This window comes from Flavobacterium ginsengiterrae (assembly GCF_039539785.1).
Taxonomy (GTDB): domain Bacteria; phylum Bacteroidota; class Bacteroidia; order Flavobacteriales; family Flavobacteriaceae; genus Flavobacterium; species Flavobacterium ginsengiterrae.
This window is the reverse complement of the sequence record NZ_BAABDU010000003.1, coordinates 1,638,714-1,696,384: the sequence shown is the minus strand read 5'-3', so window position 1 is coordinate 1,696,384 and position 57,671 is coordinate 1,638,714. Positions and strand designations below refer to the sequence as shown.

The 57,671-nt window shown below is 33.2% G+C and carries 49 protein-coding genes and 4 tRNA genes (1 of these 53 only partly in view); 9 read left to right on the top strand and 44 right to left on the bottom strand.

Annotated features, from left to right (window positions below; all coding sequences use genetic code 11):
- From ABD859_RS10295 to ABD859_RS10280, 4 genes are all read right to left on the bottom strand, one after another.
- A protein-coding gene (locus ABD859_RS10295; RefSeq protein ID WP_345143766.1) for an aconitate hydratase crosses the window boundary here: on the bottom strand, positions 1 to 179 show its start. Its footprint begins 2,086 nt before the window's first position; the window shows 179 of its 2,265 coding nt (coding positions 1–179); its start codon is at positions 177 to 179; its stop codon lies beyond the left edge, outside the window.
- 119 nt (positions 180 to 298) lie between these two features.
- Positions 299 to 3,070: a bifunctional aconitate hydratase 2/2-methylisocitrate dehydratase gene (locus ABD859_RS10290; RefSeq protein ID WP_345143763.1), complete on the bottom strand. Its 2,772-nt coding sequence runs from the start codon at positions 3,068 to 3,070 to the stop codon at positions 299 to 301.
- Positions 3,071 to 3,483: 413 nt separating this feature from the next.
- A complete protein-coding gene (locus ABD859_RS10285) occupies positions 3,484 to 4,437 on the bottom strand; it encodes an AAA family ATPase (RefSeq protein WP_345143761.1) in 954 nt (317 codons plus the stop codon).
- A 78-nt stretch (positions 4,438 to 4,515) separates the two neighbouring features.
- The gene (locus ABD859_RS10280) at positions 4,516 to 5,943 is read right to left on the bottom strand and encodes a peptidylprolyl isomerase (RefSeq protein WP_345143758.1); all 1,428 of its coding nucleotides are present in this window, start codon (positions 5,941 to 5,943) and stop codon (positions 4,516 to 4,518) included.
- Between the two features lie 490 nt (positions 5,944 to 6,433).
- Between ABD859_RS10280 and ABD859_RS10275 the strand changes: the two genes are divergently transcribed.
- Positions 6,434 to 7,876, top strand: a complete 1,443-nt coding sequence (locus ABD859_RS10275; RefSeq protein WP_345143755.1) for an alpha-amylase — start codon at positions 6,434 to 6,436, stop codon at positions 7,874 to 7,876.
- A 136-nt stretch (positions 7,877 to 8,012) separates the two neighbouring features.
- Positions 8,013 to 9,605: a peptide chain release factor 3 gene (locus ABD859_RS10270; protein ID WP_345143752.1), complete on the top strand. Its 1,593-nt coding sequence runs from the start codon at positions 8,013 to 8,015 to the stop codon at positions 9,603 to 9,605.
- Positions 9,606 to 9,672: 67 nt separating this feature from the next.
- Here the strand turns inward: ABD859_RS10270 and ABD859_RS10265 are convergent, their stop codons facing one another.
- The 20 genes from ABD859_RS10265 to ABD859_RS10170 all read right to left on the bottom strand — a co-directional run bounded on the left by ABD859_RS10265 (position 9,673) and on the right by ABD859_RS10170 (position 28,147).
- The gene (locus tag ABD859_RS10265) at positions 9,673 to 10,407 is read right to left on the bottom strand and encodes a hypothetical protein (protein ID WP_345143749.1); all 735 of its coding nucleotides are present in this window, start codon (positions 10,405 to 10,407) and stop codon (positions 9,673 to 9,675) included.
- A gap of 354 nt (positions 10,408 to 10,761) precedes the next feature.
- Positions 10,762 to 11,073: a DUF3467 domain-containing protein gene (locus tag ABD859_RS10260; RefSeq protein ID WP_008466913.1), complete on the bottom strand. Its 312-nt coding sequence runs from the start codon at positions 11,071 to 11,073 to the stop codon at positions 10,762 to 10,764.
- A gap of 10 nt (positions 11,074 to 11,083) precedes the next feature.
- Complete coding sequence (gene rpoC / locus ABD859_RS10255; protein ID WP_345143746.1) at positions 11,084 to 15,394, bottom strand: DNA-directed RNA polymerase subunit beta'; 4,311 nt, start codon at positions 15,392 to 15,394, stop codon at positions 11,084 to 11,086.
- Between the two features lie 270 nt (positions 15,395 to 15,664).
- Positions 15,665 to 19,477, bottom strand: a complete 3,813-nt coding sequence (gene rpoB, locus ABD859_RS10250) for a DNA-directed RNA polymerase subunit beta (RefSeq protein ID WP_345143744.1) — start codon at positions 19,475 to 19,477, stop codon at positions 15,665 to 15,667.
- Between the two features lie 262 nt (positions 19,478 to 19,739).
- Entirely contained in the window at positions 19,740 to 20,111 is a 372-nt protein-coding gene (rplL, locus tag ABD859_RS10245) for a 50S ribosomal protein L7/L12 (protein ID WP_207297498.1), read from the bottom strand.
- An 89-nt stretch (positions 20,112 to 20,200) separates the two neighbouring features.
- A complete protein-coding gene (rplJ, locus tag ABD859_RS10240; protein WP_111364129.1) occupies positions 20,201 to 20,701 on the bottom strand; it encodes a 50S ribosomal protein L10 in 501 nt (166 codons plus the stop codon).
- Positions 20,702 to 20,723: 22 nt separating this feature from the next.
- The gene (rplA, locus tag ABD859_RS10235) at positions 20,724 to 21,413 is read right to left on the bottom strand and encodes a 50S ribosomal protein L1 (RefSeq protein ID WP_132989545.1); all 690 of its coding nucleotides are present in this window, start codon (positions 21,411 to 21,413) and stop codon (positions 20,724 to 20,726) included.
- A 13-nt stretch (positions 21,414 to 21,426) separates the two neighbouring features.
- Complete coding sequence (gene rplK / locus ABD859_RS10230) at positions 21,427 to 21,864, bottom strand: 50S ribosomal protein L11 (RefSeq protein ID WP_008466923.1); 438 nt, start codon at positions 21,862 to 21,864, stop codon at positions 21,427 to 21,429.
- A 66-nt stretch (positions 21,865 to 21,930) separates the two neighbouring features.
- On the bottom strand, positions 21,931 to 22,482 hold the full coding sequence (nusG, locus tag ABD859_RS10225) for a transcription termination/antitermination protein NusG (protein WP_132989544.1): 552 nt from the start codon (positions 22,480 to 22,482) through the stop codon (positions 21,931 to 21,933).
- A gap of 10 nt (positions 22,483 to 22,492) precedes the next feature.
- Positions 22,493 to 22,690: a preprotein translocase subunit SecE gene (gene secE / locus ABD859_RS10220; RefSeq protein WP_008466927.1), complete on the bottom strand. Its 198-nt coding sequence runs from the start codon at positions 22,688 to 22,690 to the stop codon at positions 22,493 to 22,495.
- An 18-nt stretch (positions 22,691 to 22,708) separates the two neighbouring features.
- Positions 22,709 to 22,779 (bottom strand) — tRNA-Trp (locus ABD859_RS10215).
- Between the two features lie 55 nt (positions 22,780 to 22,834).
- On the bottom strand, positions 22,835 to 24,022 hold the full coding sequence (gene tuf / locus ABD859_RS10210; RefSeq protein WP_026730432.1) for an elongation factor Tu: 1,188 nt from the start codon (positions 24,020 to 24,022) through the stop codon (positions 22,835 to 22,837).
- A gap of 55 nt (positions 24,023 to 24,077) precedes the next feature.
- Positions 24,078 to 24,149: transfer RNA gene (locus ABD859_RS10205), tRNA-Thr, on the bottom strand.
- Between the two features lie 89 nt (positions 24,150 to 24,238).
- Positions 24,239 to 24,319: transfer RNA gene (locus ABD859_RS10200), tRNA-Tyr, on the bottom strand.
- A 58-nt stretch (positions 24,320 to 24,377) separates the two neighbouring features.
- Positions 24,378 to 24,451, bottom strand: a tRNA-Thr gene (locus ABD859_RS10195).
- A gap of 90 nt (positions 24,452 to 24,541) precedes the next feature.
- A complete protein-coding gene (gene hpf / locus ABD859_RS10190) occupies positions 24,542 to 24,844 on the bottom strand; it encodes a ribosome hibernation-promoting factor, HPF/YfiA family (RefSeq protein WP_012024010.1) in 303 nt (100 codons plus the stop codon).
- 33 nt (positions 24,845 to 24,877) lie between these two features.
- Positions 24,878 to 25,771 carry a tyrosine-type recombinase/integrase gene (locus tag ABD859_RS10185; protein WP_345143735.1) on the bottom strand — a complete coding sequence of 298 codons (894 nt, stop codon included), beginning with the start codon at positions 25,769 to 25,771 and terminating at the stop codon, positions 24,878 to 24,880.
- Between the two features lie 98 nt (positions 25,772 to 25,869).
- Positions 25,870 to 26,064, bottom strand: a complete 195-nt coding sequence (rpsU, locus tag ABD859_RS10180; protein ID WP_012024008.1) for a 30S ribosomal protein S21 — start codon at positions 26,062 to 26,064, stop codon at positions 25,870 to 25,872.
- A 232-nt stretch (positions 26,065 to 26,296) separates the two neighbouring features.
- Entirely contained in the window at positions 26,297 to 27,439 is a 1,143-nt protein-coding gene (locus ABD859_RS10175; protein ID WP_345143730.1) for an acyl-CoA dehydrogenase family protein, read from the bottom strand.
- A 12-nt stretch (positions 27,440 to 27,451) separates the two neighbouring features.
- The gene (locus ABD859_RS10170; protein ID WP_345143727.1) at positions 27,452 to 28,147 is read right to left on the bottom strand and encodes a ComEA family DNA-binding protein; all 696 of its coding nucleotides are present in this window, start codon (positions 28,145 to 28,147) and stop codon (positions 27,452 to 27,454) included.
- Between the two features lie 465 nt (positions 28,148 to 28,612).
- Between ABD859_RS10170 and ABD859_RS10165 the strand changes: the two genes are divergently transcribed.
- Complete coding sequence (locus tag ABD859_RS10165; RefSeq protein ID WP_345143724.1) at positions 28,613 to 30,082, top strand: APC family permease; 1,470 nt, start codon at positions 28,613 to 28,615, stop codon at positions 30,080 to 30,082.
- A 51-nt stretch (positions 30,083 to 30,133) separates the two neighbouring features.
- Here ABD859_RS10165 and ABD859_RS10160 read toward each other — a convergent pair whose 3' ends face one another.
- The 6 genes from ABD859_RS10160 to ABD859_RS10135 form a co-directional block, all read right to left on the bottom strand.
- Positions 30,134 to 30,361 carry a PspC family transcriptional regulator gene (locus tag ABD859_RS10160; RefSeq protein WP_007810860.1) on the bottom strand — a complete coding sequence of 76 codons (228 nt, stop codon included), beginning with the start codon at positions 30,359 to 30,361 and terminating at the stop codon, positions 30,134 to 30,136.
- A gap of 48 nt (positions 30,362 to 30,409) precedes the next feature.
- On the bottom strand, positions 30,410 to 31,681 hold the full coding sequence (locus ABD859_RS10155; protein ID WP_345143720.1) for a DUF2851 family protein: 1,272 nt from the start codon (positions 31,679 to 31,681) through the stop codon (positions 30,410 to 30,412).
- 136 nt (positions 31,682 to 31,817) lie between these two features.
- Entirely contained in the window at positions 31,818 to 33,179 is a 1,362-nt protein-coding gene (locus tag ABD859_RS10150; RefSeq protein WP_345143717.1) for a pyridoxal-phosphate dependent enzyme, read from the bottom strand.
- 47 nt (positions 33,180 to 33,226) lie between these two features.
- Positions 33,227 to 35,200 carry a putative porin gene (locus ABD859_RS10145; protein ID WP_345143712.1) on the bottom strand — a complete coding sequence of 658 codons (1,974 nt, stop codon included), beginning with the start codon at positions 35,198 to 35,200 and terminating at the stop codon, positions 33,227 to 33,229.
- A 170-nt stretch (positions 35,201 to 35,370) separates the two neighbouring features.
- Positions 35,371 to 36,813, bottom strand: coding sequence for a RagB/SusD family nutrient uptake outer membrane protein (locus ABD859_RS10140; RefSeq protein ID WP_345143709.1), 1,443 nt, complete (start codon positions 36,811 to 36,813; stop codon positions 35,371 to 35,373).
- A gap of 3 nt (positions 36,814 to 36,816) precedes the next feature.
- A complete protein-coding gene (locus ABD859_RS10135) occupies positions 36,817 to 39,972 on the bottom strand; it encodes a SusC/RagA family TonB-linked outer membrane protein (protein WP_345143706.1) in 3,156 nt (1,051 codons plus the stop codon).
- Between the two features lie 371 nt (positions 39,973 to 40,343).
- Here ABD859_RS10135 and ABD859_RS10130 point away from each other — a divergent pair, with 371 nt between their 5' ends.
- A complete protein-coding gene (locus tag ABD859_RS10130) occupies positions 40,344 to 41,009 on the top strand; it encodes a ribonuclease HII (RefSeq protein ID WP_345143703.1) in 666 nt (221 codons plus the stop codon).
- Positions 41,010 to 41,082: 73 nt separating this feature from the next.
- Here ABD859_RS10130 and lipB read toward each other — a convergent pair whose 3' ends face one another.
- From lipB to ABD859_RS10115, 3 genes are all read right to left on the bottom strand, one after another.
- Positions 41,083 to 41,781 (bottom strand): lipoyl(octanoyl) transferase LipB, encoded by a 699-nt coding sequence (gene lipB, locus ABD859_RS10125; RefSeq protein WP_345143701.1) that lies wholly within the window; start codon positions 41,779 to 41,781, stop codon positions 41,083 to 41,085.
- Between the two features lie 5 nt (positions 41,782 to 41,786).
- The gene (locus ABD859_RS10120; RefSeq protein WP_345143698.1) at positions 41,787 to 42,545 is read right to left on the bottom strand and encodes a hypothetical protein; all 759 of its coding nucleotides are present in this window, start codon (positions 42,543 to 42,545) and stop codon (positions 41,787 to 41,789) included.
- A gap of 104 nt (positions 42,546 to 42,649) precedes the next feature.
- Complete coding sequence (locus tag ABD859_RS10115) at positions 42,650 to 43,375, bottom strand: hypothetical protein (RefSeq protein WP_345143695.1); 726 nt, start codon at positions 43,373 to 43,375, stop codon at positions 42,650 to 42,652.
- A gap of 289 nt (positions 43,376 to 43,664) precedes the next feature.
- Between ABD859_RS10115 and lysS the strand changes: the two genes are divergently transcribed.
- Positions 43,665 to 45,368, top strand: coding sequence for a lysine--tRNA ligase (gene lysS / locus ABD859_RS10110; protein WP_345143692.1), 1,704 nt, complete (start codon positions 43,665 to 43,667; stop codon positions 45,366 to 45,368).
- Positions 45,369 to 45,474: 106 nt separating this feature from the next.
- Here lysS and ABD859_RS10105 read toward each other — a convergent pair whose 3' ends face one another.
- The 6 genes from ABD859_RS10105 to ABD859_RS10080 form a co-directional block, all read right to left on the bottom strand.
- Positions 45,475 to 46,071, bottom strand: coding sequence for a hypothetical protein (locus tag ABD859_RS10105; protein ID WP_345143689.1), 597 nt, complete (start codon positions 46,069 to 46,071; stop codon positions 45,475 to 45,477).
- A 20-nt stretch (positions 46,072 to 46,091) separates the two neighbouring features.
- Positions 46,092 to 47,105, bottom strand: coding sequence for a 2-hydroxyacid dehydrogenase (locus ABD859_RS10100; RefSeq protein ID WP_345143686.1), 1,014 nt, complete (start codon positions 47,103 to 47,105; stop codon positions 46,092 to 46,094).
- A 77-nt stretch (positions 47,106 to 47,182) separates the two neighbouring features.
- Positions 47,183 to 47,497: a hypothetical protein gene (locus tag ABD859_RS10095; RefSeq protein WP_345143684.1), complete on the bottom strand. Its 315-nt coding sequence runs from the start codon at positions 47,495 to 47,497 to the stop codon at positions 47,183 to 47,185.
- Positions 47,498 to 47,507: 10 nt separating this feature from the next.
- Positions 47,508 to 48,137 (bottom strand): pentapeptide repeat-containing protein, encoded by a 630-nt coding sequence (locus tag ABD859_RS10090; RefSeq protein WP_345143682.1) that lies wholly within the window; start codon positions 48,135 to 48,137, stop codon positions 47,508 to 47,510.
- A 73-nt stretch (positions 48,138 to 48,210) separates the two neighbouring features.
- A complete protein-coding gene (locus tag ABD859_RS10085; protein ID WP_345143680.1) occupies positions 48,211 to 48,981 on the bottom strand; it encodes a hypothetical protein in 771 nt (256 codons plus the stop codon).
- Between the two features lie 59 nt (positions 48,982 to 49,040).
- The gene (locus tag ABD859_RS10080) at positions 49,041 to 49,991 is read right to left on the bottom strand and encodes an SMI1/KNR4 family protein (protein ID WP_345143678.1); all 951 of its coding nucleotides are present in this window, start codon (positions 49,989 to 49,991) and stop codon (positions 49,041 to 49,043) included.
- Positions 49,992 to 50,406: 415 nt separating this feature from the next.
- On the opposite strand from ABD859_RS10080, the gene ABD859_RS10075 reads away from it, so the two are divergent.
- A complete protein-coding gene (locus tag ABD859_RS10075; protein ID WP_345143675.1) occupies positions 50,407 to 50,847 on the top strand; it encodes a hypothetical protein in 441 nt (146 codons plus the stop codon).
- 38 nt (positions 50,848 to 50,885) lie between these two features.
- On the opposite strand, the gene ABD859_RS10070 is transcribed toward ABD859_RS10075, so the two are convergent.
- On the bottom strand, positions 50,886 to 51,269 hold the full coding sequence (locus tag ABD859_RS10070; protein WP_345143672.1) for a hypothetical protein: 384 nt from the start codon (positions 51,267 to 51,269) through the stop codon (positions 50,886 to 50,888).
- A gap of 205 nt (positions 51,270 to 51,474) precedes the next feature.
- On the opposite strand from ABD859_RS10070, the gene ABD859_RS10065 reads away from it, so the two are divergent.
- A complete protein-coding gene (locus ABD859_RS10065; RefSeq protein WP_345143669.1) occupies positions 51,475 to 52,218 on the top strand; it encodes a hypothetical protein in 744 nt (247 codons plus the stop codon).
- A gap of 30 nt (positions 52,219 to 52,248) precedes the next feature.
- Here ABD859_RS10065 and hemL read toward each other — a convergent pair whose 3' ends face one another.
- The 4 genes from hemL to ABD859_RS10045 all read right to left on the bottom strand — a co-directional run bounded on the left by hemL (position 52,249) and on the right by ABD859_RS10045 (position 55,774).
- A complete protein-coding gene (gene hemL, locus ABD859_RS10060) occupies positions 52,249 to 53,535 on the bottom strand; it encodes a glutamate-1-semialdehyde 2,1-aminomutase (RefSeq protein WP_345143666.1) in 1,287 nt (428 codons plus the stop codon).
- A 103-nt stretch (positions 53,536 to 53,638) separates the two neighbouring features.
- Complete coding sequence (locus ABD859_RS10055; RefSeq protein WP_345143663.1) at positions 53,639 to 54,541, bottom strand: glucosaminidase domain-containing protein; 903 nt, start codon at positions 54,539 to 54,541, stop codon at positions 53,639 to 53,641.
- Positions 54,534 to 55,442 (bottom strand): 1-aminocyclopropane-1-carboxylate deaminase/D-cysteine desulfhydrase, encoded by a 909-nt coding sequence (locus ABD859_RS10050; protein ID WP_345143661.1) that lies wholly within the window; start codon positions 55,440 to 55,442, stop codon positions 54,534 to 54,536. The genes ABD859_RS10055 and ABD859_RS10050 overlap by 8 nt, the downstream gene beginning before the upstream one ends.
- Entirely contained in the window at positions 55,439 to 55,774 is a 336-nt protein-coding gene (locus ABD859_RS10045) for a hypothetical protein (protein ID WP_345143659.1), read from the bottom strand. Before ABD859_RS10045 ends, ABD859_RS10050 begins: the two co-directional genes overlap by 4 nt.
- Before the next feature lie 116 nt (positions 55,775 to 55,890).
- Between ABD859_RS10045 and ABD859_RS10040 the strand changes: the two genes are divergently transcribed.
- Positions 55,891 to 56,073, top strand: a complete 183-nt coding sequence (locus tag ABD859_RS10040; RefSeq protein WP_345143656.1) for a C1orf53 family protein — start codon at positions 55,891 to 55,893, stop codon at positions 56,071 to 56,073.
- A 13-nt stretch (positions 56,074 to 56,086) separates the two neighbouring features.
- Positions 56,087 to 57,061, top strand: a complete 975-nt coding sequence (locus tag ABD859_RS10035) for a 2-hydroxyacid dehydrogenase (RefSeq protein WP_345143653.1) — start codon at positions 56,087 to 56,089, stop codon at positions 57,059 to 57,061.
- The last annotated feature ends 610 nt before the right edge of the window (positions 57,062 to 57,671 follow it).

Genomic DNA, 57,671 nt, shown 5'->3' with positions numbered 1-57,671 from the left:
GCAAAATCAACATAATCAACTCCTCTACCAAACGCTTGAGTTGGAGTTCCGTCCCAAAGATGGTTGTATAAAATTTTCTCAGTCAAAGTAAGTGGACGACCAACAATCTCGCGTGCTTTGTCAACACGACTCGGCATGTTCTCATACACTTTTTTTATCATTTCAATATCAAAAGCCATAGTTTATTTGTTTTGTTTTTTTCTAATTTTGAACATCACAAGTTACAAAAAATAGAAGAGTTAAAAAAGAAAAAGCCCGAGTTTATCACTCGGGCTTTGAAATATTAATAATCGTTAGATTACATTACTAATGATTTATTTGAAGGCGCAAACTTAGTCAGGTTAATACCGTCTACAGCCATTGTATACTCATCTAATGTTGGAGTTCTACCCAAAATTGTAGAAAGAACCACAACTGGCGTTGAAGATAGTAAAGACTCTCCTTTTTTACCTTCTGTATCTTCTACAACCCTTCCTTGGAAAAGACGCGTAGAAGTTGCCATTACAGTATCTCCTTTTGCTGCTTTTTCCTGGTTACCCATACATAGGTTACATCCTGGACGCTCTAAATAAAGCATGTTTTCGTATTCTGTACGCGCAGCACCTTTTGGAGCATTATCATCGAATTCGAAACCAGAGTATTTTTGCAATACTTCCCAGTCACCTTCTGCTTTAAGTTCATCTACAATGTTGTATGTTGGAGGAGCTACAACTAGAGGAGCTTGAAACTCCACTTTACCATTTTGTGCTTCAACATTTTTCAACATCTGAGCAAGGATTTTCATATCACCTTTGTGAACCATACAAGAACCAATAAATCCAAGATCTACTTTTTTCACTCCGCCATAGAAAGATAATGGTCTAATTGTATCGTGAGTATATCTTTTAGAAACATCAGCGTTGTTTACGTCTGGATCAGCAATCATTGGCTCAGCAATCTGATCAAGATCAACCACAACTTCTGCATAATATTTAGCATTTGCATCTGGAGTTAAAGCTGGTTTTTCTGCAGATTTAATTTCTGTAATTCTCTTATCAGCTTTGTTGATCAATCCCTGAAGAACGTGTTTATCGTTATCCATACCTTTGTCGATCATGATCTGGATTCTTCCTTTTGCAATTTCTAATGATTCGATTAACGTTTCATCTTCAGAAATACAAATAGAAGCTTTTGCTTTCATTTCAGCAGTCCAGTCAGTAAATGTAAACGCCTGATCTGCAGTAAGAGTTCCGATATGAACTTCAATAATTCTTCCCTGGAATACGTTCTCTCCACCAAACTGATGTAACATCTGAGCCTGAGTAGCGTGAACTACATCACGGAAATCCATATATCCTTTCATATCTCCTTTGAAAGTAACTTTTACAGATTCCGGAATTGGCATTGAAGCTTCTCCAGTAGCAAGAGCAAGAGCAACAGTTCCTGAATCGGCACCAAAAGCAACACCTTTTGACATTCTCGTGTGAGAGTCACCACCAATAATGATAGCCCACTCATCGATAGTAATATCGTTAAGTACTTTGTGGATAACGTCTGTCATTGAATGATAAACTCCTTTCGGGTCACGAGCAGTGATTAATCCGAAATCGTTCATGAATTTCATCAATTTTGGAATGTTTGCCTGTGCTTTTTTATCCCATACAGAAGCAGTGTGACAACCTGATTGGTAAGCACCGTCTACGATTGGAGAAATTACTGTAGCTGCCATAGATTCTAATTCCTGAGCAGTCATTAATCCTGTAGTATCCTGAGAACCTACAATGTTAACTTCTACACGAACGTCAGAACCAGCGTGTAATACTTTACCCGGAGCGATTCCAACAGCATTTTTGTTGAAGATTTTTTCAACCGCTGTAAGACCTTGTCCTTCATGAGAAATTTCTTTTGATGGAGCAAATACAAGAGGTGCTTCAACATCTAAAACTTTTGCCGCTAATGTTTGAAGTTTTTTTCCAAACACGATTGCGTATGAACCACCAGCTTTAATAAACTCCATTTTCTGAGGCGTAAATGCCTTAGAAATGTCAATTAATTCCTGATCGCCGTTGTATAATTTTTTCTCTTTAATATTAATAGTTAAAACTGTTCCGGTTGCAACAGAATATGCTTGTTCTAAAATTGGTTCGTCGTTTTCATTACGAAGAACATTTCCGTCAGCATCTACTTTTTTAACCCAGTTTTTAAGGTCTAATCCAATACCTCCTGTAACATCTACAGTAGTTAAGAAAATTGGAGAAATACCGTTTGTTCCACCTACAATTGGTGCAATATTTACAAATGGAATGTATGGGCTTGCTTGTTTTCCTGTCCAAAGTGCCACGTTGTTTACACCTGACATTCTAGAAGAACCTACTCCCATTGTTCCTTTTTCTGCGATTAACATTACGCTTTTATCAGGGTGCTGTGCTTGTAAAGCTCTAATTTCCTGCTGCGCCTGAGGCGTAATCATACACTGTCCGTGAAGTTCACGATCTGAACGTGAGTGTGCCTGATTACCTGGAGAAAGTAAATCTGTAGAGATATCACCTTCACCAGCAATAAAAGTAACTACCTTAATTTCGTCTGCTGCTTCTGGAAGTTTAGTAAAAAACTCAGCTTGCGCATAACTTTCAAGGATTTCTTTTGCAATAGAATTATCATTTCTGAACGCTTCTATTAAACGATCTGTATCTGCCTCATAAAGGAAAACCTGTGTTTTAAGAACTTTTGCAGAGCTTTTTGCAATAGTAGCATCGTTACCTAAAGCTAAATCAAGTAATACCTTAATAGAAGGCCCACCTTTCATATGAGACAACAATTCGAAAGCAAAATCCGGAGTAATTTCTTTTACTACAGACTGACCAAGAATAATCTCTTTTAAAAACTCAGCTTTTTCACCAGCAGCACTAGTAGTTCCTGGTAACGTATTGTAAATAAAAAACTTAAGAGAATCTTCTCTATATTCGTTATTTAAATCTTTAATTTGTGCAATAATTTCGCTTAATAATTCAGCACTATCAATTGGTTTTGGGTGAAGTCCCAGATTTTTACGTTCTTCAATCTCTTGGATATAATCCTTATAAATGTTCATAATTAAGGCAGATTTATTTTTTTGTTCGCAAATTTACGCATTAAAGCGGATAATTAAAAAAAATATAATAGAAGTCGCCTTTTCAAAAATTATTATTGTTAAAAAACGATTTTCACTGCTTGTTTTTGTCAAAATATCAATTTTGTATTAAAAAAATGAATTATTGATATTTTAAAAACTTTTCATTAACAAAGTCGAAATTTGATGTTATAAATCAAGTAAGATTTTACCCCTGTTTTGACTAAGAATCTTTCTAAATAAACAATTATAACGTTATAGTTGTCATTTTTAACGTCGGTATCATCACATTTATAACTTTCAAAATTTAATGATAATTTAAAGTTTAAGGGTTCGGCAAAACAAAAAATCCTGATAAGAAATTATCAGGATTTTTTATTTAATATTATGAAAGATTACAGTAGTTTTTTAATAATAACTTCTTCAGTTATTCCTTCTGCATCTGCTTTATAATTTTTAATAATTCTGTGACGTAATATTCCGGTTGCAACAGCCTTTACATCTTCAATATCCGGAGAAAACTTACCATTAAAAGCTGCATGTGCTTTTGCAGCTAAAATTAAATTTTGAGAAGCTCTTGGTCCTGCTCCCCAGTCTAGATAATTTTTTACAAATTCATTTGTTAATGCATTGTCAGGACGAGTTTTACTTACCAAAGTCACTGCATACTCGATAACATTATCTGCCACGGGAATTCGACGGATTAAATGCTGAAAATCTATAATTTCCTGAGCAGTAAATAAAGGTTTTATTTCAACTTTAGCATCAGATGTGGTTTGTTTTACCACTTTTACTTCTTCTTCAAAAGTTGGATATTCTAATTTTACAGCAAACATAAAACGGTCTAACTGAGCTTCAGGAAGCGGATATGTTCCTTCCTGCTCGATTGGGTTTTGGGTTGCTAATACAAAATAGGGCAAATCCAATTTATAATTTTGACCTGCAATGGTCACAGAACGTTCCTGCATAGCTTCAAGCAAAGCTGCCTGAGTTTTTGGCGGTGTTCTGTTAATCTCGTCTGCTAAAATAATATTAGAAAAAATTGGTCCTTTTATAAATTTAAAGTGTCTGTTTTCATCTAAAATTTCACTTCCTAAAATATCAGAAGGCATTAAATCCGGAGTAAACTGAATTCTTTTAAAATCTAACCCCAAAGCCTGAGACAAAGTATTAATCATTAAAGTTTTTGCCAAACCCGGAACACCTATTAAAAGAGCATGGCCTCCAGAAAATATACAAAGTAAAATTTGGTCGATTACGGCATCCTGCCCTACAATGATTTTTGCTATTTCGTTTTTTAATTCGTTACGTTTCTGAACTAAATTATGAATTGCTGTTACGTCAGACATTTATGAATGTATTTAAAATTAAAAAGAGTTAGTTTAATGAATTCATAAAACTAACTCTTTTTCTTTATTTAATAAAAATTATTTTTTTAACCAGTTGTTAGCAAAAGTACAATCTCTGTATTCGCCAATAATTTTGATGTAAGTATCTTTAATTTTAGTATCAAACCATTTTGCGATTGCGTTGATTTGTTTTTCTTTTAGTGCCAATTCTTTAATCTTAGTATAATCTTTAGCATAATCAGCAGTATGCTCGTCAATTCTATTTGTAACTGTGATTAATTTATACGTTTTCTTTCCTTTATCATCGGTATTTAAAAGTGGCTGTGAAACTTCATCATCTTTTAAATTAGAAACCTGACCGTATAAAGTTGGATCCATTTTAGTTAATTCAAAACGAGTATCCTGTGTATTTGGGTTAATTAAAGTTCCACCGTTTGCTCTTGTTTCTTTCTCATCAGATTCTGTTCTTGCTGCTTCTGCAAATGTTAGTTCCTTGCTTACAATTTTAGCTCTGATGTTTGCAATTCTTTCTTTTGCTTCTTTCAAAGCGCTTTCAGAAACCGTAGGCGCAATTAATATGTGACGTAATTCAACTTCCTGACCTTTGATCTTATCAACCATAATGATATGAATACCAAAAGTAGTTTCAAATGGTGCCGAAATTTCACCTTCCTGCAAGCTGAATGCTACATCTTTAAACTCTTTTACGAAAGGTGTTTTACGGGTCATTTTATAATATCCTCCATTAGGAGCAGATCCGGGATCTTGTGAATACAAAACGGCTTTTGTAGCAAAACTCGATCCTTCCAAAACATCTTTTCGAATAGCGTTTAATCGATCTATAACTTTTTGTTTATCTTCTTTAGAAACTTTTGGTTCTACCACAATCTGCGCTACTTCCATTTCAGCTCCAAAAGTCGGCAATTCGTCTTTAGGTATTTTTTTGAAGAAATTACGAACTTCCTCAGGCGTAATTTCTACATCTTTTACAATTTTATCTCTCATTTCTGAGGCTAATTTCTGTTCTTTTAAGATGTCAGAAAAATAAGTTTTAAATTCTTCTACAGAACTCTTTTTATAATATTCTACTACTTTATTAATGTCTCCAACTTGTTGAATCATGTAATTCAAACGTTCTTCCATCATGCTTCTAATCTCGGCATCGCTTACTATAATACTATCCTGAATGGCCTGATGTGCATATAATTTATCTTCTAAAAGTTTACCAAGCATCTGGCATCTTGTAATATCTTTAATACTACCGCCCTGACTTGCAATTTCTAAATAACCTTTATCAATATCAGAATCTAAAACAATATAATCTCCAACTGTAGCGATAATACCGTCAATTTTTTGTTTACCATGAACTGGTTCTGCAGGTTTCTCAGCTACAACATCCTTAATAATTTCCTGAGCCGAAATTATTGAAGTGAAAAAAAGTAAAAAACACATTGTTAAGACTAACTTATAATCAATTGTTTTTAGCTGTAATTTTTTTAATAACATTATTTTAAATTTAATTTGGATGTTAAAGATCTGTACTTTAAAATTTTAATTAAGATCGTATTAGCAATTTTAAAACGTAATTCTAAAAAAGTCAATATACGGTTCTTTATCTTATATAAAACGAACAAAAATAACAATTCAATTACATAATACAACTATCAGCCATAGTATTAACAAAAAATTATGTGGAAGATAAAATGAAATCTAATTCATTATCACTTTCTACTTTGGATTTTCTTTGTTTAAAATCAATATTGCAATCTGATCAATTTAATTTCGAATCATTTTTTTTAAGCTTTAAAAAAAGTTTTAAACACTACAACGTTTTCGTTGCAAAACTATTTTCTTACAAAACTCAACGGTATAGAAAAAATCCTACTTTAGATGTGTAATTAATAATTTATAGCGATAAAAATTAAGAATATCTTGTTTTTAAACCTAAAATTTAACAATTATAAACTTAATTAATTTAACCTTAACCACATCTATCATGAAAAAACCTATTGCAAAATTATGTTTTGCTGTTGCGCTTACAGGATTGCTTTATTCTTGTTCGCAAAATGAAACTAATGAATCTGACTCTAAAGCAGAAAGTCAGCAATTTAAAATTATTAATGTTACGAATCACGATGGAAAACCTTTTAGCACTGGCACTCCTTCAACTTCTTTAACGGGTAAATATGTAGACAATCCGGGCGGAGGCGTTATGATGCAGGCTTTTTACTGGGATGTTCCTGCCGGCGGAAATTGGTGGAACACAGTAAGCGGTAAAGTAACTGCGTGGGGAAATGCAGGAATTGGTTCTATTTGGCTTCCACCCGCTTCAAAAGCGCAAAATGGAGCTTTTTCTATGGGATATGATCCAACAGATTATTTTGATTTTGGAGATTACAATCAAAACGGAAGCACAGAAACCCGATTTGGTTCTAAAACTGAATTGGTAAACTTAATTACAAATGCTCATGCACAAAATATGAAAGTGTATGCTGATATTGTAATTAATCATAATAGCGGCGGACAGTCTGAGGCGAATCCGTTTACGGGAACTAATACCTGGACCAATTTTACCGGAATTGCTTCGGGAAAATTCAAACGTACTTATAATGATTTCTATAAAAATAGTTATGGTAATAATGACGAAGGTGCTTTTGGCGGATTTCCTGATTTATGCCACGCTGCTCCTAACGTACAAGACTGGCTTTGGCTTAGAGCCGATGGTGTTGGTAAATATTACAAAAACACGATGAAATTTGACGGATGGCGATTTGACTACGTTAAAGGTTTTGGACCGTGGGTTGTAAATGCATGGAATGCAAATGTAGGCGGATTTTCGGTTGGAGAATATTGGGATTCTAACGTAAATACGCTTGAGTGGTGGGCTAATAATGCTAATAGTTCTGTTTTTGATTTTGCATGTTATTATAAAATGAATGATGCTTTTGACGGAAATAATCTGGCTTTATTAAACGACGATATGATGTGGAAACGTAATCCGTACAAAGCCGTAACGTTTGTTACAAATCATGATACCGACGAAATCTGGAGCAAAATGTTAGCTTACTCCTATATATTAACTCACGAAGGTTATCCAACAATTTTCTACAGAGATTATGAAGAATGGCTGGATAAAAACAAATTAAACAACCTGATCTGGATTCATAATAATAAAGCAACCGGAACAACTTCGATTTTATATTCTGACAATGACGAATATGTTGCAAGGAGAAACGGTTATAACGGAAATCCTGGCTTGGTGGTTTACATTAACAATTCTGATGCCTGGCAGGAAAGATGGATTCAAACTAATTGGGCCAATACACAGATTAAAGATTTTACAGGAAACTCAACTTGGTACCCAACAACGCAGGGTGATAAATGGGTAAAAATACAATGTCCTCCAAAAGGATATTCAATTTGGTCAATTAATCAGTAATTTTAAAAGTGACTATTATAAGGCTGTTTTACACAGCCTTATTTTTTTACCTAAAAGAAGACTTCCAAATTTATGAAGTGAATATTTTTATAAAGCCGTAATTTAATAGTACTTTTGCAACCTATTTATACGAAATATGAGCTTTTTAAAAGAAATACAACGCAGAAGAACATTTGGAATTATATCGCATCCTGATGCCGGTAAAACAACTTTAACTGAGAAATTACTATTGTTTGGAGGGGCTATTCAGGAAGCTGGAGCTGTAAAAAACAATAAAATCAAAAAAGGAGCAACGAGTGACTTTATGGAAATCGAACGCCAGAGAGGTATTTCGGTTTCGACTTCTGTACTTGCTTTTAATTATAAAGACAAAAAAATCAATATCCTTGATACTCCGGGACACAAGGATTTTGCTGAAGATACTTTTAGAACTTTAACCGCCGTTGATAGTGTAATTGTTGTAATTGACGTTGCAAAAGGGGTTGAGGAACAAACAGAAAAACTAGTTGCTGTTTGTAGAATGCGTAATATTCCTATGATTGTTTTCATTAACAAATTAGACCGTGAAGGTAAAGATGCCTTTGATCTAATGGATGAAGTAGAACAAAAACTAGGTTTAAAAGTTACACCTTTAAGTTTCCCAATTGGAATGGGTTATGATTTTCAGGGAATTTACAATCTTTGGGAAGAAAACATTAACCTTTTCAGCGGAGACAGCCGTAAAAATATTGAAGAAACCATTGCTTTTTCTGATGTTCAGAATAACCCTGAATTAGATAAAATCGTGGGAGAAAAAGCAGCTAATAAACTTCGTGAAGAATTAGAATTAATTGATGAAGTTTATCCAAAATTTGAACGCCAGGATTATTTAGACGGAAAAATTCAGCCTGTATTTTTTGGGTCTGCTTTAAATAATTTTGGAGTTCGAGAATTGTTAGACTGTTTCATTACAATCGCACCTTCACCAAGAGCAAAAGACTCTGAAACTCGTTTGGTAGATCCTGCCGAAGAAAAAATGTCTGGATTTGTTTTTAAAATCCACGCAAATATGGATCCTAAACACCGCGACCGTTTAGCATTTATTAAAATTGTTTCGGGAACTTTTGAAAGAAATAAACCATATTACCACGTTCGCCAGAAGAAAAATTTAAAATTCTCAAGTCCAAACGCTTTTTTCGCTGAGAAAAAAGAAATCGTAGATATTTCTTATCCGGGAGATATTGTTGGTTTACACGATACAGGAAACTTTAAAATTGGTGATACCTTAACAGAAGGAGAAATTATGAGCTTTAAAGGTATTCCAAGCTTCTCTCCAGAGCATTTTAGATACATCAATAACGCTGATCCTATGAAAGCAAAACAGCTGGATAAAGGTATTGATCAGTTAATGGATGAAGGAGTTGCACAGTTGTTTACTTTAGAAATGAACAATCGTAAAATTATTGGTACCGTTGGAGCACTTCAGTATGAAGTAATTCAGTACCGTTTAGAGCACGAATATGGTGCAAAATGTACTTACGAGAATTTCCCTGTGCATAAAGCCTGCTGGGTTAAGCCAGAAGATCCTAAAAATGAAGAATTCAAGGAATTTAAACGTATTAAGCAAAAATTCCTTGCTCATGATAAATACGGCCAGTTAGTTTTCTTAGCCGATTCTGATTTTACAATTCAAATGACGCAGAGTAAATATCCAACGGTGAAACTATACTTTACATCAGAATTTGAATAAAAATTCTAAATATAAAAACAAAAGGCTGTCTAATAAAAGACAGCCTTTTGTTTTTAAAATATACTGTTTATTTTTTGGAGTAGTTTATTCCTAATCCTCCCGCAATATATATTCTGGCTAGTTCTTCTGCATTAATTACTATATTCTGAACCAGTGTATTATTATGAACCGATTTCATACTAAAAGGTATTTCTTTTGAAAGATAATAATCATTTCCTGTTATAGTCACCATGATTGATTTACTGTTTTTTAAAACTTGTGCCACAGCAGTAAACTCACCGTTTTTGGAATTTACTTTCACAGGATTTACTGAACCATTTACAGCAAGCATTAAATCCGGATAAACCTCTTTATTAAATGGTTTATTGGTTTTCTTATCTAATAATTTTCCTTTAACTGTAATTGTTACTTCTTGATTTACATTTTGATTATAGGCTACTTTACCAACTTTATAACTAACAGGTTTTGGACTGATTTCTGTTTCAGCAGGTTTGTTTTCCTGTGCTTTAATAGTTGATGCTAACAATACAGATGCAGCTACAGCAGCATATTTAAAACTATTTATTTTAGAAACTTCATTATGCACAAATTCTTCTTCAAGCTGAGTGGTTTTTAGTCGGGCACAAATATTTGCATCTTTATTTGAAGCAATAAATTTAGCAACCTCAGAGTTCGTTTTTTTACTCAAATCGATCACATTTTTCATGCAGGAATTACAAAATGAACCGTTTGCATTAGGAATCATTTTATCAAAATTTTCAGAACACGGATTTGTTATTTCTAAGGTGAATTTCTTTTTCATACTATACTTTTATTAAGTTAAAATCATTCTGAACGACTCTTACTTATATAGAGTATAATTTTAGTAAAAAGGTTGGAAAAGAAGTAAAATATTTTAAAATAAAAACATAACAACCTCATTTTTAAGCATAAAAAAAGCACTAATTAATTAGTGCTTTTTTAAACTTTGAATTAAATCAACCTTACTAAGTCATTATATTTCAAAAATTAATCTATCATAGGAACCGCCAAATTATAATAATACAGATGCAAAAAGAAATTTTGTCGACCAAAGTAAATTAAATCAGACAAACTGCATTTTTTTTGCAGTATGATTCAAAAAAAGCCCCACTTTTAAAAGTGGGGCTTTCTAAATTTATGCTTGTCCTGCCGGACCAAAATTAAGCGGAATAGGCGCTTGTTCTGTCTCTTTGATTTCGCCGTGAGCAGCTTCAAATCGATGGATATTTTCACCTATAGCTCTTAATAATCTTTTAGCATGTTGTGGTGTCAAAACAATTCTTGACTTTACCTTGGCTTTAGGAATCCCCGGCATAATGCTCACAAAATCTAAAACAAATTCTGATGATGAGTGATTAATAATCGCAAGATTAGAATAAATTCCTTCTGCGACTGTTTCGTCTAACTCAATGTTAATTTGCTCTTGTTGTTGTTTTGGATTACTCATAGTTTCCTAATTAATAAATGTATTCTTCTTTATTAGCCATCATTTCGTTGTAATCATCTTTAGATCCTACGATAGTGTTATCGTACTCTCTCATACCAGTTCCTGCAGGAATTCTGTGTCCAACAATTACATTTTCTTTTAATCCTTCTAAGTCATCTACTTTACCAGCTACTGCAGCTTCGTTAAGTACTTTCGTTGTCTCCTGGAATGAAGCCGCAGAAATGAATGATTTAGTTTGTAACGAAGCTCTTGTAATACCTTGTAAAACTGGCGTTGCAGTTGCAGTAATTACGTCTCTTGCTACAACAAGATTTTTATCTGTACGTTTCAATAATGAATTTTCGTCACGTAACTCACGAGGAGAAATGATCTGACCTGGTTTTAATACTGAAGAATCTCCAGCATCTTCAACCACTTTCATTCCGTATAATTTATCATTTTGAAGGATAAAGTCTTTAGTATGGATCAATTGATCTTCTAAGAATAGAGTATCTCCCGGATCTTCAACTTTAACTTTACGCATCATTTGACGAATTACAACCTCAAAGTGCTTGTCATTAATTTTTACCCCTTGTAAACGGTAAACCTCTTGAATTTCATTTACCAGATACTGTTGTACAGCAGCAGGTCCTTGAATTCTTAAGATATCATCTGGTGTAATAGCACCATCAGACAATGGAACTCCCGCTCTTACGAAGTCATTTTCTTGTACTAAGATCTGGCTAGAAAGCTTAACTAAATACTTTTTAATCTCACCAAATTTAGACTCGATAACGATCTCACGGTTACCTCTTTTGATTTTACCGAATGATACAACACCATCAATTTCAGATACAACTGCTGGGTTAGAAGGGTTACGAGCCTCAAGAAGCTCAGTAATTCTTGGTAAACCTCCCGTGATATCGCCTGCTTTAGAAGAACGACGTGGAATTTTTACTAATACTTTACCTGCTTTAATTTTCTCACCATTCTCAACCATTAAGTGTGCACCTACTGGTAAGTTGTACGAACGAATCAATTCTCCTTCTTTACCGTAAACCAATAAAGTTGGGATTAATTTTTTGTTTCTAGCCTCAGAAATTACTTTTTCCTGGAAACCAGTCTGCTCATCGATTTCAACCATGAACGATTGTCCTTGCTCTAAATCTTCGTAAGCAATCTTACCAGTAAACTCAGAAACAATTACACCGTTATATGGATCCCATTTACAGATTACAGTTCCTTTTCCAACAGTTTCACCATCTTTTACAAAAATACTAGAACCGTAAGGAATATTGTGTGTGTTTAATACAATTCCAGTTCCTTCGTCAACTAATTTTAACTCAGTTGAACGAGATACTACGATATCAACTTCATTACCTTCGCTGTCTTCACCTTTAACCGTTTTTAAATCTTCAATCTCAAGACGTCCGTTGAATCTTGTAACAATACTAGACTCTTCAGAGATACCTCCAGCAACCCCTCCAACGTGGAACGTACGAAGTGTTAACTGTGTACCTGGCTCTCCAATAGACTGAGCTGCAATAACTCCGACAGCTTCACCTCTTTGTGTCATCTTACCAGTAGCTAAGTTTCTACCGTAACATTTAGCACAAATACCTTTTAAAGCCTCACAAGTTAATGGAGATCTAACTTCAACTTTTTCAATTGGAGAAGCTTCAATAGTCTTAACAATCGATTCAGTAATTTGTTGTCCAGATTGAACTATTACTTCGTTAGTAAGAGGATTGATAACGTCTTGTAAAGCAACACGTCCTAAAATTCTCTCTCCTAATGATTCAACGATTTCCTCATTTTTCTTCAATGCAGCAACTTCAACACCTCTTAAAGTTCCACAATCCTCGATGTTAACAATAACATCCTGAGAAACGTCGTGAAGCCTTCTTGTTAAGTAACCAGCATCGGCCGTTTTAAGAGCCGTATCCGCAAGACCTTTACGAGCACCGTGAGTAGAAATGAAGTACTCAAGGATCGAAAGACCTTCCTTAAAGTTAGAAAGAATCGGGTTTTCAATAATCTCACCACCACCGGCAGTAGATTTTTTAGGCTTAGCCATCAAACCACGCATACCAGTTAACTGACGAATCTGCTCCTTAGAACCCCTCGCCCCAGAGTCAAGCATCATATATACAGAGTTGAAACCTTGCTGGTCTTCTCTAATATTTTTCATTGCTAATTCTGTTAACTGAGCATTCGCAGAAGTCCATACGTCAATAACTTGGTTGTAACGCTCGTTATTCGTGATAAGACCCATGTTATAGTTGGTTGAGATACCTTCAACTTGCTCTCTGGCATCTGCAATCAATTTAGTTTTTTGTTCCGGGATTCTAATATCACCTAAAGAGAATGATAAACCTCCTCTAAATGCGAATTTATACCCCATATCTTTCATATTATCCAAGAAAGCTGCCGTTGTAGGTACATCAGTCACACTTAAAATATGTCCGATAATATCTCTAAGGTTTTTCTTAGTCAATACGTCGTTGATATATCCAGCTGCTTCAGGTACTACTTCGTTAAATAATACACGTCCTGCAGTTGTTTGGATAATTTGGTACACTAATTCTCCAGCGTCATTAAAATCTTTTGCTCTAATTTTTACACGAGCATTCAATTCTAATCTTCCTTCGTTTAATGCAATGTTCACCTCTTCAGCAGAGTAGAAAGTCAAATCCTGTCCAATAATTTTGTGATCTTCTGTAGAAATACGCTCTTTGGTCATATAATATAGACCCAAGACCATGTCCTGAGAAGGTACCGTAATTGGAGCACCATTTGCAGGGTTTAAGATATTGTGAGAAGCCAACATTAATAATTGTGCCTCTAAAATAGCTTCTGGTCCTAATGGTAAGTGAACCGCCATCTGGTCACCATCGAAATCGGCGTTGAATGCCGTACATACTAATGGGTGTAACTGGATCGCTTTTCCTTCAATTAATTTAGGTTGGAATGCCTGGATACCAAGTCTGTGCAAAGTAGGAGCACGGTTAAGTAATACTGGGTGTCCTTTAATTACGTTTTCAAGGATATCCCAAACTACAGGCTCTTTTTTGTCAATGATTTTCTTAGCAGATTTTACTGTTTTTACAATACCTCTTTCAATCAATTTACGGATTACGAAAGGTTTGTATAACTCAGAAGCCATATCTTTTGGCAATCCGCACTCATATAATTTTAACTCTGGACCAACGACGATTACCGAACGAGCAGAATAATCCACACGTTTTCCTAAAAGGTTTTGACGGAAACGTCCTTGTTTACCTTTTAACGAGTCAGATAATGATTTTAATGGTCTGTTTGATTCTGTTTTAACAGCAGAAGCTTTACGTGTGTTATCGAATAATGAATCTACAGATTCTTGTAACATACGTTTCTCGTTTCTTAAGATAACTTCTGGAGCTTTAATCTCCATTAATCTTTTTAAACGGTTGTTACGGATGATTACACGACGATATAAATCGTTCAAATCTGAAGTTGCAAAACGACCTCCATCAAGTGGCACAAGCGGACGTAATTCTGGTGGAATAACTGGAACCACTTTCATAATCATCCATTCTGGACGGTTTTCGCGGTTTTCGTTAGACTCACGGAAAGATTCTACAACTTGTAATCTTTTTAAAGCCTCAGTTTTTCTTTGTTTAGATGTTTCGTTATTAGCGCTGTGTCTTAATTCATAAGATAATGCATCAAGATCGATACGAGCTAATAAATCCATAATACACTCTGCTCCCATTTTGGCAACAAATTTATTTGGATCTAAATCATCTAAATATTGGTTTTCCTGCGGAAGAGTATCTAAAATGTTTAAGTATTCTTCTTCAGTTAAGAAATCTAATCTTTGTAATGATTCTCCATCTGCATTTTTAGCGATACCAGCTTGGATTACTACGTATCTTTCGTAGTAAATAATCATATCTAATTTCTTAGATGGAAGACCAAGGATATAACCAATTTTGTTTGGAAGAGAACGGAAATACCAGATGTGAGCGATAGGCACAACAAGGTTGATGTGTCCTACTCTATCACGACGTACTTTTTTCTCAGTAACTTCAACACCACAACGGTCACAGATGATACCTTTGTAACGAATTCTTTTATATTTACCACAAGCACACTCAAAATCCTTAACAGGTCCGAAGATTCTTTCGCAGAAAAGTCCGTCACGCTCTGGTTTGTGTGTTCTGTAGTTAATAGTTTCCGGCTTTAAAACCTCTCCTCTTGATTCTTTCAAGATAGATTCTGGTGAAGCCAATCCGATAGAGATTTTATTAAATCTTTTTACCTGATTTTTATCTTTATTATTGTTTCTGTTATTCATCATAGTTTTTACTATTGATTTATTTGCAATTAAAAAATTGATTTTAGATTTATAATCTACTCTTTAAAAGAAAAGAGTTAATCATTCAGCTACTACCTCGGGTTACTTCTCTAAACCTCAAATCTAATTTGAAGTGCTAGTCATATATTATATGAAAAATCGGAACGGGTTACGGGTATAAATCTTTAAAAACTTGTAACATTTTGTCTCAGCCAAAAGTCTCAGCTTTCAGTTTATAACTGAATACTGAGACTGTGACTAGAAACTTTTTTATTATTCTTCCAAACGAAGATCTAAACCTAGACCTTTCAATTCGTGCATTAATACATTGAATGATTCTGGTAAACCTGGTTCTGGCATAGTTTCACCCTTAACGATAGCCTCGTAAGTTTTAGCTCTACCAATAACGTCATCAGACTTAACAGTTAAGATTTCACGTAGTGTACTAGAAGCTCCATAAGCCTCAAGTGCCCAAACCTCCATCTCTCCAAAACGCTGACCTCCAAATTGAGCTTTACCTCCTAATGGCTGTTGCGTAATCAATGAGTATGGTCCGATAGAACGTGCGTGCATCTTATCATCAACCATGTGTCCTAATTTAAGCATGTAAATTACACCCACAGTTGCTTTTTGTGCAAAACGCTCTCCAGTTCCACCATCAAATAGGTAAGTATGTCCAAAACGTGGTACGTTAGCCTCATCAGTCAAAGCGTTGATCTCGTCCAGAGAAGCACCGTCAAAAATTGGAGTAGCAAATTTTCTACCCAAGTTCATACCAGCCCATCCAAGAACAGTCTCGTAAATCTGACCAATATTCATACGTGAAGGTACCCCAAGTGGGTTCAACACGATATCAACTGGCGTTCCGTCTTCTAAGAAAGGCATATCTTCATGACGAACGATTCTTGCAACAATACCTTTGTTACCGTGACGTCCTGCCATTTTATCCCCTACTTTCAACTTACGTTTTTTAGCAATATAAATCTTAGCTAATTTCAAGATACCAGATGGTAACTCATCTCCAACCGTAATAGTAAATTTCTCTCTTCTTAAAGCACCTTGTAAGTCGTTCAGCTTAATTTTATAGTTATGAATTAAATCATTAACCATTTTATTAGTAGCATCATCAGCAACCCATTGACCTTTACTTAAGTGAGCGAAATCTTCTACTGCGTAAAGCATTTTTTGAGTATATTTTTTACCTTTTGGTAAAACTTCTTCACCCAAATCGTTCATTACACCTTGAGATGTTTTTCCGTTAACGATCAAGAATAATTTCTCAACTAATCTGTCTTTTAATTCAACAAATTTAGTTTCGAATTCCATTTCAAGAGCTCCTAAAGCATCTTTATCCTGAGTACGTTTACGTTTATCTTTTACGGCTCTTGCAAATAATTTTTTGTCAAGAACTACACCATGTAAAGATGGAGAAGCTTTTAATGAAGCATCTTTTACATCACCAGCTTTATCTCCAAAGATTGCACGAAGCAATTTCTCCTCTGGAGTTGGATCTGATTCTCCTTTTGGTGTAATTTTTCCGATCAAAATGTCGCCAGGTTTAACCTCTGCTCCAATTCTAATCATACCGTTTTCATCTAAATCTTTAGTAGCTTCTTCAGAAACGTTAGGAATATCGTTTGTTAACTCTTCGTTTCCTAACTTAGTATCTCTAACCTCTAATGAATAATCATCAACGTGGATAGATGTAAAAATATCATCACGAACTACTTTTTCAGAAATTACAATCGCATCCTCGAAGTTGTACCCTTTCCATGGCATGAACGCAACTTTTAAGTTTCTACCTAAAGCTAATTCTCCATTTTGAGTAGCATATCCTTCAGACAATACTTGTCCAGGAACAACTCTGTCACCTCTTCTTACGATTGGCTTCAAGTTGATACTTGTACCTTGATTGGTTTTTCTAAATTTAATTAAGTTGTATGTTTTCTCATCAGCATCAAAACTAACCATTCTTTCATCTTCAGTACGGTCGTATTTAATTGTAATGATATTAGCATCAACGTATTCTACAGTACCATGACCCTCAGCATTAATCAATACTCTTGAGTCAGAAGCAACTTGACGCTCTAAACCTGTACCAACAATCGGAGCTTCAGGACGAATCAAAGGAACCGCCTGACGCATCATGTTAGATCCCATCAATGCACGGTTCGCATCATCATGCTCCAAGAAAGGAATCAAAGATGCAGAAATCGAAGCGATCTGGTTAGGAGCAACGTCTGTGTAATGAACTACATTTGGCTCAACAACTGGGAAGTCACCTTCCTCACGAGCAATAACATTGCTAGCTGTAATTTTACCAGTTTCATCCATTTCAATGTTTGCCTGAGCAATCATTTTCCCTTCTTCTTCTTCAGCACTTAAGTAGATTGGAGTACTTTCTAAATCAACTACACCGTTAGTAACTTTTCGGTAAGGAGTTTCGATGAATCCCATTCCGTTTACCTTCGCGTAAACACCTAAAGATGAAATCAAACCAATGTTTGGTCCCTCCGGAGTTTCAATCGGACATAAACGTCCGTAGTGCGTGTAGTGAACGTCACGAACCTCGAAACCAGCTCTTTCTCTCGAAAGTCCACCTGGTCCAAGTGCAGATAATCTTCTTTTGTGTGTAATCTCAGCAAGTGGATTCGTTTGATCCATAAATTGAGATAACTGGTTAGTACCAAAGAAAGAATTGATAACCGATGACAATGTTTTAGCATTGATCAAATCGATTGGTGTAAACACCTCATTATCTCTAACGTTCATTCTCTCACGAATAGTTCTAGCCATACGTGCTAAACCAACACCGAATTGTTGAGACAATTGTTCTCCAACTGTTCTAACACGACGGTTTGATAAGTGATCAATATCATCAATCTCTGCTTTAGAGTTGATCAATTCGATCAAATATTTTACAATTGTAATGATATCCTCTTTAGTAAGCACTTGCTTATCCATTGGGATATCTAAATTCAATTTCTTGTTCATTCTGTAACGACCTACTTCACCTAAGTTGTAACGTTGGTCAGAGAAGAACAATTTATCTATAATACCACGAGCAGTTTCCTCATCAGGCGGTTCAGCGTTACGCAACTGACGGTAAATGTGCTCTACAGCTTCTTTTTCAGAGTTTGTTGGATCTTTTTGTAACGTGTTGTGGATAATAGCATAATCTGCTTGATTATTATCCTCTTTGTGTAACAAAATAGATTTAACGTTAGAATCGATGATCTCTTCAACATTATCTTTGTCGATAATAGTATCACGATCAAGGATGATTTCGTTACGCTCGATAGAAACCACCTCTCCAGTGTCCTCATCTACGAAATCCTCGTGCCAAGTGTTCAATACACGCGCAGCAAGTCTTCTTCCAATATATTTCTTAATTCCTGTTTTAGAAACTTTAATTTCTTCAGCAAGGTCGAAGATTTCAAGGATATCCTTATCTCTTTCGAATCCGATAGCACGGAATAAAGTTGTTACAGGTAATTTTTTCTTTCTATCGATATACGCGTACATAACGCTGTTGATATCTGTAGAAAATTCTATCCAAGATCCTTTAAAAGGAATTACTCTGGCAGAATAAAGTTTAGTTCCGTTTGCGTGGAATGATTGTCCAAAGAAAACCCCTGGAGAACGGTGTAATTGAGATACTACTACACGCTCGGCACCATTGATTACAAAAGTACCACTTGGAGTCATGTAAGGAATTGTTCCAAGATAAACATCCTGTACAATTGTTTCAAAATCTTCGTGTTCTGGATCTGTACAGTATAGTTTTAACCTAGCTTTTAAAGGCACACTATAAGTAAGACCTCTCTCTATACATTCTTGAATTGTATAACGTGGTGGGTCAACAAAATAATCTAGGAACTCCAATACAAAGTTGTTTCTTGTATCTGTAATTGGGAAGTTTTCCATGAAGGTGTTGTATAACCCTTCGTTGCCTCTTTCGTCAGATTTCGTTTCCAATTGGAAGAAATCTTTAAAAGATTTAACCTGTACATCTAGAAAATCCGGATAGTCAGGAATATTTTTTGTCGAGGCAAAATTCAATCTTTCAGTCTGATTTGTTATCATCAATGAACAAAATTTTGATTAAAAAAAAGTAATTTTTTGTGTAAAACACATTGCTTAGTTTATACTTTCTTTTTTAAAACCAATACATCTTTAAAAATAAACTAAAAAATAGTCTCATTTTTTTTCTTCGTATTGATCAAAAACTTTTTCGTATTTTAAACTATTTGATAATAAAATTTAATGTATTTTATTATACGAAAAATGGTTTAGGCCTTTGAGTGTTAACTCAGGACCTAAACCTAGTTCTTAAAACCGAGTTGAATTATTTTAATTCAACTACAGCTCCAGCTTCTTCTAATGATTTTTTAAGACCTTCAGCCTCTTCTTTAGAAACACCTTCTTTAACGTTTGATGGAGCACCGTCAACTACATCTTTAGCTTCTTTAAGACCTAAACCAGTTAATTCTTTAACTAATTTTACAACAGCTAATTTAGAAGCTCCTGCATCTTTTAATACAACTGTAAATTCAGTTTGTGCTTCTTCAGCAGCACCATCTCCTCCACCAGCAGCAACTACTACAGCAGCAGCAGCAGGCTCGATTCCGTACTCATCTTTTAATATTGTTGCTAATTCGTTAACTTCTTTTACAGTTAAGTTAACTAATTGTTCTGCGAATTGTTTCAAATCTGCCATTTTTTCTATCGTTTAAAATGATTTGTAAAAATATAATTTAATTATTGTGCGCTAATTAAGCAGCAGGGAAACAGGCTTCCCTACGTTTATTACTCTGCTCCTTCTTCGCTTCCAGCGAATTTGTTTTGTAAAGCAGAAATAATTCTTTGAGCTGGAGATTGTAATAATCCAATGATTTCTCCAATAAGCTCTTCTTTAGATTTAATTGTAGCTAACGCATCTAATTGGTTATCTCCAATATAAACTTCAGAATTGATGTAAGCTCCTTTTAAAACTGGTTTATCAGATTTCTTACGGAAATCTTTGATAATTTTTCCAGGTGCATTAGCAACATCAGAAATGAAGATAGCACTATTACCAGATAAAACTGTTGGTAAATCACCATAATCATTATCAGAAGCTTCCATTGCTTTTGCAAGCAAAGTGTTCTTTACAACCTCTAATTTGATACCTGCTTTAAAACAAGCTCTACGTAAGTTTGAAGTTGTCTCTGCGTTTAAACCAGAAATATCAGAAATGTAAATGATATTTGTACCAGCTAACTGCGCAGTTAAATTTTCAATCGCGATTGATTTTTCTTCTCTAGTCATACTAAAAATTTTTAACTACCAATTATACTGCTTTTGGGTCTAATGCAATAGCAGGACTCATTGTGCTTGTAAGGTGAATACCTTTGATGTATGTACCTTTAGCAGCAGTTGGTTTAAGTTTTATTAATGTTTGAATAATTTCGTGTGCGTTCTCAACGATTTGCTCAGCTCCGAAAGAAACTTTACCAATACCAGCGTGAACGATACCAGTTTTATCAACTTTAAAGTCAATTTTACCAGCTTTAACTTCTTGAACAGCTTTAGCAACATCCATAGTTACAGTACCTGTTTTAGGGTTTGGCATTAAACCTCTAGGTCCTAAAATACGACCTAATGGACCTAATTTACCCATAACAGCAGGCATAGTAATGATCACATCAACATCTGTCCAACCGTCTTTAATTTTTTGTAAGTAATCGTCAAGACCAACGTGATCTGCTCCAGCTTCTCTAGCTTCTGCTTCTTTGTCTGGAGTAACCAATGCTAATACTTTAACGTCTTTTCCTGTTCCGTGAGGTAAAGTAACTACACCTCTCACCATTTGATTCGCTTTTCTTGGATCTACACCCAAACGAACTGCGATATCAACAGACTCATCAAATTTTGCAGAAGCAACAACTTTCAATAATGCAGCAGCATCTTTTAGAGAGTATAATTTGTTCTTTTCAATTTTTGAAGCAGCCTCTTTTTGCTTTTTTGTTAATTTTGCCATGTCTTTTTCTTAATTAAAAAGGAGCATCTCCTGATACAGTTATACCCATAGATCTAGCTGTTCCTGCAACCATACTCATAGCTTTTTCAATTGTAAAAGCATTTAAGTCTGGCATTTTGTCTTCAGCAATAGTTCTAATTTGTTCCCAAGTAACGCTAGCTACTTTTTTACGATTAGGCTCACCAGAACCAGATTTTAGCTTTGCAGCTTCCATTAACTGAACTGCTGCTGGAGGAGTCTTAACAACAAAATCAAATGATTTGTCTTTGTACACAGTGATTTGCACTGGACAAATTTTGCCAGGTTTATCCTGAGTTCTAGCATTAAATTGCTTACAGAACTCCATGATGTTAACCCCAGCAGCTCCTAAAGCAGGTCCAACCGGTGGCGACGGGTTCGCAGCACCTCCCTTAACTTGTAGTTTAACTACCTTACTAATTTCTTTAGCCATTTTTAAAAAATTTAACACTGTAATCAATGGAAGCGATTACAATGGTTTATTATAGTGTAACAAAAATTATACTTTTTCAACTTGCATAAAACTTAACTCTAATGGTGTTTTTCTTCCGAAAATCTTAACCATAACTTCAAGTTTACGCTTTTCTTCATTGATTTTTTCAACCGTACCATTGAAACCATTAAAAGGACCATCGATCACTTTTACTGTCTCTCCTAAGCTGAAAGGAATTGATCTTGTATCTGTATTTACAGCCAATTCATCCACTTTACCTAACATACGGTTTACTTCAGAAAGTCTCAAAGGAACAGGTTCTCCTCCTTTAATTTCTCCTAAAAATCCAATAACACTAGTAATTGACTTAATAATATGAGGAATCTCACCAACCAAGTTAGCTTCGATCATAACATATCCAGGAAAATACACTTTATCCTTAGATGATTTTTTCCCATCTTTTACAGTAACTACTTTTTCAGTAGGAACTAAAACCTGAGAAACATAATCCTCCATACCTAATCTCGCAATCTCAGTCTCGATATAAGCTTTCACTTTATTCTCTTGACCACTAACCGCTCTAACTACGTACCATTTTTTCACATTATTATCTGCCATCACAAAAAAATTATCCTTTTAACCAGTTAAAAAATCCAGCCAAAGCTTTTGCAAAAAATTCGTCTACTCCCCAAGTTGCCAAAGCGAACAGAATCGAAAATACAGCCACAACAATTGTCAATTTTTGAACTTCAGCCCAAGCTGGCCAAGTAACATTTGACTTTAACTCTTCGAAAGCCTCTGATAAATAATTAGTAACTTTTGTCATTTGATATATTTTTTATTGCACGGGCGGAGGGATTCGAACCCCCATCAACGGTTTTGGAGACCGCTATTCTACCCTTGAACTACGCCCGTAATTAAAGCCAGTGATTAAAAAATAATCACTGGCTTTTTATTTATTTTAATAGAATTACTCTACGATTTCAGTAACCTGACCAGCACCAACTGTTCTACCACCTTCACGGATAGCAAAACGTAAACCTACGTTCATAGCGATTGGGCTTAATAAAGCAACTTCAATAGTTAAGTTATCACCTGGCATTACCATCTCTACACCTGCTGGTAAAGAAATAACTCCTGTTACGTCAGTTGTACGTACGTAGAACTGTGGACGGTAGTTATTGTGGAATGGAGTGTGACGTCCACCTTCTTCTTTTTTCAAGATATAAACCTCAGCTTTGAATTTAGCGTGTGGTTTTACTGAACCTGGCTTAATAATAACCATACCTCTTTTGATATCTGCTTTATCAATACCTCTTAACAATAAACCTACGTTATCTCCAGCTTCACCTCTATCAAGGATTTTACGGAACATCTCAACTCCTGTAATAGTAGAAGTTAATTTTTCAGCTCCCATACCAATAATTTCAACAGGATCTCCAGTATTAGCAACTCCAGTTTCGATACGACCTGTAGCAACAGTTCCACGACCTGTAATTGTAAATACGTCCTCAACCGGCATCAAGAATGGTTTAGCTACGTCACGCACTGGCTCTTCGATCCAAGCATCAACAGCTTCCATTAATTCAATAATTTTAGGTACCCAGTTTGGATCATTGTTTAATCCTCCTAAAGCAGAACCTTGAACTACAGGACCATTATCTCCATCATATTCGTAGAAAGATAATAAATCTCTAATTTCCATTTCAACAAGCTCTAATAACTCAGCATCATCAACCATATCCACTTTGTTCATGAAAACAACGATTCTTGGAATACCAACCTGACGTCCTAAAAGGATGTGCTCACGAGTTTGTGGCATTGGACCATCTGTAGCAGCAACTACTAAGATAGCTCCATCCATTTGAGCAGCACCAGTAACCATGTTCTTTACGTAATCCGCGTGACCTGGACAGTCAACGTGAGCGTAGTGACGGTTAGCAGTTTCGTACTCTACGTGTGATGTATTAATAGTAATACCTCTTTCTTTCTCCTCTGGAGCGTTATCGATTTGATCAAACGATTTTGCTTGACAGTAACCAGCATCTGACAATACTTTTGTAATTGCAGCAGTTAATGTAGTTTTTCCGTGATCTACGTGTCCAATTGTACCTATGTTTAAGTGCGGTTTGGAACGATTAAAATTCTCCTTTGCCATTTTACTTAATTTTTAATCTTAGTTATATATTAATTTTCAATTTCCTACTTACTTGAGCCAATGTCGGGATTTGAACCCGAGACCTCTTCCTTACCAAGGAAGCACTCTACCCCTGAGCTACACCGGCAGAGAGTTCTGATTTGAGATTTTCGAATTTAGATTTCAGATTTTTCTCTCTAAAATTCACAACCCCAATCTCAACTTCTTTTTTTTTTGTGGGGAGAGCAGGATTCGAACCTGCGAAGTTCACACAGCAGATTTACAGTCTGCCCTCGTTGGCCGCTTGAGTATCTCCCCTAATTTTTAAATTCCATTATTTTAAAGAACAAATTTCAAATCGCATTTGAAATTTTTGAGCCGATAGAGGGACTCGAACCCACGACCTGCTGATTACAAATCAGCTGCTCTAGCCAGCTGAGCTACATCGGCGAATACATTAAAAAAGTCCGCTATTTCTAACGGACTGCAAATGTAGCTATTTTATCTTTTAATCAAAACATTTTTTAAAAAAAATTTCAATTATATATGTGCTCTTATTTTTTCTTTCCTTTTTACCAATAAACGTTCTAGCGATTCTGCCGAAAGTTCTACAGCCTCTTCAAAGGTTTTACATTGTTTTTTAACCAAAAACTCATCTCCCGGAACATTAATCTTAATCTCTACTGCCTTATTCTCCTTCTCACTTGTTCTTTCAACCTTTAAAAAAACATCAGCCGAAACAACTCGGTCGTAATACTTTTCAAGCTTATCCATTCTCTCTTGAATAAAATCCACCAATTTTCTGTCGACAGTAAAGTTAACTGCATGAACATCTACCTTCATAATAATAATTTTAGGGTTAAACTTTTGGAATTATTATTTGTTTCTTGGATGCGCATCTGAATACACTTTTTTTAACTCTGCTAAACTATTATGAGTATAAACCTGCGTTGATGCCAAACTCGAATGCCCTAATAACTCCTTAACTGAATTTAAATCTGCCCCGTTATTAAGCAAATGAGTCGCAAATGTATGCCGAAGCACATGAGGACTTTTTTTTACCTTTTCAGAGACCCTACTAAAGTAACAATTTATTAATCGATACACAAAAGATTCGCTTAATTTTAACCCTTTTTTCGAAATAAAAAAATAATCAGAATCCACAATTTCATCAAGCCCCTCTCTTTCTTTCAAGTACAAATTGATTTGATCTGCCACTATAGGCAAAAGCGGCACAATGCGCTCTTTATTTCTTTTACCCAAAACTTTTACAACGTTTGAAGATAAATCTACATTTCGAAACATCAAACTTATCAGCTCAGCTCTACGCATTCCTGTAGCATAAAAAAGATCAACAATAAGCTTATCCCTTACTTCTTCAAATCCTTCCGGCGCATCAACATCAAGCATTAAATCATTTACTTCTTTTTCAGAAAACGGAATCTGAACAATTTTAGGAGTTTTAAGCGCCTTATGCTTAAGCATTGGACTCACTTCTATTTGCTTAATTTTTAAAAGAAATTTATAAAAAGCTTTTAAAGAAGCCATTTTTCGATTTACCGAAACATTAGAAACTCCCTGATCCACTAAAAAAACAATCCAGCTTCTAATTTGGCTGTAATTTACTTTTTCAATAGAATCCTGCTCAAACCGTTCTTTATTAAAATCTTCAAAAAATCCTAAATCATTTAAATAAGCATTTACAGTATGAGGAGAATATTTTTTCTCATACTGAAGATAATCCTGAAATGCCTGTTTATTTGATTTCATATTATTAATCATAAAAGGTAATAAAACAAAAAAAACCGTTAGCATCAAAATTAATACATTTTGATTACTAACGGTAATTATTTTAAAAAAGCAAAATACTAACTTTCTAAACTATCTTTCAAAGTTTGGATGTAAGCAGCTTTTTGAATTTGAGCTCTTTTTACAACAGAAGGCTTAATAAAAGCAGTACGTGCTCTTAATTGACGAACAGTTCCTGTTTTATCAAATTTTCTTTTATAGCGCTTTAATGCTCTATCGATATTTTCTCCGTCTTTAATTGGTATAATTAACATAATATAGACACCTCCTCTCGTTAAGGCTGCAAATGTAAAAATTAATTCTTAATTATGAACCATAAAATTTAAATTATTTTCAGAAACTCCATTTCCGAAGTATGTGTGAGGGATTGCAACGGAAATCCTTTTTTAGTTTTTTCTTTAAAAACAAAAAGATTACTTCATCGCATTTATTTTAATTGGAGTACAGTGAACTTCGTTTGAAGCGAAAGCCCGACTCTAAATAATATTACTCTTTTAATAAATTTCTAGAGATAACCAGTTTTTGAATTTCTGTTGTTCCTTCTCCTATTGTACAAAGTTTAGAATCTCTGTAGAATTTTTCGACTGGAAAATCTTTAGTATAACCGTAACCTCCATGTATTTGAACAGCTTCGTTTGCAATTTTAACGCAAGCTTCTGATGCGTACATTTTGGCCATTGCACCAGATGTAGTTACTGGTTTATGCTGCTGTTTTAAATAAGCTGCTTTATGCAAAAGCAATTCCGAAGCTTCTATTTCGGTTGCCATATCTGCTAATTTAAATGAAATGGATTGAAAATTACTAATAGGCTGTCCAAACTGATGTCTTTCTTTAGAATATTTTTTTGAAGCTTCGTAGGCTCCTTTTGCAATTCCTAATGACAGGGCTCCAATTGAAATTCGGCCTCCATCTAAAATTTTCATTGCCTGAACAAATCCCTGTCCTACTTCTCCTAACCTGTTTGCATCTGGCACATGACAGTTATCGAAAACAAGCTCTGCGGTTTCGCTTGCGCGCATTCCTAATTTATTTTCTTTTTTCCCTGAAGAAAATCCTGCCATTCCTTTTTCTAATACAAAAGCTGTCATTCCTTTAGAATCACCTTTTTCTCCGGTTCTTACAATAACTACAGCTACATCTCCTGAAATAGCGTGAGTAATAAAGTTTTTTGCTCCGTTAATAATCCAGAAATCTCCGTCTTTAACTGCTGTTGTACTCATTCCTCCGGCATCAGAACCTGTATTATGTTCTGTTAATCCCCAAGCACCAATATATTCTGCTGTTGCCAGTTTTGGCAGATATTTTTTCTTTTGTTCTTCGTTTCCAAAAGTTAGAATATGGTTTGTACAAAGTGAATTATGCGCCGCCACAGATAATCCAATTGAAGGATCTACTTTTGAAATTTCTTCGATTACTGTAATATATTCGTGATAACCTAATCCTGAGCCTCCATATTCTTCCGGCACTAAAACGCCCATAAATCCCATTTCACCTAATTTCTTAAATAAATCTACAGGAAAAATCTGCGCTTCATCCCACTCCATTATATAAGGCTTTATGTTTTTTTCAGCAAAGTCTTTTATAGATTGCGCAATCATTGACTGCGTTTCGTTATATTCAAAATTCATTTTAGTAATTTTTTAGAACTCCAAATATAAACTAATTATTTTTGCTTTTTCAACAGGAAAACCTTTAATTTTTGACAAATCCTCAATATTATTAAAATTTCCGTTCATACTTCTATAAGTCACGATTTGTTTTGCCAATGTATATTTAAAGTATGGAAACTGCGATAATTCTTTTAACGATGCATCGTTTACTGGGATTTTCTTAAAGTTTGATGGCATTACGACTTTAAAATGAGTATTTAATTCAGCTATTACTTCTGGAGATAATCCCCAAACATCTGCCAGCTGTTCCATTGAAACAAAGCCGCCTAATATTTCTTTTTGTTTTAATATTCTGGACGAAAGTGCCTCGCCAATTCCATAAACTTTAATTAAATCTTCCTGAGTGGCCTGATTAATATCTGTTAAGGTAATTTTTTCCTTTTTTTCAAATGTTTTTTGGGTGTATTCTTTTTTCTCAGCTTTAAAATCTTTTTTATTTTGTACCCAGTCTGGAAACTTAAAAAGCGGCGAGAGTACTTTTAACAGAGAATCTGAAATTTGTGTTACGTCTTGAAACTCTTTTGCAGAATTGACATATTTATTTTGTTTTCGAAATTCTAAAAGCCTGTCTATTTCCTCAACCGACATTCCAAGCTTGTATCCTTTATAATCTGAAATAAAGTTTGGATTGAATTTATAGACTTCGTGTTTTTGCTCTAATTTCATTTTTTTCTGAACATCTATTTCTTTTTGAAGAGAGAGCCACTGTTTTTCTTCAAAAGATATTTTTTCCGGCTGAGTGAAATCTGCAAAAAAATAAATCAGCTGTAGCGTTATTATAATAATAAAGAATAAGAAAATACCTGTTTGCTGTTTATTTGTAAACCTAAAATAGTGGTTAAGTGCCTTAAAATTCATTTCTAATAAAAATTTCTAAAATTTAAAAGGCACAAATTACGTAAGAAAATACATATTTAATAAGAAAAATAACAAAAAACTTAATTCTCAAAACGTTAAAATTAGACTCAATACTACTCAATTAATTTAATGAATCTCAGGTATTAAAGCAAACCCAATAATTATTCCTTCAAAAAATTAAATATTTTATAACTTAAAACATGATAATTGTTTTTATTTTTTACAAAAAACAATACATTTGGCACTTAATAACAAATAAACCAATAATATAGTATGTCAATTTGGAGAGTTAAACCAATATCTGCCTTTGAAGCCGATATGAAAAAAAGTGATTTAAAGAGAGTCCTTGGAAAGTGGAGCCTTACTGCCATTGGGGTTGGTGCCATTATCGGTGGTGGAATTTTTGTACTTACCGGTACCGGGGCTTATTACCATGCAGGTCCGGCTTTAGCAATTTCGTTCATCATCGCAGGTATTGCCTGTGTTTTTGCAGCTCTTTGTTATTCTGAATTTGCTTCAATTTTACCTGTAGAAGGATCTGCTTATGCGTATGCTTATGGTACTATTGGAGAAATTTTTGCATGGATAATTGGCTGGGGACTTATTCTCGAGTATGCAATGGGCTCTATGACTGTTGCAGTTTCCTGGTCTGGTTATTTTAATAAATTGCTTAAATTATTTCACATAAAACTTCCTGATTGGCTTACAACAGACCCGGCAAGCTATACAGGAGAAGGTTTTTCTATGAATCTTCCGGCTTTCCTTATCGTGATTTTAGTTATTTCGCTACTTATTAAAGGAACAAAAAGTGCTGCAAAAGCAAATAATGCTATTGTAATCCTTAAAGTGTCTGCAGTAATATTTGTAATTATAGCTGGTCTTTTCTTTATTAATACAGCAAACTGGAGTCCGTTTATTCCAGAAGCTACTCAAATTATTGAAAAAGAAACTACTCACAATGCTTACGGAATTGGAGGTATTATTTCTGGAGCCGCAGCAATTTTCTTTGCTTATGTTGGTTTTGATGCCGTTTCTACACAAGCTGGAGAAGCTATTAATCCTAAAAAAGATGTTCCATTTGCAATCATTGCTTCTTTATTAGTTTGTACTACATTATATATTCTTGTTTCATTAGTATTAACAGGAATGATGAATTACCAAGATTTTAATCCGCTAGGAAAATATCCTGAAGCTATTAAAGCTCCTGTTGCTTATGCGTTTGATATTGCCGGACAAGGCTGGGCTGGTTCTATTATTACTGTAGCAGCAACTATTGGTTTGATTTCTGTATTAATGGTAATGATCATGGGACAATCTAGAATTTTCTTAGGTATGTCTAAAGATGGTTTAATTCCACCTGTTTTCTCTAAAGTGAATCCTATTTCTGGAACTCCAAAAACAAACTTAATGATTTTAGGAGGTATTATCGCAACTGTAGCTGCATTTACACCAATCAATAAATTAGCTGATATGACAAGTTTTGGTACTTTGTTTGCCTTTACAATGGTTTGTATCGCTGTTTGGATTTTAAGAGTAAAACAACCAGGATTAAACAGAACTTTTAAAGTTCCGGCTCTCCCAGTCATTGCTGTTCTTGGAATCGCAATAAACTCTTACTTAATTTTCAATTTAAGTTTAGATGCTCAGTTATTATCATTTGGATGGCTAATAATTGGTATTTTGGTTTACTTCGGATACAGCAAGAAAAGATCAAAACTTAACGATACTACAACTGAAGAATAAGATACTATTTTTAATAAAAAAAGCTCCAAAATTTACATTGGAGCTTTTTTTTTATAAATCAAATACTGAAGTTCTTTTGGCACGAATTAAATCTTTCAATCTAATCCAAAAGGCAAGAGTTAAATAAACCCCAAATCCTAAACCTGCAGTAACAAACGATATGTAAATAAAAAACAATCGCACGCTTGTTACACGCATTCCTAGTTTATCGGCCAGTCTTGACGAAACGTGGAAACCGTATTTTTCGAAAAAGAATTTAAGTTTTAAAATTGCTGACATCTTTATTTTAGATTTCTGATTGCTTGAGATTACAAAAGTACAAATTATCTAATTGCTTTTTAGTAATTCAAGTCCAATGGCACATTTTAAACAGGATTTATTATTGCAGTATTCGTTTTTCAACTCTAACAAAGACTGGCTTTCAAATGCATTTTTTGATTTTATTCCGTATAAATTGAACTTTTCTACAACTGCATTTTTTTCTGGAGCAACGTCATTCATAAACTCAATTAAATCTTCTATAACAGACTCTCCTATTGTACTTGAATAAGCAAACTGAATGGGTATTATACTATTAATAATTACTAAATCTAAAAATGATTTTGATAATATCTTCGCTTTCTTCGGGCTCTCTTTATCGAACTGATAATGGTTCTGCCAATAGTCGGCAGAAGAAACATTCATAAGCTCGTAAACGTTTTTAACTGATTTTAAAGCAATTATTTTAGAAAAAAGATTTTGATGTTTATGATATAATCCCGCAAGCTGAGAAAGCCTTATTGTTGGAAAATTATCCGGACGAAGCTTAAAAAACGAAACCGGATCTACATGAGTTTTTTCTAATTGATATTTATGAAGCAGAAAAAAATATTTAAACTTTAGGTCTTTAAAATAAATATCTTCTTTTTCTGCATCTAACAAGCCTGCTGTTCCCAAAAGCAAAGCTTCGAGACTTTCAGCCTCAAAACTTTCTTTTCTAATAATTGAAAAAGGCAGTGATTTGGCTATCTGCAAAAAAGAATTTCCGTTTGTATTTAAACCAAAATTCTTCGCCAGAAGGCAAAATAAAACAGCTTCCCAATCCTGATTGGTTTCTTCTAATAATTCGTAAACAAATGCTGATTTACGTTCTAATCGTTCTAAAAACAATCTTTCCTGCCAGTTTTTAAAAACAAATTCTTCAATTTCCTGTATTTGTTTTTCACAGGAAATCCATGTTTTGGGCGAAAGAAGTTTATAATAATTTTCGACCATTTCAGGCGACACATAATTTTTAAGGATCAAAACTGGAATCTCGGTATTATCTTCTCTAAAAATGGCTGTATCGTTTTCCCAAACTACATGCAGAATAACATTTTCATAAGCCGGATCTTTTTCATGGTTGTGTAAATACCAGTCAGATGATTTTAAATGAATTTCTACATTTCCAGCCCATTTTTGATCTCCAATTTTTATGTGAGCGTTAAAAAAATCAGGTCCGGCAAGTTCTAAATAGTCACCTGTTTTTATAATGGTGACAGATTCATTTTGTGCAGTCTTTAAATTCAGGTTGTCAAACTTCCTGAGTTTCCATATATAATGAAGAAAATCTTCTTTCATTTTCAAATTGTTTATTACAATTTAAAAATAATAAAATTAATACTATTCCTACAAATTATTTTTAGAAATAAAAAAATCCACAAACCTGATTTAAATAATCTGATTTGCGGATTTAAGCTTTTATATATTTCAAGGTTTATTTTATAGAACCAATAATATCATATTTTGTAATAATGTGATGGTTTCCGTTTCCTAAATCAACTAAAACTGCATCATTTTCTTTAGTAAAAAGTTTTGATACTTCTTCGATTGGTGTTCCCATTTTTACAATTGGAAAAGGTTTTCCCATTACTTCTTTAATTGGTTTTTCGGCTACATTTTTATCAGCAACATAACTTCTAAACAAATCTGTTTCATCTACAGAACCTACAAAACCATTAATATCAACAACCGGAATCTGCGAAATTTTGTATTTACGCATACGCTCAATAGCGTGCGAAACCAATTCTTCAGTACGCACAACAATCAGCTCTTTGTCAATATGATCTTTTATAACATCTTCTGCTTTGGTAACATTTTCTTCAAGGAATCCGCGCTCACGCATCCAGTCATCATTAAACATTTTACCTACATAACGGCTTCCTGAATCGTGAAATAAAACTACCACAACATCATCTGGTTTAAAATGTTCTTTTAACTGAAGCAGACCTTTGATACAAGCTCCAGCTGAATTTCCAACAAAAATAGCTTCTTCAAGAGCAATTTTTCTTGTGTATACTGCCGCATCTTTATCGGTTACTTTAGTAAAGCCGTCTATTAATGAAAAATCAACATTTTTAGGTAAAATATCTTCTCCAATACCTTCTGTTATGTACGAGTAAATTTCGTTTTCATCAAAAATTCCAGTTTCGTGGTATTTTTTAAAGACTGAACCATATGTATCAATTCCCCAAATTTTAATGTTTGGATTTTTCTCTTTTAGGTATTTTCCAACTCCAGAAATAGTACCTCCAGTTCCAACACCCACAACAAAATGGGTAATTTTTCCATCAGTTTGTTTCCAGATTTCTGGTCCCGTCTGCTCATAATGCGCCAATGAATTTGACATATTATCATATTGGTTTACATACCAAGAATTTGGCGTTTCTTCGGCTAAACGCTTAGAAACCGAGTAATACGAACGAGCATCTGTAGGTTCAACATCTGTAGGGCAAACGACAACTTTTGCTCCAACAGCACGAAGTATGTCCATTTTTTCTTTAGACTGTTTATCTGATATTACACAGATTAATTTGTAACCTTTTACGATTGCTACAAGAGCCAGTCCCATTCCGGTATTTCCAGAAGTACCTTCAATTATAGTTCCTCCAGGTTTAAGTCGGCCGTCAGCCTCAGCATCTTCAATCATTTTCACGGCCATTCTGTCTTTTACAGAGTTTCCCGGATTAAATGTTTCGACTTTTGCCAATACTAATGCATCAATTTCAGCAACAATTTTGTTGAGTTTTACCAATGGCGTGTTACCAATTGTTTCTAAAATATTATTTGAAAAGTCCATTTTATTTAAGTTTTATGTGGTATTTAAAAAATAAATTATTCTGGTTTTTATTGGAAGAAATTCCAAACCAAACCAAATCTAATCACGAAATCACGATACGGATTATCTGGTGCCGAATAATAATTGCTGCCTGAAAACAAAGCATTTAAATGTTCTGCCTTTAAGTAAAAACGTGTCTGGCGAATTCGAGCGTTTATAAAGACATCGAATGTGGCATAATTACCAATTTCTTTTGTGTTTTGAACAAAAAATTCTCCAATAACAGGGTTGTAACTATTTCCGTAATATTTTGTAAAATAGTTAAACACGATACCGCTTTGCGTAAACAGTGCTTTCTTGAAAAAATAGTTTGTATAATAAATCGTATTTCTGGTTACAAAATCAGGAACATTTAAAATTAAATCTGACTGATCTACTTTTTGATATAATAGTGTATTGTCTAAAGCAAATTTTCCAAATTTAAATTCTTTATTGGCTTTAATTTCTAAATAGTTAATTACGTTTCCATATTGAGCCGGTTTTACTATTTGCGTTCTAACTGCCATTTGTTCCGGAGTTGCCTGATCTACAAAATACAAATGATCTTTTAAGGTTGTATATTGAACTTCTGCATTTACCCACGGCGTAGAAACGTTTGCTCCTAATGAATTTATTTTTTCATTTTTGAAATTATTAGACCAATTGTATTCTACATAACTGCTTTGATATAAGTTATAATTATTATTAGGCAGTTTGTTAATATTTCTGTATCTAAAATCAAATTGGATTTTCTCATTTAAATCATAACGCAGTTTAGCATCTAGATCTGATAATGATTGGTTTGTGATAGATCTGGTGTACAAAAATCGTCCATTCCATTTATTTTTTTGATATTCATATTGTCCGCCAAAATTATTAATCTGTAAAAATAAATTGTCAGGTATAACATTTCCAGAACTGTCAATCAAGATTCTGTTGTACTTATAGTTTGATCGGTAATCATCAACAAAGAAATTGAATTTACCCAAAAGAGAATTTTCATAAGCCGCTCCCACTTTGTTGTAAAGCCTCTCAAAATGAGTCTGATCATTTATACCGCTTGTTACATAAGATTCTCCGAAACGCTGCACTGGCTCAGCTATTCCATCAACAGCAGAAAGAACTGTAGCCTGATTGTATTCAAAAAACTTATTTTCGTAATTAAGCTGATGATTTATATATAAGTTATTGCTTCCGTCTTTAGGATTTATTCTAAAAGCATGGTCAAAAAATATACGTCTTCCTTTTAAAAATGATTTTGCATCTGTTAAATATACCTGCAAACGCTGACGATTTTTAAAATCAGGATCACCACTTTCAAAATCTGTTGGTGTTGTAATACCTCCATTTTCTTCGTTTGAATTATCTTGATATGTATAGTGTGCATTTAACGAATATCGCTTGTCTGTTGTAATATAACTTGTAGTAAATCTAAAATTTCCTGCACTTACAAGCTGATTGATATAATCTCCTTCTGAACGCAGTCCTCTGTAAGCAATTGAAAAATTAAGATTTTTAGATGTATTTAAGGTAATGAATGAATCAACATTCTGTCCTTTATTTATGGTTGTATTAAAAAACAATTCTGTTAAAGGCGTTGGTGCCGAATAATATCGTATATCATCTGCCTGCAGATAATTATAATGCTTGGCACTAAAACCAATTTCGGGATATGGCGAATAGCTGGTTAAACTATATTGTAAAATATTTAAAGGCTGTCCGATATTTGGAAACTCTAAAAGTCCAAAAAGATCTTTTCTAAGATGATTTTGTTTGTAAGCACTTTTTATAGTCAGTGAAGTATCGGCATGGATTGTATCGTGTTCAAGAGTAACAATTAGATACTGCTCAATCTTAGCTATTTTTGCCTTTTTCTTTTTAACAGTGTCTGTTATACTTGAATATTTAGTATTCATGTCTAAACTACCTTTTGAAGTAGTTTTTTCTTGAGAAAACAATAAACTTGGTATAACTAATAGATATAGAAAAATGAATATTCTCATTTGATAGCGTTATATAAAATTATTTCGGCAAAATTTGTTGAGCAAAGGTAAAAGATAAAACCGTATAAACGAAAAAAAACAAATTGTTAGTATTGAGAAGTTTTTAATGCTAAATAAAAAAAAACTGCCCAACATTTTGGGCAGTTTAACACGAAATTATAAAATTATAGTTACAATGGATTTTGAACTATTAATGGATTAGCATCAATTTCAGCTTGCGGAATCTGGAAGATAAATTTATTGTCTCCAGCCGGAATATCAAATCTCCCGAAAGCAGGATGATTTGTGTCAGGATAATTTCTTGACAGACCAATTCCTAAACGCTTCATGTCATACCAGGCACAACCTTCACCCCACAATTCAATTCTTTTTTGAAGAATTATTTCATTTATTAACGCCGAACCTGAATTTGTGGATGATACATAAGCAGGATCTCTAGTCACAGTAATCTCATATAATACTTGCTTTGCAGCAGCTTCATTTCCAGATCTGGCAAGCGCTTCTGCTTCGATATAATACATTTCAGAAGATCTTAAATAAATATAACTTCCCGCATCTATAGTTGGATCTCTAAATTTTATATTTGCATAAGCAGGTAAAGATGGATAAGTTGTATTTCCTGATGGTGAAACAAAAGCTTTCTTTCTAAAGTCAGTTTCCGAAATACTATTGTATAAATTTTTATCTATGTTTTTATAAATCCCCATACCTCCAGCATATCCTGATGGATTAGTATTATCAAAATGTCCAAAGAAATTCGCAACAAAAGTACTAATTGAAGAATTTAACGTTGCTCCCCACATTGTTTCGTTTGACTTTGTAATATAGAAGCCATTCATCCATTCTGTTTCATTAAGCAAGGTATAATCTTGTCTTGCCAAATGAGCCATATTTGCAGCATCTGCATATTTTCCCATTTCCAAATACACATCTGCCAAAAAAGCTTGTGCAACCGTTTTATCTACAGAATCATTATTTAAACGTTTATACGATTCTAATAATTCAATAGATTCATTTAAATCATTCTCTATCAAATCATAAACCTCACTTACAGTAGATCTTGCCTTACCTTCTAATGTTGGCTCTGTATAGATTGGGACGCATAATTTATTTTCATTATTAACATAAGTTGGTCCGTAAGTACGTGCAAGCATAAAATAAAAGTATGCTCTTAATGCTAACGCCTGCCCTCTAATTGACTTCAATTTTTCATCAGTAGTGTTCGATGGAATACCTCCCAAAACAATATTTGTAGATTTTATTTGAGGATAATAAGTATTCCAAACTAATCTAGACCTTGAATTCGTCTGCTGTCTTCCAATATATGTATAAAATGACTGATACCAGCTGGATTTTGTCATTAACATATCATTAGACATCATATCCATTGCAGCTAATACAGATTTATGTCCATAATCTTCATGATTACTTCCAATAGCTAGTCCATAAGATCGTAATGCGGCATAAATACCACTTACAATAGCCTGATTAGCTGAAGCTGATGTTGCTAATTGTTCCTTATTAATTGTTGATTCTGGCACTGTATCTAAAAACTCCTTATCACAGCCTGTAAGAGCGAATAAGAATACAATTGCTATTACTATTTTTTTCATGTTTTAAAAATTTACTGTTAATCCAAATGAAACGCTTTTCATTACACCGTACACATTTAACGATTGTCCATTGTTTACTCTTTCCCCTAATCTATTCAATCTTGGGTCCATACCTTTTCTTTCAGACCATAATGCTAAATTTGATCCCATTAAAGTAAATTTCGTAGATTGAATGCCTAAATCTCTAAGCCAAGCATCAGTAAAATTATAGGCTATAGAAACATCTTGAAGACTTATATAATCAGATTTTATTAAGAAATAATCTGAATTTGCCATTTGAAAACTTGAAATATGATCAATTCTTGGTATTCCTGAATTAGGATTATCAATTGTCCATGCTTTTGTTACATCCTTATGATAATTTTGACCTACATTGTCTGACCCTGAATACATTGCTGATTGATAGACTCCATCATACATATAGCCTCCAAACTGATAAGCAAAACCGGCTTGAAATGTTACATTTTTAAATCTAAAGATTGTTCCAAAACCTCCATAAACATCTGGATTAGCATTCTTTTTACTTAAATATGTCCCAGCATCTCCATAAACATTCGTAGTTACTTTATTACCCGTTAAATTTCCTTCTGCATCTTTTTCATCTTTATACCATAATGCATCTCCATTTGTTTTATCTACTCCAGCAAACTCTCTCAAAAAGTATGAATAAGCAGGTGCACCAACCTCAAAGCGATAAATGCCATCTGTAAATGCTTTAGGTAAAGACGAGATTTTATTTTTGTAACTTGTTGCATTTGCCCAGATATTAAAATCAACATTCTTATTTTTAACAATATCAATTCCTAAATTAATCTCAATACCTTTATTTCCCATATCCCCAATGTTTTTTGAAACAAATGAAGTTCCTGTTGATAATGCGATTGGAAAATTATATATCAAATCACTGACATTTCTTTCAAAATATTCAGCTTCAAGAGAGATTCTATCAAATAAGTTAATATCGAATCCAATATTTAAGTTTTTAGATTTTTCCCACTTTACGCTTTTATCTGCTTCAAAAACATTTAAAACACTTGCGTTACCTTCTGAATCTGGAACTATTTCATATTGTGTTTCATATGCATAGTAATTTCTCAAACTACCAAAATAACTACGATGACTAATTTGTGATGTTACTGGATATAGTATATTATCATTTCCTTGCTCTCCATAACTTCCTTTAATTCTTAAATCAGTAATCCAGCTGTTTTTAGGAAAGAAAGATTCTTTTGCGACAGACCATGATGCACCAAAACCGTAAAAATTACCCCATCTGTTTTCTGGTGCAAAGACAGATGAACCATCTCTTCTAAAACTACCATTTACAAAATATTTATTTTTATAATTATAATTTAATCTAGAAAAGTAACCTTCCACTTTATATAAATCATTGTAACCATCTAAGTATCCATATTTTGTGGCATTACTAATAATAGGTAAATCAGCTATTACAATGTTACTTTTTTGACCTGCTAACATTTTTGAAGTAAAATCAGATGATTCATGTCCAACTAACAAATCAAATGAATGTTCTCCAAAAGTTTTTTTCCAAGACACTAACTGCTGGTTTGTTAATGTATATTCATTTTTAGTAGCTGTGCCTATTCTTCCATTAACGCCCATGTCATCCCCACCTTCACCAGTTGTGCTTGTTAAATAGTAACCAGATAATAAATCATATCCAATATTATATCTAAAATTAAAATCTTTTAAGAAATCAATAGAAACATAAGCTCTTGTTCCAAACTTGTTTTCTTCATTTAATTTTGTATTTAATAATGTCGTCGCATAAGGATTTAAATTTGAGCCATAAGGTCTATCTCCTTGTTGATTAAAATCATAAGACTTAGTACCATTTTCGTTATAAATCATATTACCATTAACATCTCTTTGCCAAATAGGATATATAGGCGCTATACTTCGTGCCCAATTAAATAAATTACTATAAGTTGAAGATGATGTATTTGAAATTGGAGCATTTTGATTAGAATGTGCATAGTTTACATTCGCTCCCACTTTTACCTTACTAGAAACACTGTAATCTACATTAGCTCTTAATGTTACGCGCTCAAAATTTGAATTAATTGTATAACCATCATCTGATAAGTAACCAATAGATAAGTATGAGTTAAGGTTATCAGTACTGCTTGAAAGACTTAAATATTGTTCTTGTCTGATTGCATCTCTAAATAATGCTTTTGACCAATTATCATTATATAAAAGTTTAGCATCTGCATTGATTTCTCCTGTTAATGGATTAATAACCTGAGTGTTTGCTACATTATAATTATTATATCCTAAAGAGTAGGTATCACCTTGTATCAAATTCTGAGAAGCTATGTTTGAAGCATTTGCAGGAGTTTGTCCCTGATAAATCAATCCATTTCTAATTCTATTATATACTACTTTATAATAGTCTCCTGGATTTTTAATCATATCATACTCAGGAACAGATCGTGAATTAACACCAATTTTAGTTTCATAGGTAACTGTCAATTGTCCTTTTTTTCCTTTTTTAGTAGTAACTATGATTACTCCATTTGCACCTCTACTACCATACAAGGCATTAGATGAGGCATCTTTTAAAAAACTTATTGATTCAATATCTTGGGTTGCTATCGAATTTATATCTCCATTAAATGGTATTCCATCTACTACGTATAAAGGAGTATTTGATGACGAAATCGAACCAATACCTCTAAATCGTACTTGTGGAGGATCTCCAGGCTGTCCTGAACTTGCACTAATTTGCACACCAGCAACCTTTCCTGTCAAAGACTGAACTGCATTAGAAGCTTGGGTAGTTTCTAACATTTTTGAATCAATTTTAGATACTGCTCCAGTGATTTCTTGTTTTTTTTGTGTACCAAATGCAACAACTACAACCTCTTGTAATTCTTTTCCATCTTCCTGCATTTTCGCATTTATAACAGAACTGCTTCCAACTGTGGCAACAAAATCCTGCATTCCCATATAAGAAAAAACCAAAACATCACCTATTTTCGCCTTTAGTACATATTTACCATCCAAGTCGGTTTGTGCACTGTTTTTAGTTCCTTTTACAATTACATTGACTCCGGGAACCGCTCCACCTCCATCTGTAACAACACCAGATATTGTTCTTTCCTGTGCAAAAGAAAACTGCAGACAGAACAACATTAATAATGTTAAAAGAAATGTAAATTTTAATCGCATTTTAAAATTATTTTAAGTTAATAACGCGACAAAAATGAATTTAATTTCTTACAAAACAAATTTTGAAATGTTAAAAATTAAATACTTTTCTTACTTATAGAGTAAATAGAAAGCTTAAATTCTTATGTTTTTGCTAAAAATAATGTTTTAACTATTTTATACTAAACCCTGATTTTTCACATAAACTAAAAAAATATCATTTATCAATAGTTAAATTATTGAAATTTTAAACCAATTTTAATTAAATTAAAAAGGTTTATTCAATTTTATTACCCGCAGGTTTTTAATGGTTTTTAGAAAAAAAATATAATATTTGTGCTTCAAAAAAAATCGAAATGCTGCAACTTAATTATTCGGGTTTTACTTTAGAAACAGGAACTGATGAAGCTGGACGCGGATGTTTAGCGGGGCCTGTTACCGCAGCTGCGGTAATTTTACCCAGTGAGTTTGAAAATAAAATCCTAAACGACAGTAAACAACTGTCTGAAAAAGCAAGGACACTTTTAAAACCGGTAATTGAAGAACAGGCTCTTTGTTTTTCGGTTACTCATTTATTTCCAGATGAAATTGACGAAATAAACATATTGAATGCTTCTATGAAAGGAATGCAGGAATGTATTTTGAAATTAAAGCATATTCCGGAGTACATTATTGTTGACGGAAATCGATCTTTAAATGCAAAATTGGGATTAAAAAACACTTTTGGGAAACAATTTACTACGGCAGAAATCGAATTATTAAAGTCTATTCCAAACCAAAGCATTATTAAAGGCGATGGTAAATATCTCAGCATTGCTGCTGCATCCATATTGGCAAAAACCTATCGCGATGAATATATGGATCAAATTCATGAAGAATTCCCTATGTACAATTGGAAACAAAACAAAGGATATCCAACTAAAGAACATCGTGAAGCCATTAAAAAATACGGCACCACAAAATATCATAGAATGAGCTTTAGGCTTTTACCTGAACAGCTTGAACTTAATTTCTTCGAATAACAAACAAAGACTTATCGTTTGATAAGTCTTTGTTTGTTATTTATTTTAGCTTGAGCCATTGCTGACATGAATTTTATACAAATTCAGCCTCAAACAAATTCGTAAAATGTTTTATGATTTTAGACTTTACTTCGTCTTCATCTACTCTTTCTACGCCAAGTTCGACATTTAATGAAGTAACGCCTTTACCGCGAATGCCACACGGAATTATATTATCAAAATAACCTAAATCGACATTTACATTTAAGGCAAATCCATGCATGGTAACCCAGCGTGAGGCACGAACTCCCATGGCACATATTTTACGTGCAAACGGAGTTCCAGCTCCCAGCCAAACTCCTGTTTCGCCTTCACTTCTGCCCGATTCTAAACCATATTCTGCTAAAGTCAAAATCATAGATTCTTCAAGCAGACGAAGGTATTTATGAATATCGGTAAAGAAATTTTCTAAATCCAGAATTGGATATCCAACAATTTGTCCGGGACCATGGTAGGTTATATCACCACCTCGATTAATTTTATAGAAAGTTGCTCCTTTTGCTTCGAGCTGTTTTTCGTTTAATAATAAGTTTTCTAAATCACCGCTTTTGCCTAAAGTGTATACATGCGGATGTTCAACAAATAATAAATAATTAGGTGTTGGCAAGTCCAGTTCTTCTCTTCTGTTTTTGATTTTTAAATCGACAATATCCTTAAAAAGTTCTTCCTGATATTCCCAAGTCGATTTATAATCTCTGTTTCCCAGTTCTTGAAGTTGAATTTTTTTATTCATTGTATTTATTTTTCAAACTCAACGTCAAAGTTCAGTTTGTCAGGATTCTCCATATAATCCGTGAAAGGGTATTGAATTGTAATTGATTTTCGATCGTCGCTGAATAAAGCGTTTGGATTTGATACTTTTTTTATCTTTTTGGGGAAATTATATTTTACAATATAAGTCGATGAGGCAAACATCATTTTAGACATATCTACCCCATCCGCATCTTTTGCATTTTCTTCCTTTTTTTGACTGTCAATAACAGCTTTTCTAATAAATTTCTTTCCGTCGTAACTGTAGCTTAATTTGCTGTTATTGTTTCCAAAACCACTGCCAAGTGGTGATGCCGGCGCTGCTCCGCCTTCAAGTTTTTGAAGCATGCTAAGGGTTTGCAAAACATCCTGCATTTCGTTTACATTTTTAAAATCGGTCGCCAGAGTCATTAAAAACTCTTTTTTCTCAGAACTCATTTTGGTGTGCACGACAAAATTTTCCAGTTTTTTTATCTCCTTTTGTGTTTCTGGAGACAATTTGGCAATACTGTCTTTTTTCTCTTCAAACAACTGCTTAAAAGTAAAAGTTGAATCGATTTCTTTTTTGGCATCGGCTCCCATTTGACTTCCAATCTGGTCGCCCGCCATTTCCATTAAAGCAGATCCGTCCATATCTACAGAGAATTTTCCGGTTCCGTTATCATTGATTGTTATATTTTCGGTAAAAGTACAGCTTGTTAATGTTGCAATTAGAAAAGAAAAAACCAGTAATTTATATAATTTCATCGTCTTATAATTTTTTATCAAATATACGAAGAGTATTTCTATTTTTTCAGATACTCATTTCTGAGGTTTTAAGTTGTTGTGTTTACTAAAATCAGTACACTTTTTTACTCTAAAGTTACTTGTAAATTTGTGCTTTCCGGATCTCGTAAACAGTCTGCGAGCTGAAATTCTAAGGTTAAAGATTTTTTATCAGGACCAATTAATGCTTTTGAATTAGAAACTGATTTTATATTTCCTGGAAAATGATAATTCAAAATATACGATTGTGTCAATTTTAAAGAACCGTATCTACTATTAAATTCATTAGACTGCTTTTTTGCCTTTTCTAATTCTTTTTCATTTATGATTACAACTTTACGATTGAAAATTTTCCCGTCAAAATTATAATCGATTCTAAAATAATGGTCTTCAGCTTTTAATGAATAATTATGCTGAATATCTGAAGCATAATCTTCTGTTTTGTATAAATCCGGAATTTCAGAAACTGCATTAAAATGAAGTTCAAACTCAGTTTTATATTCTTTTTCAAAAGAACTTCTTTTTGTATGCACTTTTACATTAGCATATTTTTGAAATAACTGTTGTTCCTCCGCCTGATATTTTTTAAAATTTTCGTTGTATTTATTGATGTAGTCTTTAAAAACATACGTTGTATCTTTAAAAACATTTTCTTTAGTATATTCTTCACCAGCGAGTCTCATGTAACTGTTTTCTTCCCGATGTTGTTTCATATCTATAACACCGCTTCCGTCTGGATTAATCGTGATAGTTTCGGTAATCTCACAGCCGGTAAAGCAAATCAGAAATAGAAAAATTGGTATGTATTTCATTTTATTTTTTTTAGAGACTAAGGTTTTGAGAAGCTAAGATACTAAGTTTTTTAGTTGATTTCTTACAGTTTTTTTGCCGTAAGTATCTTTTGAAAACAAAAATTTCTGGTCTAGCCCCGATAAAAATGGAAATCCTTTTATGCCATGGTTTGGCATAAAAGATTGAAATGAATAGCGGGACTAAACGTTATTGAAACCCAATAAATTGCTGCTGCAAAAAATCTAAAATCTGGATTCTAAAGTCTGCATTCTTTTTTTTATCTTTGCACACTTAAAAAACAGAGCACAAATGGCATTATCAGAACAAGAAATCATTAGAAGAGAAAAACTTCAAAACTTACGCAACTTGGGGATCAACCCTTATCCGGCAAATCTTTTTCCTGTAGATCATACATCAAAGCAGATAAAGGAAACTTTTGAAGAAGGTAAGAAGGTTATCGTTGCAGGACGTTTAATGAGTGTTCGTGATCAGGGTAAAGCTTGTTTTGCTGAATTACAGGACAGCGAAGGACGTATTCAATTATACGTAAACCGTGATGTTTTGTGCGAAGGTGACGATAAAACTCTATACAACCAGGTATTTAAAAAATTAACTGATTTAGGTGATTTTATTGGTATTGAAGGTGAATTGTTTACAACTCAGGTTGGTGCACAATGTATTCGCGCAACTGGTTTTACTTTCTTAAGCAAAACATTACGTCCGTTACCATTGCCAAAAATTGACGAAGAAGGAAATGTACACGATGCTTTTAACGATGCTGAATTACGTTACAGAATGCGTTATGTAGATTTAACAGTAAATCAACACGTTAAAGAAACTTTCCTTAAACGTACAAAGTTGTTTAACGCTATGCGTGGTTATTTTAACGACGCCGGTTATATTGAAGTAGAAACTCCTGTTTTGCAGTCAATTCCAGGGGGAGCTTCGGCAAGACCTTTTATCACACATCATAATTCGCTTGATATTCCGCTTTACATGCGTATTGCAAACGAATTGTATTTAAAAAGATTAATTGTTGGCGGATTTGAAGGTGTTTATGAGTTCTCTAAAAACTTCCGTAATGAAGGAATGGACAGAACGCATAATCCTGAATTTACCGCAATGGAAATATATGTTGCTTACAAAGACTACAACTGGATGATGGAATTTGCAGAAGGCTTATTAGAGCATTGTGCAATTGCAGTAAACGGAACCAGCGAAGTAACTTTTGGCGAGCACAAAATCAATTTTAAAGCGCCTTATGCACGTGTAACAATGACAGATTCTATCAAACATTTTACTGGTTTTGATATTTCTGGAAAAACAGAACAGGAATTGTTTGAAGCAGCTCGTGGAATGGGAATCGAGGTTGACGAAACAATGGGTAAAGGAAAATTAATTGATGAGATTTTTGGAGCAAAATGTGAAGGAAATTATATTCAGCCGACTTTCATTACTGATTATCCAAAAGAAATGTCACCGCTTTGTAAAGAGCACCGTGATAATCCAGATTTAACGGAACGTTTTGAATTAATGGTTTGTGGTAAAGAAATCGCAAATGCTTATTCTGAGTTAAACGACCCAATTGACCAAAGAGAGCGTTTTGAAGATCAGATGCGTCTTTCTGAAAAAGGTGATGATGAAGCAAATGGAATTATCGACGAAGATTTCTTAAGAGCGCTTGAATACGGAATGCCTCCAACTTCTGGAATGGGAATTGGAATGGATCGTTTGATTATGTATTTAACAAATAATGCTTCTATTCAGGAAGTTTTATTGTTCCCGCAAATGCGTCCGGAGAAAAAACAAGCGCAAATTGAATTAACTGAAGAAGAGAAAGTTATTATTACTCTTTTGAAAGGAAATGAAAACAAAATGGATTTATCTCAGTTAAAAGTTGCTGCTAACTTAAGCGGAAAAAAATGGGATGCTTCTATGAAAAATTTATCTAAACACGGTTTAACTAAAGTTGCTGTTGAAGGCGAGTTTAAGTTTGTTGAATTGGTAGGATAAAAATTTTAAATTCCAATTTAGAAAATTCTAAATTCCAAAACTGGATTTTACAATATTTTCAACCCGACAGGTTTTAAAACTTGTCGGGTTTATTTTTGTCTTTAAATTAAAACGAATACTTCTCCATTTTCTTATCATAAATATCAAGCACTTTTGTACTTTCTTTCGGAACTTCACCATTCCATTTCTCTTCTATAGATGGATTTGAAGGATATTTTCCGTTTTTCATTTTTACCAAATGAAATAAACCGCCGCTTTTCATTAAAAGATCATAAAACTTTTCTGTTGACGAAGTTGTAACATAAATTGGAAAATCAGTTACCGAGAATTTACTAATTAAACTTCCGTCGTTATTTAAAATAAAACCGGAACAGCCTCCGCTTCCGCAGAAATATGAATTAGAGAAACCAACAAAATATTCATCTTTCTGATCGTTGTTTAAATCAAAAGCTTCATAATAAAAATAGCACTCTTCTTTAGACATTACTTTAAGATCGTTTTTCAATAAAACTTTTAACTGTTTTTTAATCAATTGAACCGCTTTATCATCTTTTGATACAGCATTACTCAAATTCGCCGTTCCGCCAAGTGTTTTCGATAACGTATCTTGAACAATTGTTTTTACAATGTTTTTTGAATCGTTTTTGCTTTGGCATCCGTTCAACACCAAAATTCCGATTAGAACTAAAGTTATATTTTTCATAATCGTGGTTTTTAAATTTTCTAGACTAATAAAGCTGCTTTGTTTTCAATGTCATTTTGAGTCAATAAAGACTTTATATTATTAAATGTCACAAGAGCAATTTGAGTTAAAGCTTCATTCGTAAAAAACGCCTGATGAGCGGTAACCAAAACATTAGGAAAACTCATTAAACGCTGAATATTATCATCCTGGATAATATCTTCTGAAAGATCTCTGAAAAACAGTTTTTCTTCCTGTTCATAAACATCAATTCCGAGATAGCCAATTTTTCCTTCTTTCAAACCTTCAATAACCGATGCTGTTTCTATTAATCCACCGCGGCTGGTATTGATTATCATAACGCTGTCTTTCATAAATGTCAGCGAAGTTTTATTGATTACATGTTTCGTTTGATCGTTCAGCGGACAATGAAGCGAAATAATATCACTTGATTTAAAAATTTCTTCTAAGCCAACAAACGAAACGCCGTCTTTAATCATTTCATCGTTCGTAACAATATCATAAGCCAAAACTTTACAACCAAAACCTAAAGCTATCTTAGAGAATGCTTTACCAATATTTCCTGTTCCAATAATTCCGATTGTTTTTCCAAATAAATCAAAACCTAATAATCCGTTTAAAGAAAAATTTTGTTCACGAACACGATTATACGCTTTATGTGTTTTTCGGTTTAAAGTTAAAATCATAGCCATTGCATGTTCTGCAACAGCTTGCGGCGAATAAGCCGGAACACGGCACACTTTTAAATTATACTTTTTAGCCGCTTCAAGATCAACATTATTAAAACCGGCACAGCGAAGTGCAATAATTTTTACCTTTTTTTCTGCCAATTGTTTAATAACCGTTTCGTTTACAATATCATTTACAAAGACGCAGACAATCTCACATTCTTCAATTAAAGCGACAGTCTGCGGATTTAATTGTGTTTCGAAAAAATCTAATGCAAAACCAAAATCAGCGTTGTATTTATTAAAGAAAGCTTTGTCATAAGGCTGAGTCGAAAAGAAGGCTATTTTATTACTAGCAATGTTCATAGAATTTGATTTTGAATAAGTACTACTTAAAATTAAGAAATAAATTTTAAATGGATATGATGAGCTTGTTTCAAATTCTAAATTAGATCATCAAAAAAATCCATCGCAACTGCAACTTGTGGAATTTCGCTTTTAAGGTTCTCATTATCTGAAATATCTTTTAAGGATAATTTCGTATCATGAATTTCAAATTCAATTACCCTTTTTTCCTTTGTAAAAAGAATTCCATGTTCACCATTATTATCGTCTTCACAATATGCTATCAATAAAATGTTTTCAACTTCAAATTCAGCATTTTTCAAAGTCTCCCTTAAATCTAGCCATTCTGTTTTTAAAAGCTCTGTTAGTTCCTCAATTTCCAGTTTGTATAATTCTATTTCCTTATCTGTCATTTTTTAATTCTTACACCGTAGCCCATTCAGGTATATCCATTTTTTCAAATTGAGAAGAATGTGGACTATTTAATCCTTCAAGTTTTACGCCTCTAAAATCACAGTTTATGAATTTTGTGTTTTCAAAATTGCAATTGATAAATTTTGAAGCTCTAAATTCAACTCTATTAAAAATAGCATTAGTAAAATTACAATTCTTAAACTTTACTCTTCTGCCTCCATATTCTAATCCCAAAGTACCAGCATTAAATTGAACAGATGCAAAATTGCAATCTTCACACACTGCATCATCCATATTTACAATTATTTTAGAATAAGAAAAATTACAGTTTAATATTTCTGCTTTAAACATTGTCGACCTGTCTAATTTTGCTTTAAAAAAGTTCACATTATTTAAATAAGCATTATTAATACTGCCGCTTATTTCACAATGAGATAAGTCTACATTAAGGAAATTTACTTTATAGAAATTCAAATCTTTAATTGCCATGACCGCAGATGGACCAATAACAATTCCAGTTAAATCAACATTTTCAATAATTTTATTTCCATTTTTGATAGTCTCAATTTCTTTTTTAATCATTTCAAGATATTGATCATTGTACCAGCGATCTATCAATTCTTTTTTCTTAAATACCATATATTAAATTCTACTATGAAATTTATTAACTTACCATATATATCAATTAAACAACAAACCTCTGCATCATTTTTTATTCTATCAAACCAACTTCCTTCAAATAATTAAAACCTTCCATCTCTTGGAAATAGTGTTTATGTTTTTTACTCGGAATACTAATTAATCCATACGGAACATCAAAAGTCTTTAATCTTTTTATGCAAATTTTTAATAATGGAGAAACTCGTGATGAATTCCAATCAATTATATCATTCCATTCGCTATAAATAGGCAGGTATCTTTCGGGATTGTACGCAATTTTATGTATCGGGATTCCTAATATTTCGACATCATCAGAATCTAATTCGAGAATATTCAACATACAATCAATTTTTTCTTGTTCATTTGAAATCCAATTAGAAATGTGTCGGTTATATTCTATTTTTTCAAATTCAGTTTTCGCATAAGAATCCGGTTTGATCCATAATCCCGCTTTACCTTTTATAACCAAATTATCTAATAAAGCCCCTGTACTTATTGTTAAAACATCTGAACATTTTACGTTATCAAGCAGCAAATTTTTTACAGATACTCCAGATCTTATGGCAAACAAGCTTATCACTTTGCAATTTGAAAAAGTACAATCAGCAATTTCTATATTGGTTAATTTTAGTTTTGGAAATGGATTATATATATTTTTATCCCATGGAATTCCGGGACCAATATCAAAGGTCATTTGTTTTTGATTTTTAAATTCTCGATTTTCTAAAATCAAAAAATCATTATTACCATTTTTTATAAATTCCTTATTTATATCTAAAAGTTCAGGATATCTTTTTTCTAGTTCATTTTTTAATACAAACATTATTCAATTTAATTTTTAGAATGGCAAAATCATGATGAATGTCCTTATTCAATTGCTGTTTATGTCTCCGCTATACCTCCAAGACAAACGACTTTATTATTTTTCAGTTTAATCTCCAAACCATGTTCATTATCTAAATCATAATTAATTAGAATTTGTATAGTATTCTTCTTTAAAATTCTCACATACTTCAAATCCCTCATGTATTCAAAATGTTCATCTACAGTATGAATGTTAAGAGGTTCTTTTCCTGACAGTCCAGAATCTTCATAATATTTTGCATAGATTTTTTTATATCTATCAAATGCCTTACTTTTTATTTCAATTAAAATCTCATCTAGATTATCCAGAAAACTCTTTAAAGTTTTTTCAAAACTATCTAATTCTCTTTTTGTTGGAAGTTCATCAATCTCTTCTCCTTCATCATCAAATTCTTCTCCTAAAAAGATTGTAATTTCATCACTCGTAAAATCGGGTAATTTTAAAAGTTTTTCTGCAGAAATTCCCGCCCAGTCTTGTTCGACCTGACCCCAGAATGTATGCTCCACAATTTTTCTATTTTCAATTTCTTCAGATTTACTTTCTTCAAGAGAGTTTATAAAATCACCAAAAGATTCTTCAATCAAAACTGGATTAAATTCTTCTTCATCACGATCAAAAAAATAAATTTTACTGTCAGAAATATTAATACAGACATAATTTCCTTCCCAATTCATTGCAAAAGGAATTAGTATAGAGGGAACCTCATTATTTTCCCACTCTTCAATTACTCTGCCTGGAAGAGAAAAAGAGGGATCATTACGGAATTCTTTGTTAAAAAGAATTGAAATAAAATCGCTTATTTCAAAACTCAATTTATCATTTTTCCAAAATGTTTTTTCTGGCTCTCCTCCATTATATTGTAAATAATGTTCTCTAAATTCTTTAGGAAATTTAAAATTTAACACCTCTTCAATCTGAGCAAATTCTATTTCCGAAATCGGCTTTTCACAATTAAAAAACTTTATCATTAAAACGGTTTATTTTTTTATGTTATTTAATATAATTTTTGAAGGATTTTTATCGCCAGCAAAAAATTAGGATCACACCAACTTTTCTACAAAAGGTTTTGCATTTAAATGAGAAAAAATTAGACATTTTAAATATAAATCAATCCTCAAGTTTCTAAAAATTTTCGAAAAATTGGATTAGGAATAAATCACCTTTGATTCAAATTGTTTCTTTGGTCCAGCCATCAATATTTTATTTAATGAAATTAAACAAATCTAAAGACAATATAATTTTAAGAATTCCACAATACGGCATAATAATAACATTATAAGCCGATTAATGGTTTAATTTATTTAAAAAACTACAATTCTTACACTCTTTTAAACCAATTCAGTTTAATATAGTCTAACCTCTATAACCTTAAAAAAACAAATCATGAAAAAATTATGTATCGCAGCTCTGTTATTTGTTGGAATAGCAGGCTTTGCACAAGAAACAAATCAAAAACCTGCACGCGAACAAAGAGAGAGACTAACTCCGGAACAACGCAATGAAAAGCAGTTACAAAAACTGACTTCTGAATTAAATCTTGATGCTAATCAACAAACTCAGGTTAAACAATTATTAGCTGACAGAAGCGCAAAAGCAGAAAAATTTAGAGAAGAAAGAGCAGCAAAAAAAGATAATAACACCAAACCAACTGCTGCAGAAAGAGAAGCTTTTAAAAATGAATTAAAAGCTGAAAAAGAAGCCAACGATGCTAAAATGAAATCTATTTTGAATGCTGACCAATATACAAAATGGAAATCTATTCAGGAAGAAAACAAGGAAAAAGCTAAAGATAGAATAAGAGAATATCGAAAAGATAAAAACTAAAATACTTTAGAAAAAGAGGCCGTTAAAGCCTCTTTTTTTTATTTATTCTTTGGAATCAGAACAGAAATATCATACCCAAAATCTGAAAACATTTTTAATCCGTCAAGCGGTTCTAATTTATTATCACCAGTCCATCCTGCTTTTTGCCCATACAAAATGCATTCTTTAATATATTTTGGTCGATTCAGATTAATAATCTCTTTTTCTCCAGTTAATGTATTGAGAATCGGGAATCCAGCATTTAAAGGATAACCGATCATAGGATCATCCCAAGTTAAAAAGTTTATCAATAATGGTGTTTGTTTAAAACCACTTAAAAATATTTTAATAACTATTAATCCCTCCTTTGTTGCTGGATTCACTCCTGCTTGCTTACTATACAAAAAAACATTTTCTCCTATAATTATTTTTCTTAATCCCATTTTTACAACTATTATTAGATACACAAATCTAAATCACTTCTTACTTAAAATTAGCCCAGATAAGGCATAACAACAACAGTATAAGACATAAATTAAAATTTAAAAATTTAAGACTTTCTGTTAAATAAAAGATAAATCTGACAATCTCATTAAACTTAATAAATCTGCTGAAGTCTAATTGCTATAACCTTTAAAAAAACGAAAAATGAAAAAAGTATTTATCGCAGCTTTATTATTCGTTGGAATAGTAAGTTTTGCACAAGACATCAATCAGAAGCCGCAACGTGATCAACGAGAAAAATTAACTCCGGAGCAACGCAATGAGAAACATCTGCAAAAATTAACTTCTGATTTAAACTTAGACGCCAAACAACAAGAGCAGGTAAAACAGCTTTTAGCAGAAAGAAGCGCGAAAGCAGAAAAGTTTAGAGATGCCCGAAAAGACAACAAAACAAAACCAACTGCTGAAGAAAAAGAAGCTTTTAAAAAACAAATGAAAGCTGACAAAGAAGCTAATGATGCTAAAATGAAATCGATTTTAAACGCTGATCAATACACAAAATGGACGGCCCTAAAAAAAGAACATAAAGACCACAAAGGTAAAGATGGTCATAGAGGACATTTTAAATCACCGCAAGAAAGAGATCAGGCGCATTTGCAAAAAATAACAACTGACTTAAACTTAAATGCAGATCAGCAAAAACAAGTTGGCGAACTTTTATCTGAAAGAAGTACAAAAATAGAAATGCTTAAAAAAAGCCGAAGAGATTCTGGTGTACAGCCAACTGAAGCTGACAAAAAAGCCATGAAAAAACAAATGGAAGAAGATCACAAGGCTTATGACAAAAAAATGAAATCGATTCTAAATGCAGATCAATACAAAAAATGGACTGCGATTCAAAAAGAACGAAAAGAGAAAATGAAAGAATACAAAAAAGATAAAAAATAAAAAAAGAGGCTTAAAGCCTCTTTTTTGTTATTAGAATGTTTTCGAAACTTTATCGATCGCATTAATGGTAAAATCTAAATCTTCATAAGTCAAAGCATCTGTAATAAACCATGTTTCGTATGCTGAAGGCGCAATATAAACACCTTCCTGCAATAATCCGTGGAAGAATTTTTTAAACGTTTCATTATCACCTTTTGCTGCAGTTTGAAAGTCCGTAACTGGATTTGCATCAAAGTGAACAGAAATCATAGAACCCACTCTATTGATTGTAAAAACAACATTATTTGCTTTTAAAACTCTATCAATTCCTGCTTCTAAATAAGCTGTTTTTTCTTCTAAACGAGTAAAGATTTCTCTGTCATTATCCAATGCTTTTAACATTGCCAATCCAGCTGCCATTGCTAACGGATTTCCAGATAATGTTCCTGCTTGGTAAACAGGTCCAAGTGGCGCTAAATGATTCATGATTTCCTCTCTCGCAGCAAAAGCTCCAACTGGAAGTCCACCACCAATAACTTTTCCGAAAGTCACGATATCAGCATCAATTCCATATAATTCCTGAACACCACCGCGAGCTAAACGGAAACCTGTCATTACCTCATCAAAAATCAATAAGATTCCGTTTGCAGTACACAAATCTCTTAAACCTTGCAAGAAGCCTTCTTTTGGCACAATACAGCCCATATTTCCGGCAACAGCTTCTATAATAATCGCAGCAATTTCGCCTTTATTAGCTTCAACAAGCGTTTTTACATTTTCTAAATCATTGTATTTTGCCAGCAAAGTATCTTTTGCAGTTCCTTCTGTAACTCCTGGACTATTCGGCGAACCAAAAGTTACTGCCCCACTTCCTGCCTGAATCAAAAATGAATCTGAATGTCCGTGGTAACAACCCGCGAATTTGATAATTTTATCTCTTTTTGTAAATCCACGAGCTAGACGAATCGCACTCATACAAGCTTCTGTACCTGAGTTTACAAAACGAATTTTATCAATATTCGGAACCATAGAAACGGCCAAAGCAGCAATTTCAGTTTCCAATTCTGTCGGCATACCAAATGAAGTTCCTAATTTTGCTTTTTCGATTACGGCATCAACCACAGGCTGATATGCGTGACCTAAAACCATTGGCCCCCAAGAGTTAATATAGTCGATTAATTTATTTCCATCTTCATCGTACAAATAAGCACCTTTGGCACTTTTTACAAAAATTGGAGTTCCTCCTACTGCTTTGAAAGCGCGAACTGGTGAATTTACTCCTCCTGGAATTACTTTTTCTGCTTCAGCAAAAAGCTGGCTGCTTCTTTTATATAACATTTTTATTTTAGATTTTAGAGTTCAAATTTTAGATTAAAACTGAAAACTTATTTTTTATTTTTTAGATTATTTAAACTGAGACTGAACACTAAAAGCTGAACACTTATTTCACTTTAAGTCTCTGTCCTATCGAAATAGCATTATCGGTCAGGTTATTTTTTCGCTTTAAGTCATCAACTAATAAATTGAATTTCTTTGAGATAGAATATAAAGTATCTCCTTTTTGAACTTCATATAAATTCGGATCATTAGAGTTCATATTAATCTTAGGATCTGAATAAACAACTGAAGTTGAAGTTCTCGTTGGAGCCGTTTTGTTAATCGCAACATACGTTTTACCCGTAACCTGACAATCGTATTGATGCAGATTATAACGTTCGATATAACTGATTAATTTATCTGGATAATTCGGATCGGTTGCATAACCACAAGCTCTTAAACCTTTTGCCCACGCTTTGTAATCGTCTTTTTCGTATTTAAAAAGTGATTCATATCTTTTCTTTCCAACCAAAAATAAAGCATGATCTCTATACGATTCTGATGCCTGAGGATATTTTCTAAAACATTCCTGAGCCGAATCGTCATCATGACGAACGCTTTCTCCTAGCCAGTCTTTATGACATTTTATTCCAAAATGATTATTCGCTTCTACAGCCAAATCACCGCGTCCTGCACCCGATTCTAAAATTCCCTGAGCTAAAATAATACTTGCTGGAATTCCGTACGTTTTCATGTTGCCCACCGCAATTTCTTGGTATTGCAGAATATAATTATTGATTAAATCGCTGGTTACAACTGTTTTTGAAGTAGATTGAATAACCTCAGTTGTATTATTTGTAGAAGGATAATTTTTACCAATTGGTTTTGCCGGAGTTGTTTTTTTCGTTGCTGCAACTCTTGGCCTTTGTACAGCCGCCGCTTTTTTAGTCGTCGCGATTGCAGGCTTGCTCGAAGAACAGCTTGCCAAAGCCAATATTACGAGAAGTAATACAATTTTTTTAATCATTTTTTTTGAGTATTGGTAATTTCTTCTGCTTCAATTTCAAATTCATGCCCTCAATTCCCTGCAGTCCGCCGGTATGAATGAGTAAAATTTTCGAATTGTCAGGAAAATAATTTTTGCCGATTAAATCTATAACGCCAAAAACCATCTTTCCCGTATAAATTGGATCTAAAGGCACTTTTGTTTCTTCTAAAAAAGAATTAATAAATTCAATTAATTCTAAATTTACCTTGCCATAACCTCCAAAATGATAGTCAGAAACTAAATTCCAGTTATCTTTTTTTGCAAAAATACGAATTTCATCTTGTAAAAAGTCACCTTTTAACGCCGGAAAGCCTAAAATCTTCTGATTTTGTATCGAACTATTAATTAAACCCGAAATCGTACCACCCGTTCCGACAGCGCAGCAAACGTAATTAAAAACAGAATCTTCATCGGTTAAAATCTCTTCGCAGCCTTTTACAGCCAGTTCGTTTGTACCGCCTTCGGGAACCAAATAAAAGTCTCCAAACTTGTCTTTCAGCTTTTCTATAAAAGATGTTTCGTTTTTTAAACGATAATCTTCTCTTGAAACAAACTCGAATTTCATTCCGTTTTCCTGAGCGAATTTCAGCGTTGGATTTTCTTCAATTTTATCAAAAAGTTCGTCTCCGCGAATGATTCCGATCGTATTAAATCCTTGTTCTTTTCCGGCATATGCAACTGCTGCGATATGATTCGAAAATGCACCGCCAAAAGTCAATAACGTATTTTTATTTTCGGCTTTCGCCTGAAGTAAATTGTATTTCAGTTTTCTAAATTTATTCCCTGATACAAACGGATGAATTAAATCTTCGCGTTTAATAGTCAAAGAAATAGCATTAGGAAACTGAATATTTATAGATTGATTGAAAACAGGATTCATTTTAATTTGATATAATTTAAAAACTGAAAAAAAGATCGGTTTTTTAAATAATTTAAGTCTCTTTCTTTGGTATAAGCTTCTCTTTCAAAACTAATATTTCGATAAGCCAAAGCTCCATTTTTATACTGAATCAAACGGATTAGATATTCTAAAAAATACCAGATAAAAAACGGAATTATTAAAAGTTCTAATTGCTGTTTTAAATGTATTTTTTCGTGATTAACAAAAACCGCATTTGTTTTATCTACATCATATTTCATTAAAACAAACGGAAATACAGCCATCCCTCGATATCCTTTCGGAATTAAATATTTAGCAACAATCAGAAACATTGGCTGTAAAATTTATAAATTTGTAGCTATAAAATTGTTCGATTTCAATAAAATCATAATCAAATATTTATATTTTTGATTTTAGTTTGTTTGAAAAATGAACGCGAAGCAGATTTATGAAAGAGCAAAGTAATGAAAATAAATTAATCGAAGGTGAAGATTTCTATTATACGCCCGAAGGTTATAAATGCTTTACCGAAAAACACCATTTAAAACGCGGTTATTGCTGTAAAAGCGGCTGTCGTCATTGTCCTTACGGATATGATAAAAAAACAGGACAAATAAAAAAATCGTTATAAGAATTACAATCAAATGAAAGTTTTTATAAATAAAAATATACCCGAAGCCGGCATTAAGCTGCTTCAGGAAAAAGGAATTAACTTTACTATAAATCCAACTGAGAACGTTTTATCAAGAGAAGATTTTATAAAAATCTGTCAGGAACATGATGCACTTTTGAATGTTGGAACTAATAAATTAGATGAAGATTTTTTTAATCAATGTCCAAATTTAAAAGGAATTGCCCTTTTTTCTGTCGGATTTGATTCAGTTAATATTCCGTCAGCAAACAGTAGAAAAATTCCCATCGGAAATACGCCTGATGTTTTAAGCAGAGCGACGTCTGATGTTGCTTTTTTATTAATGCAAAGCGTTGCAAGGAAATCATTCTTTAATCACAAAAGAATTTTAAATGACGAATGGGGAAGTTTTGATCCATTATCAAATTTAGGACAGGAACTTTACGGTAAAACTTTAGGGATTTTCGGTTTAGGAAGAATTGGTTTTGAAATGGCTAAAAAGTGTAAAGCCGCATTTGGAATGAAAATCATATATCACAATCGTTCTCATAATCAAGAAGCTGAGAAAGAACTTGACGCAAAATCTGTAGATTTTGAAACCTTACTTTCCGAAAGTGATGTTTTAAGCGTTCATTCAAATTACAGCGAAGAAAACAACGAGATTTTCAATAAAAATACTTTTGCCAAAATGAAATCGAATGCGATTTTCATCAACACGGCAAGAGGAAAATTTCATAATGAAGATGATTTATTCGAAGCTTTAACTAATAATATCATCTGGGGCGCTGGACTTGATGTTACAAACCCAGAACCAATGAAAGCCGATAATCCGTTATTATCGCTTCCGAATTGCTGTGTTCTGCCGCATATTGGTTCAGCAACATACGAGGCCAGAAACGGAATGGCAGTTTGTGCTGCACAAAATATAATAGCGCTTTTTGAGAACAAAAAAATGCCGTTTTGTGTGAATGAGGAAGTTTATATTTAATGAGATAATGTGTCAATTTGGGAATTAGATAATTATTTTGAAATCCAAAGTTTTTATCCCGAAGCTTCGGGACCAAATTCCAATTAAAATTAATGTTTGGCTCCGCTGGAGCTTTTGTGTGGATAAATGTGATTTTCTATAAAAATTTCGTCTTTCCAAGGCTTTTATATTAAGAACTCTTTAATCTATGTTTTTCCAGTCTTAAAAAAAACTCCGGAGGAGTTAAATATTTATAGAAAACAAAAATACACACAGGAATTAAAGCCCCAGCGGGGCGACATATTTTTAAGATAAAATGAATTAAAACATAGTTAGAAAAAAATCTAAAATCAGAAATCTAAAATTAATTATATGGATATTCGTTCAAGAAAATTTAAGATTACGATTTACAAGTCGTATCACAGGTCGGATATCCGTTATCCCTAGTCATTTTAATTAGATAATGTGCCAATTTGGGAATTAGATAATTATTTTGAAAATTCCAAGTTTTTATCCCGAAGCTTCGGGACCAAATTCCAATTAAAATTACTATTTCGCTCCGCTGGAGCTTTTGTGTGGATGAATTTGATTTTCTATAAATGTTTCGCCTTTCCAAGGCTAAAAACTTCAT

What these genes read in the sequence shown, in the direction of transcription:
- ABD859_RS10290 (WP_345143763.1), bottom strand. Translation starts at nt 3,070, where the DNA reads ATGAACATTTATAAGGATTATATCCAAGAGATTGAAGAACGTAAAAAT.
- ABD859_RS10285 (WP_345143761.1), bottom strand. Translation starts at nt 4,437, where the DNA reads ATGTCTGACGTAACAGCAATTCATAATTTAGTTCAGAAACGTAACGAA.
- ABD859_RS10280 (WP_345143758.1), bottom strand. Translation starts at nt 5,943, where the DNA reads ATGTTATTAAAAAAATTACAGCTAAAAACAATTGATTATAAGTTAGTC.
- ABD859_RS10275 (WP_345143755.1), top strand. Translation starts at nt 6,434, where the DNA reads ATGAAAAAACCTATTGCAAAATTATGTTTTGCTGTTGCGCTTACAGGA.
- ABD859_RS10270 (WP_345143752.1), top strand. Translation starts at nt 8,013, where the DNA reads ATGAGCTTTTTAAAAGAAATACAACGCAGAAGAACATTTGGAATTATA.
- ABD859_RS10265 (WP_345143749.1), bottom strand. Translation starts at nt 10,407, where the DNA reads ATGAAAAAGAAATTCACCTTAGAAATAACAAATCCGTGTTCTGAAAAT.
- ABD859_RS10260 (WP_008466913.1), bottom strand. Translation starts at nt 11,073, where the DNA reads ATGAGTAATCCAAAACAACAACAAGAGCAAATTAACATTGAGTTAGAC.
- rpoC (WP_345143746.1), bottom strand. Translation starts at nt 15,394, where the DNA reads ATGATGAATAACAGAAACAATAATAAAGATAAAAATCAGGTAAAAAGA.
- rpoB (WP_345143744.1), bottom strand. Translation starts at nt 19,477, where the DNA reads ATGATAACAAATCAGACTGAAAGATTGAATTTTGCCTCGACAAAAAAT.
- rplL (WP_207297498.1), bottom strand. Translation starts at nt 20,111, where the DNA reads ATGGCAGATTTGAAACAATTCGCAGAACAATTAGTTAACTTAACTGTA.
- rplJ (WP_111364129.1), bottom strand. Translation starts at nt 20,701, where the DNA reads ATGACTAGAGAAGAAAAATCAATCGCGATTGAAAATTTAACTGCGCAG.
- rplA (WP_132989545.1), bottom strand. Translation starts at nt 21,413, where the DNA reads ATGGCAAAATTAACAAAAAAGCAAAAAGAGGCTGCTTCAAAAATTGAA.
- rplK (WP_008466923.1), bottom strand. Translation starts at nt 21,864, where the DNA reads ATGGCTAAAGAAATTAGTAAGGTAGTTAAACTACAAGTTAAGGGAGGT.
- nusG (WP_132989544.1), bottom strand. Translation starts at nt 22,482, where the DNA reads ATGGCAGATAATAATGTGAAAAAATGGTACGTAGTTAGAGCGGTTAGT.
- secE (WP_008466927.1), bottom strand. Translation starts at nt 22,690, where the DNA reads ATGACAAAAGTTACTAATTATTTATCAGAGGCTTTCGAAGAGTTAAAG.
- tuf (WP_026730432.1), bottom strand. Translation starts at nt 24,022, where the DNA reads ATGGCAAAGGAGAATTTTAATCGTTCCAAACCGCACTTAAACATAGGT.
- hpf (WP_012024010.1), bottom strand. Translation starts at nt 24,844, where the DNA reads ATGAAGGTAGATGTTCATGCAGTTAACTTTACTGTCGACAGAAAATTG.
- ABD859_RS10185 (WP_345143735.1), bottom strand. Translation starts at nt 25,771, where the DNA reads ATGAAATCAAATAAACAGGCATTTCAGGATTATCTTCAGTATGAGAAA.
- rpsU (WP_012024008.1), bottom strand. Translation starts at nt 26,064, where the DNA reads ATGTTAATTATACCAATTAAAGACGGAGAAAATATCGATAGAGCATTA.
- ABD859_RS10175 (WP_345143730.1), bottom strand. Translation starts at nt 27,439, where the DNA reads ATGAATTTTGAATATAACGAAACGCAGTCAATGATTGCGCAATCTATA.
- ABD859_RS10170 (WP_345143727.1), bottom strand. Translation starts at nt 28,147, where the DNA reads ATGAAATTAGAGCAAAAACACGAAGTCTATAAATTCAATCCAAACTTT.
- ABD859_RS10165 (WP_345143724.1), top strand. Translation starts at nt 28,613, where the DNA reads ATGTCAATTTGGAGAGTTAAACCAATATCTGCCTTTGAAGCCGATATG.
- ABD859_RS10160 (WP_007810860.1), bottom strand. Translation starts at nt 30,361, where the DNA reads ATGTCAGCAATTTTAAAACTTAAATTCTTTTTCGAAAAATACGGTTTC.
- ABD859_RS10155 (WP_345143720.1), bottom strand. Translation starts at nt 31,681, where the DNA reads ATGAAAGAAGATTTTCTTCATTATATATGGAAACTCAGGAAGTTTGAC.
- ABD859_RS10150 (WP_345143717.1), bottom strand. Translation starts at nt 33,179, where the DNA reads ATGGACTTTTCAAATAATATTTTAGAAACAATTGGTAACACGCCATTG.
- ABD859_RS10145 (WP_345143712.1), bottom strand. Translation starts at nt 35,200, where the DNA reads ATGAGAATATTCATTTTTCTATATCTATTAGTTATACCAAGTTTATTG.
- ABD859_RS10140 (WP_345143709.1), bottom strand. Translation starts at nt 36,813, where the DNA reads ATGAAAAAAATAGTAATAGCAATTGTATTCTTATTCGCTCTTACAGGC.
- ABD859_RS10135 (WP_345143706.1), bottom strand. Translation starts at nt 39,972, where the DNA reads ATGTTGTTCTGTCTGCAGTTTTCTTTTGCACAGGAAAGAACAATATCT.
- ABD859_RS10130 (WP_345143703.1), top strand. Translation starts at nt 40,344, where the DNA reads ATGCTGCAACTTAATTATTCGGGTTTTACTTTAGAAACAGGAACTGAT.
- lipB (WP_345143701.1), bottom strand. Translation starts at nt 41,781, where the DNA reads ATGAATAAAAAAATTCAACTTCAAGAACTGGGAAACAGAGATTATAAA.
- ABD859_RS10120 (WP_345143698.1), bottom strand. Translation starts at nt 42,545, where the DNA reads ATGAAATTATATAAATTACTGGTTTTTTCTTTTCTAATTGCAACATTA.
- ABD859_RS10115 (WP_345143695.1), bottom strand. Translation starts at nt 43,375, where the DNA reads ATGAAATACATACCAATTTTTCTATTTCTGATTTGCTTTACCGGCTGT.
- lysS (WP_345143692.1), top strand. Translation starts at nt 43,665, where the DNA reads ATGGCATTATCAGAACAAGAAATCATTAGAAGAGAAAAACTTCAAAAC.
- ABD859_RS10105 (WP_345143689.1), bottom strand. Translation starts at nt 46,071, where the DNA reads ATGAAAAATATAACTTTAGTTCTAATCGGAATTTTGGTGTTGAACGGA.
- ABD859_RS10100 (WP_345143686.1), bottom strand. Translation starts at nt 47,105, where the DNA reads ATGAACATTGCTAGTAATAAAATAGCCTTCTTTTCGACTCAGCCTTAT.
- ABD859_RS10095 (WP_345143684.1), bottom strand. Translation starts at nt 47,497, where the DNA reads ATGACAGATAAGGAAATAGAATTATACAAACTGGAAATTGAGGAACTA.
- ABD859_RS10090 (WP_345143682.1), bottom strand. Translation starts at nt 48,137, where the DNA reads ATGGTATTTAAGAAAAAAGAATTGATAGATCGCTGGTACAATGATCAA.
- ABD859_RS10085 (WP_345143680.1), bottom strand. Translation starts at nt 48,981, where the DNA reads ATGTTTGTATTAAAAAATGAACTAGAAAAAAGATATCCTGAACTTTTA.
- ABD859_RS10080 (WP_345143678.1), bottom strand. Translation starts at nt 49,991, where the DNA reads ATGATAAAGTTTTTTAATTGTGAAAAGCCGATTTCGGAAATAGAATTT.
- ABD859_RS10075 (WP_345143675.1), top strand. Translation starts at nt 50,407, where the DNA reads ATGAAAAAATTATGTATCGCAGCTCTGTTATTTGTTGGAATAGCAGGC.
- ABD859_RS10070 (WP_345143672.1), bottom strand. Translation starts at nt 51,269, where the DNA reads ATGGGATTAAGAAAAATAATTATAGGAGAAAATGTTTTTTTGTATAGT.
- ABD859_RS10065 (WP_345143669.1), top strand. Translation starts at nt 51,475, where the DNA reads ATGAAAAAAGTATTTATCGCAGCTTTATTATTCGTTGGAATAGTAAGT.
- hemL (WP_345143666.1), bottom strand. Translation starts at nt 53,535, where the DNA reads ATGTTATATAAAAGAAGCAGCCAGCTTTTTGCTGAAGCAGAAAAAGTA.
- ABD859_RS10055 (WP_345143663.1), bottom strand. Translation starts at nt 54,541, where the DNA reads ATGATTAAAAAAATTGTATTACTTCTCGTAATATTGGCTTTGGCAAGC.
- ABD859_RS10050 (WP_345143661.1), bottom strand. Translation starts at nt 55,442, where the DNA reads ATGAATCCTGTTTTCAATCAATCTATAAATATTCAGTTTCCTAATGCT.
- ABD859_RS10045 (WP_345143659.1), bottom strand. Translation starts at nt 55,774, where the DNA reads ATGTTTCTGATTGTTGCTAAATATTTAATTCCGAAAGGATATCGAGGG.
- ABD859_RS10040 (WP_345143656.1), top strand. Translation starts at nt 55,891, where the DNA reads ATGAAAGAGCAAAGTAATGAAAATAAATTAATCGAAGGTGAAGATTTC.
- ABD859_RS10035 (WP_345143653.1), top strand. Translation starts at nt 56,087, where the DNA reads ATGAAAGTTTTTATAAATAAAAATATACCCGAAGCCGGCATTAAGCTG.